This window comes from Puniceicoccus vermicola, assembly GCF_014230055.1.
Classification (GTDB): domain Bacteria; phylum Verrucomicrobiota; class Verrucomicrobiia; order Opitutales; family Puniceicoccaceae; genus Puniceicoccus; species Puniceicoccus vermicola.
In genome coordinates, this window is sequence record NZ_JACHVA010000046.1 from 57,672 (window position 1) to 115,342 (window position 57,671).

Consider the following 57,671-nt stretch of genomic DNA (forward strand, 5'->3'; position numbering starts at 1 on the left):
GAGGCTGACGGATATCGAGGGGCGTCGACTGGGATGGATCGTCGGAGGGGAGAAGGTCGAGGCACGAGTCGTTGTCGAAGCGAATGAGACGGTCCAGGATCCGATCATAGGATTTGGACTGAAGGATCCCAGTGGTCAGGTGCTCTTCGGGGACAATACTTTCCTGACCACGAAAGGGCAGAAATCAGTCCTTCGTAAAGGGCAACGACTGGAGGCTGCCTTTCGTTTTCAGATGCCGATTCTGCGTCCGGGTGAGTATGTCATGAACGCGACGGTCGCTACGGGATCGCAAACCGATCACGAAATGCAGCATTGGATGCACGATGCCTGCGTCCTGCGGTCCTATACAAAAAGCGATACTACGGGGATGATCGGAATTCCCATGATTTCGATTGAGATCGGTCCGCTTCGTTAGTGAGGATTTGGTTTTTCATCGGCTTCTGGCTGAAGGAGTCTGCCTCTAGGAGAGGCTCAATATCGCCACGATGAGCGTTGTTTTCTATCTCGATGAGAAATCTCCTCCGGGACGATTCACGAGTGGGTTGATTGCCCTTCGGGGATGGTGCTTGGATGAAGAGCACCGTCCGGTCGAGGATCTGCATACGCGGGTCGACGGCGTTCCATGGCGAGTCTCCCGGCGAGCTAGAAAGGATTTGGTGGACGCTTTTGATGGGGAAACCGCGGCGGAATGGGGAGGGTTTCTCTTTGAGTATTGGTTGGAGGCAGGATCTCATCGAATTGAAGTTTTCGCCGGCGGAAAATGCGTTTGGGCGCGAACGGTGTTTTCCTATGGAATCGTGCGCGACCCTTGGAGACGGTTTTGGCAACTAAAGGGGCTTCACTCGACGCCGGGCGAATCAGGGAAATTGCCAGCGATTGATGTCGTCGGGGTGTTTTATGATCGTCCGGATTCGGCTTCAGAATGGTTTTCGTCATTGGCAGAGGCGGCGGAAGATCTCCCCGGCTTGAAGGTCTTCGTTCAAGAGCATGGGGCTATCCCGGTAGTCGCGGATCTGGTCGAGGAGTGGAGTTCGCGGTTGCGGATTGACTGGGTTCACAACCCGGAAAATCCAGGGTTCGGAGCTGGCTGCAACGCCGCGGCCCGTCGTGGGGATTCTCCCTTTCTCTTTTTCCTGAATCCAGATGCGACTCTCCCCGAAGGGACTCTGGTCGCCCTTTTGAAGCAGGCGCTGGCAACCCGCGCCGAAGGGTTTGTGGGTTGGGAAGCTGCACAAACGCCGTGGGAACATCCGAAGATCTATCATCCGCTCACCGGGGAGGTTGAGTGGTCTTCGGCTGCCGCTTGGCTGGTTGATCGTGAGGCTTTCGAGAAGACAGGTGGATTCGAGGAATCAATTTTTCTCTATGGAGAGGATGTCGAGCTATCCTGGCGTTTACGGGCCGATGGAGGGAGATTGCAGTATGCGTCAGCGATTCCCGTGGTTCACCACAGCTATTCCGCGGAGAACCTTCATTCCGGGAAACCTTTGCAAATTCGCGAGGGAAGCCGGTCGAATGCATTCATGCGAGGTCGCTTCGCGGGAGTGCGGGGATGGTTCGGCGCTTCCGAGGAGGTTCGGAGCCACCGGCAGGACTTTCTCCGAGGATTGCGGACGGCCAGTCGGAAGTTTCGTCAGATGGTTCCTCGTTTTCACGGGTTGCAGCATGAGGTGGCCCGGCTGGGCTGCGAAAACGTGGAGGAGGAGGTTCTTCCAGATAGCCTTCCCGAGGTAAGGGTTCGCTTGCGGAAGTCGGAAATCGGTTTTCCCGCAGAGGTCGTCGCCGCGCAGATGAATTCTATGAGGGGGATCCGAGTTCACTGGAACTGGCTCGATGCAGAGGAGGAACCCGTGGAGGGGGAGTGGGTCTTTGATATGGAGGACTCGTGGATGCTCTTTCCGGATGCCTTGGCTCAGATGGTTGCGAAAGCGAAAAATGGCTCCGTTCGAGGTCTAGGTATGGTCGTTGAGGGAAAAATCGAGCCGGGGCGCTGGAACCTCAAGCACTTCTCCGATGACATCCCAGTCGATGATGATCCAAATCGACCCTTTCGACCTGGAGTTCTGAGAAGAGGGCCCGGGGAGTCCCATTTGCTGGCAAAGACATTTTGGCTGGAAGCGGAGCCCGTTCGTGGATGATGCTCGGTTAGGGATTTATTCCAGAAATTTGTTCGATGGCTAACTTTCAAAAGGTTTTTAACGTAATCCGTCCGCGGATGCCGTTTTTCCAGCTCGTTCTGAAGCATGTTGCTTTCGAGGGGGAGGGGAGAGACGAGCGGAATCGGCCGCCTGTGGCGGTGACCCTGCATCTGGGAAATCGGACCCTCGAGTGTCTCAAGGTAGAGCGGGGAAACTTTCGCAGTGATGTTCGCTATCGTAAGCTTTTCCGCACGGGGAAGGGGTTGAAATGGGTGAAGGCGGTCGCCCGTTGGGCGGATGGCACGGAAACCACCGTCTCTCGCTTCTTGGTTCTCAATATCGCGAAGCGTCCACCCGATCCTTTCGCGCGGAACTACCACCACTTTCTGGAGAGAAACGGCCCGAAAGAGCGCGATTTTGAAACCCTACGGAATACGGTTGAAAAGCTTCCACTGCGGCCGAAGTTCTCGGTCATCATGCCGACCTACAATACCGAGCCCAAGTGGCTCAGGGCAGCGGTTGATTCGGTGGTGGGACAGATCTATCCGGAGTGGGAATTGTGCATCGCCGATGATGCCTCGACCCGGAAATCAACCCTGAGAACGCTGAAGAAACTGGAGGCGAAGGACTCCCGCATTCGGGTGTGTTATCGGAAGGAGAACGGCCATATTTCGCATGCCAGCAACAGTGCGCTGGATCTCGCCACCGGAGAGTGGATCTCTCTTCTCGACCACGATGACCTCCTCCTCCCTCAAAGTTTGGCGCGGGTCGTTCTGGAGATCAATCGACACCCTGACGCGCGGTTCATTTACTCCGACGAAGATAAAATTGATTCCAAAGGGGTTCCTCTCGCTCCTTATTTTAAGCCGGATTGGAATCCGCTCTTTCTGCTTTCTCAGAACTTTGTCTGCCACTTCACCTCGATTCGTCGCGAGGATATCGAAGCGGTCGGTCGTTTTCGCGCCGGATTTGAAGGAAGTCAGGATTGGGATCTGTTTTTGAGACTCGGCAAACACCTGCCGGAGGGCTCCATTCGTCATGTGCCGGAGGTGCTTTACCACTGGCGAATTATTCCTGGATCGTCTGCTGGCAGCGTCGGAGAAAAGAGCTATTCGGTTCAGGCTTCCCGCCGAGCCATCGAAGACGCCGTAGAATGGAAAAAGAACGCTAACTGGGAATTGGTTGTCGGGATGTATTGGATGTGCTCTCCGCCTCCCTGCGAAAGCTATGATTTGGTTCGATTGTCGAAAGGAGCTTCCGGATTCTGGAATTTAGCATCCAGCGTCTCCTCCGGGAACTCGCCGGTGATTGTCTTCTTGGCGGAGGGAGTTCTGATGGAGAATGAGGTCTGCAGCCGTTTGGCCGGATGGGTCAATTTACCCGGATTCGGGATGGTTGCCGGGGCTCTTGGCGATCCGGCGGGCGGAATCATTGAGGCGGGGATGCTGATTCATCCCTACGGCGACCTCTCTCCCATCTTTAAGGAGATGGGGGCACAGTTTGAAGGGATGGGCAGGCGGGAAATCCTTCCGCAGAATCTTACCGTTCCCGGTCGATGGTTTTTGGCGATCCGGCGGGATTTGTGGAATCAGTTTTCTCCGGCAGGAGGTGGGTATGAGAGCTGGACCCATCGCATCGCGGCGATTTCTTTGCTGCTGCGTGAAGAGGGGTTCGCGAATGCGATGATCCCGACGCTTCGCCTCGTGAGTGGAGAAAAGATTTCTGAGTCCGATTCGGATCCGGATTGTTTAAAGTTCCGGCAGCGTTGGCCACAGTTTTGTGCTCATGATCCTTCGACGAATCCGAATCTGACCACAGAATACGGGTGTTTCACGTTGGCACAGGATGTCGACGTGCCCACTGAATGGAGTTTTGACCGGTGAGCGAGATCTCGATCATCATCCCCTGCTTCAATCACGGCCAGTATCTTGAAGAAGCGGTCGAATCAGTTCGGCAGCAGTTGGTTCCGGTCGAGGAAATCGTGATCGTTGACGATGGATCCGATGATCCGGAGACCCTCCGGGTCCTGGAGAAAGTAGCGAAGATCGACCGAGTCACGGTGTTGTCCCAGGAAAATGCGGGGCCGGCAGCAGCGAGAAATCTTGCCATTCGCGAAGTGCGGACCCCGTTTGTCGCCTCCTTGGATGCAGATGATCGGCTGCTTCCCGATTTCGTGGAAAAATTGCTTCCGAAGATCAAGGCCGACGAGAAGGTGGGTGTCGCCTATGGGCAGGCGCGGTCCTTCGGGGTTGGTGGGACGGCTCGGTCACCTCAACCCTACCGTTTCCCAGAAGTGCTTCTCGATCCTTGTATCTATTCGACGGCTATTTTTCGGAAAAGTGACTGGGAGGCTGTTGGAGGTTTTTGCGAGGATATGAGGTCCGGATGGGAAGATTTCGAATTTTGGATCTCGATTATTGAGACCGGAAGAGAGGTGAGTTACTTGGATGCTCCCGTATTCGAGTATCGAAGACATCAATCGTCGCGTGATGTCAATTTCTCTGCCTCGCGGATGAAAGTGTTGGAGGCGTTTGAAACCATTTTCCAAAAGCATCCGAAAATCTATTCCGATCATATTCGATTGCTCTTCGAAGCACACATGGAACGACTGGATTGGAGGAGTCGGTTTCAGGGGAAAGTCCAACCTGAGTTGAGGTTTTCACAAAATGGATCTGCGAGGGTTTTGAGCCCTGAGGACGTTCGCGTTTCCGGAAGGCGAGGAATTGCCCAATTTCGTTTGGACGAAGTCCTCATGGATGACCGCGAGTTTCGTTTTCATCCTTTCGGGGGTCCGGGCGAGTTTCAGCTGATTTCGCTAAAAGTTCTGGATGCGCAAGGAGCCATCCACCAAGAAATCGCTCCAGAAGAATGTCCGATGGTGGATTATTCCTTCGGACGAAAACTCTCGGAAGGAGACAATTTCTGGCCGGCCGTCTTTTTTCTCGTGAGCGGTCCACAAGCAGGTTTTCGCTTGGACGAACGAATTTCGTTATTCGATGGGTGTCAGCTCGAGATCAAGTTTCGCCTACAGCAGGGGGATGTCGGGGCGACTCTCTTTCTTGAGCACTTGAGTGCGTATGAGCGGGATTTCAATGACTCCGCGGCAAAGATCCGGAGTCTCGGATTGGAACTGGCCCATGTGAAGCAAGAGCTGGAGAAGGAGATGAAAATGCGACGCAAAGTGCAGGGTTCCCGTGGATATCGTTGGACGCGTCCCTTTGCCCGGCTTTTTTCGCCCAATCGTTCATCGGGAGGAAAACGATGAAAGGGCACATCGACAAAGTTGATGAGTCTCCGAGCTCATTCGCTTCCGGTATGCGCCTTCCGTTGGAGGGCATTCCCGGGTTGAATGGAGAGCGTTGGAATCTTTTGCCGGGAGAGTCGATGGGATCCGAACAGCTCGAGAGTAGTCTCGCTTGGCAGGAAACCATTTATTCCGAGTGGTTTGGGGAATCTCGGCTGGAGATCCGCTGGTGCCCGAATCTTTCCAATCCCTCGCGCGCCGCAAAGGTTCTGGGATCGATTGCCGTGCAGAGCCTGACTCGTTTCCGATTGGTGATCGTCGTGGCCGAGGAAGCTGCGGATCGGGAGGTTCGGGAATTTGGCGAGTTCGTCGGCGAGAGCGGCTCTCTTTCGCTGAAAGATTTGTTACTTCGATTGGGGCTTTCGGAGCGGGTCGAACTCTTTTCGGGAAAGGAAGCCCCGAGATCGACCGCAGGTTGGATCCTGGCGTTGAATGCCGAGGATTGCCTGCACCCGATGGCTCTCTTTTGCCTTCTGAAATCGGTGCGCGAGAATTCGGGTGATGTCGTTGGGTTCTTTGAGACTCTGACGGATGAGTCAACGGGAGGGCCCCATGCGGTTCACATGAATCGGGGAGCCTCGTTGTATTCGGTCCTCGGCGAAGCGGGTTTGAGTCGGTCTCTTTGTTTCTCGAACGAAGCCTGGGAGCTCTTGGAGTTGGATCGTTCTGGCTTTGGCAGAGTGTCTTCGGACCAACCTACGACGGCGTGGAGTTCTGTGGTTCTTGCAATGGCAAAAGGGCTCTCGATTTCGCGAGTTCCGCTGGCTCTAACTGCGGTTGAAATGAAACGAGGGCAGGCGGTCGAGCATGGATGCGGAGGTGATACGATTCAGCCGAGCATCGAGGTTTTGGCGCAGTCTAAGGGACTTCCCCTTCAGGAGTGGAGCTATGACGGGCTCCGTGGGTCGGGTCGTCCGGTCCCGTTGCCTTCCTCTTCGAAGATCGCCGTTATTATTCCCTTTCGCGATCAAGAGGAGCTGACTTCGGCAACGTTTCGTAGTTTGGCGAGCCAATCGATTTCCGAGAGGGTGCGTTTGGTCGCGGTTGATAATGGTTCAGCTCCAGAGGTTGCCGAGCGGCTGCGAACTCTGGCCTTGGAGCTTTTCGGGGAAGAGCGTCTGACCTGGTTGACGATCGATGCCCCCTTTAATTTTGCGACTCTAAACAACCGAGGAGTCGCGGCTTGCGATGAGCCGCATTTGCTTTTCCTCAACAACGATGTGGAATTCCTGGAGCAAGAGACGCTGGCTCACCTTCAGGGCTTTCTCGAATGGCCCGAGGTCGGAATGGTCGGGGGCGCCTTATACTATCCAGATGGTCAGTTGCAGGCAGCGGGCATCCGTTTTGGCCCGGCAGGACCGGAAGTCGTTCGCGATCCCGATGGGGGAGCCCTGATTTTTCGTGAGGTCGAAGCCTTGACCTTCGCTTGCGCGCTGGCACGAAGATCAGCCTTTGAAGATGCCGGGAGACTGGACGAGATTCTGTGTCCCAATGGCTTTGGGGATGCGCTGTTGGGGCATCGTATGGGAGAAGCCGGATGGAGGATCCTTTGTGATCCTTCAGTTTCGATTCGGCACCATGAGTCGAAGAGCCGGGGCATTCGCCCGGAAGAATTGGAGAGGGTGGAGCTTTCTAAGGAAGGAATTCCGATCTACCTCTATGGAACAGAATTTTCACGCGCAGGACAGGAGATGGTTCATCGATTTGGTCGATCAACCCCCACTTTTGGCAAGCGGATTTATCGTGCCTTTAAGGCTTTTAGGAAGGAACTGTGGGGATGAGTGCTTTTCTTCGTTGGCTTAAAGAAAAGAATCTGTGGAGCGTTGCTGCCTTGGTGATTCTCGTCGTTGGGGTGGTCTCTAGCGTTTTCTGGCAGCCTGCGCCCAACCGAGTCAGGGTTCCGATCGAATCCAACCCGGAGCAGACGGTTTTGCAGGTTTACTATCGGTACGGGTTTCCGGGGCCCGGTTCGTTTTTCGAATACTATTCCGATAAGGAACTGATTCATCAGAACGATGGCGTTTTGGTGGCGGAGTTTGAGCTTCCCGGCTGGCGTAAATTGCGGGCGATCCGGCTGGATCTCGGTAGGGAGGTTCGCAGTTTTCAATTGGGTCCGGTCGAGTTCGGCTATGAGCTGGCCTACAAATACTATCCTCTATTCAGCTTGAACGGTGAGGAGATTTTGGAGCGTTGGCAGAAGAATGACCAGATCGCTTCGGGCGTGGTAAATGAAGAGGGTTGGACCGTCGAAACGTCCGGCAAAGATGCATACTTGGTCTTTCCGGTCTCTCGCGATGAATGGCTCGGGAGCCTTGCACCTGAGGATCTTTGGGTCCTGCGCGGTTTCCGTCTGCTGATTTATGCGATGGTCTCCGGATTGGTTTTTTTGGCTGGTCGTCTTGTACGGTCTGGATGGTTGCTGAAAGCCGGAAGCCCCCAGACGCCGCGATGGAATCGATGGTGGGGGGCCGTGTTTTTCATTGGATTACTCGCGCTCGGGTTTGTCGTCTACGAGCCATTCCTGATCTTTGAGAAACTCTACTTGTTCAAGGATGTGGCTACCGATTCGGTTGATGTTTTCTGGCCGGTCTACATGCACATTTCTCACTACTTTCGGACCGAGGGATATCCTCTCTGGTCGTTTAGTATTGGAACCGGTCAGGGGCTTTTCAATTGGATCGGAGATCTCTTCCTTTTCATCCTTTATGCCCTTCCTCCCGTCGACATCGCCTTTGCCTTAGGCTGGGTGCAGCTGCTGAAGACTTTGATCGCCGGCCTATTGTTTCTGGGCTGGTTACGCATGCTGGGAATCGGACGGTACGCTGCCTCTGTGGGGGCGGTCGGTTTGGTTTTTTCCGCCCACATGGTGATTCGGGGCAACTGGACGCACTATGCCAGCGAGGTCGTAATGGTGGCTTTTGCGCTATTCGCCTTTGAGTGTTTTCTGCGCAAGAAGATTTGGCATCTGATTCCTTTGGCGATCCTGTTCCTCGTAATTCGAGGAGTTTTCCACACTTACGTCTGGTCCATTCTCTTTTTCAGCTATGCCTTGCTGAGACTCTGGATGGAGGCGGGATGGAAACCCAAATGGATCGGGTTGCAGGTTTTGCGCTTGGGCGGATGTTACCTTCTGGGGTTGGGACTCTCAGCCTTCTTCCTTTTCCCCAATCTTGCGGAGATTCTCTCAAGCCCGCGCGTGAGTGGGGGAGAGTCGACGGTGAGTGGCTTTGCGAGCCGGGGGTTCTTCGGGATCAATGATGCCGAGGAGTGGCTCTCGAGTCTGTATGGGCTGTTTGCGCCGGATATAATGGGCCGGGGAAATTTTTACTCGGGCTGGAGAAATTATCTCGAGGGACCTCACCTCTATGTCGGAACGATAATGCTCTTGTTGATCCCGCAGGCATTCCTGGGCCGGAGCCGTCGTGTAAAGGTGGTGCTGGGCTTGGCTCTGTTGGCGGTCGTCCTGTACCTCTTCGTTCCCTACGCTCGATACTTTATGAACGCATTCGCGGGGGATTACTACAAAACCTCGTCGTTTTGGGTGTCGCTGGTCATTGCTGGAACGGGTGCGCTGGCTCTCGATAACGTCGTGCGGCGCCGGAGACTAAACCTCGGTCTTCTCATTGTGACTTTGGTTCTCTGTCTCGTGGCGCTAGGCTTTTTGAAGTATTCCGAGTTCGTCATGGAGTGGTTGCGGGTGAATGAAAGCCGTCGCGTTTATCGCCAGGTGATCATCTTGCTGTTTGCCTATTCGGGAGCCTTGGTGCTGATGCGAAGTGAGCGCCAACGGTCATTGGGACTGCTTTTATTGCCGCTGTTGCTGGGCTGGGAGGTGTATCAATTTGCCGGGCAGAGTACGCAAGACCGTTTGACACTGCGCGGAGATTCTCTGGAAACCGGGGCGTATTATTTTGATGATACGTATTCGGCGATTAGAATGATCGAGCAGGCCGACGATGAGTTTTATCGAGTGGAAAAGGGGAATGTATCTGTTCACCTAAATGACCCTTTAGGCCAAGGTTACAACGGATTGAGTTCGTATTACTCTTTCAATGCGGGCGGCTATCTTTCCTTTCTTGGCCCGCAAGGGTTTGATGTGGATTATCTGGTGCCGGGTCATCGGTCCTCCTACGTAGCTGGTCCGGGAAAACGGTTCGCCTTGGCGACGCTATTGTCCACGAAGTATTTTATCGCCCGGGATTGGGGTGATTCCGTCGTGCCGCCTGCTTATCAACTTTGGGGCCGCGCGGGGGATGCGTTGATCTACGAGAATACTTGTTTCATCCCCTTCGGGTCGATCTATTTTCAAAGGATCGAAGAAGATGTGGTTTGGCAATATCCACCTGAATCCCGAGATCTATTGGCCTTTGCCGCGGCGATTGTTCCGGAAGAGATCGGCATGACCGATGCGTCTTTGGTCCCGGAGCTGGCTCAGTCGGAGGTCAAGGCGATCGCTGGTCGAGGAACCAACCAAACCGCAGACGGGTGGGTCAATACCTACACGGAGTTGGCGCACGATCTGGCCTCGACCTCGGTTACTTGGGATGAATTTGGCGAGAATCGAATGGAAGGTTCCGTTCGCCTCGAACAACCGGGGATCGCATTTTTCTCCATCCCCGACAACGCTGGCTGGAAAGCGGAGATCAATGGTGAGGCAGCTGAATTTTTCCCGATTCATTTTGGGTTCAAGGCTCTGGTGCTTCCTTCTGGGGATAACCAGATTTCAATCGAATATTTTCCCCCTTACATGAAGGCTGGAATGTTTGCCTCAGGCGGATCGATTCTCGTAATGGTGGGATTGATTGTTTGGCCGTTCGTCAGACGGAAGTCCGTGAGGAAAGAACAGTCCCCTGATTGAGAGTAGATTGTTTTTCTTCTCCTTTGATCAAAGCAGTGCCTCGGTGCTGCTTTTTTTGTGCCTAGACGTGCGGAAGCTTGTCGCCACAACGGCGGCAGAACCGGGCTTCTTCGGTATGACCGGAGAGCCCACAATTTTCGCATTCACGGCGAGGTAAAATCGTGGAATCGCCGCTTCGGTCGGCACGGGAGAGGTGGGCGGTGACAATCCCAGTGGGCACGGCGATGATGGCGTAGCCGCTGAGCATGATGGCGGAGGCGATCAATTTCCCAATCGCAGTCATGGGAGCGACGTCACCGTATCCGACCGTCGTCATGGTCACAATCGCCCAGTAAACGCTGTTCGGGATGCTGTTGAACCCCGGATTTACTCCGGCCTCGACTAGATACATGAGCGTACCTTCGAGAAAAACGAGAATGATCAGGGCAAAGAAGAAAATCCCAATCTTCGGCATCGATTCGCGCAGTGCCCGGAGGATGAACTGGGCCTGGCCCGAAAGCTCCAGAAGCTTGAGAATTCGGAAAACCCGCAACAGTCGGAGTAACCGGATTGTGACGAGATAGTAGGACGACGGCCAAGCAAAGAGAGCTAGATAGGCCGGCATGATCGAGATGAAGTCGACGACCCCAAAAAAGCTGAAGGCATAGGTCTTGCGGCGCGGGCTGCAGTAGAGTCGAAGAACGTATTCGATCGTGAAGAGACCCGTCAGGATCCATTCGCCGGTTTTGAGTAGAACGACGTTGTCCTTGCGAAAGCCCGGGATGGTCTCGAGGCAAACGAAGGCCGTGCTGATGACAATCGCGACAAGAAGAGCGACATCGAAGAGTTTACCTGCGCGGGTATCGGCTTCGAAAATAACTCGATAGATACGGCTCTTCATCTTTTGGGTAGGGTCCACGGGGAGGAAATTACCGCTGATGTCGCTCTAACAGAAGGCTCAATCTATCCTTTCTCGCCATCATTATTCTTCCGTCCCAAGTCCGAAAGCGGAACCCGAAGGCTCCCCGGCTTTCTCAGGTCAGGATCCTCCTCCGGCCAGATCTCAGTGGCCAGAACTGCGATACAGGTACCGATCGCCGATTCGAGGAATCGGAGGATCGCGTTCATATGAGGTGAGATCTCCGGATCGATCTTGGAGGAGATCATCATGATCGCAATGGTGATGCACGCGAGGCGGGCGTAATTGGGCACCCCGAAGCCTCCGCAAATCAGAACGGTGACGGAGATCGTCACGCACATTCCGATCGGATGGAACGGTAAGAAGGTAAGGTACAATGCTGCGGCAGCTGCCCCAATAAAAGTTCCCATCATTCGAAGGAGTGCAGTCTGCCAAGCATCCTTTCGGTTGGGCTGCAGGACGATCAGGACGGAGATCATTGCCCAAAGTCCACCGATATAGGAGGTCTCTCCCATCAAGGGGATATTGAGATAGTAGCCGCCGTAGAAGGCGAGTAGGCAGGTGATGAATCGCCGAATGGCGAAACGAAGTGTACGGTTCTTATACTGGTAGCGGATCACGATCAGTCCCTTTGATTCGTGAACCTAGAAGACTCGTGCTCGGGAGGCTACCGGGAAATCACCGGAATGGAACAGTAGCTCCGCAAAAAGGGAGGGGATATCTACTGCAGCACTCGAAAGCTGCGGGTGACGGCGAGAAGCTCTTCTTTGGAGGTTTCCAGTTCGTCCGAGGGACATCCGGATAAGAGGGTATAAACAACTTCGTAATGCTTGAGAACGGTGAAGAGTCCCACAGAGTCGATTCCATTTTCACTGAACCGGATAACATATTGGATCGCGGGCCAGCCGTTGATCGTTGTTTGAATAGGACCTCTCTCAACGTAGGAATTTTCGAGTTTTTGGGGAATTCTAGATGCGGAGTATTCCGCGATTTCGCTCAGAGTTACTTCCGGGGCGCGTGTGATGTTTGGATTGTTTCGGTCCAGGGGGCCGATCTTTGAAGAGTAGATGGCAATAAAGATATCCCTTTGGTAGGATCCCATCGCCAGCTCTTTCCGAACTCCCGAACTTGGATTGAAGACATAGCGAGAACTCTTGATCGTCCTCCAGTCGGACGGAGCATTGATGGAGATAGCCCCGCTAGGTGAGATAATCTGTTCCATCGGTCCTTCGGGATCAAAGCTGCGATCCAAAACGAGATCTTCGGAGAGCTTCAGCGGTTCACATCCACAGAGACAAAGAATGACGCAGAGAAGAAACTTCTGAGCGGCCGGCTTTTGTCGCTGAAAGGAGGCGCGGATCGAACGGGAGTGGGTCATCTCAGAATCTAGCGGTAGGGATTTCTTAGTTGAGCTAGGTAGTCGTCGATAACGATGTCCTGAAAACGCCATTTACTGTTGCAGGTGAGGGTTTGGCCACCGACTCGTATGCAGGGAACTTCGCTGATCCCCAGTGGAAGGTACACAAGGTTCTCTCCTGCGGGTTGGGTCTCGACCAATTCTTCCCTATAGGGGATTTCCATCTTTTCGAGTAATCCGCGGTAGAACTCGAGTTTTCGCCCGTCTGCCGTCATTATCATCTGTCCGGTCTGGGGGTGCCGATATTTTTGATTGCCAGACATGTAGAGGAGAGTGACAGAAACTTCACGCTGAGCTCGTTCGAACAGAAGATCTCTCATCGAATCTTCATTGAAGTCTTCTATATTCGCAAACTCCTGACGATTTTCCTCAGAAAGCTTATCGATCGGGAGCAGAAATTCCTGACCGTCTGCAGCCCGCTTGATCTGGATGAAGTTTTCTCTCTTGGCGAGGAGAATACAGTCCAGGGCCCGGCCTTGAGTATCGGTGATCTGGTAATTCTGCCGTTGGGGAATCGATTTTTGGGGACTTTGTTGCGTTCTCTCTTCCGAGTAGATTTTACTGCGAAGCCCTTTGGAGAGTGACCCATCAGTAAATTTCTCGGCTGCGGCCAGCGCCCCTAAAATGATGACTAATAGAACGAGAAACTTCATCGAGAAATGGGAATAGAATCAAAATACGGAGCCCGATAGAGCTTAATTTCTGGAACAGACCTCCAAATCGGGCAAGTCCTTTTGTAGTTTTTGGAGCAAGATGAGATTGGGGCTAGGGCTGAGGATGATTACAAGTTAGGGGCAGACTAGAATCGCGAAGCAGGCGAAGGATACGAATCGCCAAAAACCGAGTCATTTTCGGGCGAGGAATTCGGAGATGATGGCTTCTTTCAACGGAGAGGTGTTCTGGTCGTAGAAGAGAGACTCCCCGACCTGAAGGTAGGGTACCTGTGAAATCCCTTCGGGCAAGATGTATCGATAATTGCCAAGCGGTCTAAGTTCCACTTGCTTTTCGACATATTTGAGGTCCAGGTCCTTAACGAAGGCGCGAAAGAGCTCCAGTCTTCTCCCCATTTGAGTATTCTGGTGGTCATTCGGGCGCGGGGAGTGGAAGAACTTCATTTCCGGGATATGGTAAAGATAGACAGTGACTTCGGAACGAGCCAAGACGAAGAGTTCTTCTGTCATTCCATCTCGGTTGAAGTCCCGGATTTTTCCCAGCTCCTCCTGAGTCTCTGCAGAGAGTGTCGACATATCGACGAGGTAGTCTTGCTGATCGGGTTTTCGCCGAACAAGGATCATTGGCTCGCGTTTCCCTGGGAGGGTACAGTCTAGAGTGCGCCATTCCTGATCAATGAGGCGGATATCTCGGGAATCTGGGTCAGAAGTGTTCTGCTTCTTTCGGGAAAATTCGCTGAAATAACCAAGGAAGGCTCCCCCCGTGCCCAATTCGGCAAGAACCAGAACACCTAGGACCGCGAGTAAAATCACCGGAAACTTGATGTCTGGTCGCTGGGAGTTCACCGAATCGTAGAGAGACTTCTAATAAGGAAACTGACCCCGAATCAGTGCAAGAGGTTTTTCAGTTCACCCCCTGAAGAATTCCTGAATCCCACTGAGCATGAACTGTACGCCCATAGCGATAACAATCACCCCCATGTAGTTATTGATCATTTGACGACCAAATCCCGGTTTCGCCTTCGATTTCTTCCTCGACCCGAGTGCCGCGATAATGAGAACCGCCGTAACATAGGCCATCGAGATGAGAACTCCGAAGACGGCGGTCTCCGGAAAAGGCTCCCCCTGATGGGAAGCTCCAACCGTAATCACCCCGGTGATCGTCCCTGGACTAGCCCCAAAAAGAATTAGAGGGCTCAATGAAGAATCGTCCGGCTTTTTCTCCCCCGATTCCTCCTCAGAAGAGGAGCTTGGCGGCCGCATCATCGTTATCCCAATAAAGACCAAAATCCCACCACCCGCACATGAGAAGGCGGCAAGGGAAACACCAAAAGTGTGAAGAATACGATTGCCGAAAAAGGCCGAAATCAAAAGCACCACCGTAATCATTACCCCCGCCTTAGCGGCAGCCATAATCCTCTCCCGGCGAAGCATCCCCTTGGTTGCCGAAGCAAAAATCGCAGCGCAAGCGATCGGATTGACAAGGGCGAGAATGGTGACAATGGCCTGGATCAACTGATGCATGGTCTGGGAAGGTTCTACAAACTGTCCGGAATCGAGCAAGTCTCAGATTTGCTAAATCTATAAACCAGGTTTAAAAGTTTGATCTAGATATGAGGATCTGTTCAACTTAGTGCATGAGAAGAAAACGGATTCAGCTCGAGGGACAAACAGCTTACTACCATGTGATGAGTCGAACGGTGAACGGAGAGGCTCTCTTTGGCAACCGCGAGAGGGAGGTTTTGCGGAAGATGATCTGGCAGGTGGCTGATTTCTCGGGGATCCGGGTGGTTACTTATGCGGTGATGAAGAACCACTTCCATGTTTTGGTGGAGGTGCCGGCGGAGGTCAGTATTTCGGATGAGGAGTTGGTGCGTCGGTATCGTCGGCTCTATCCGAAGCCTACGCCTTGGAACCCAATGCGGGCCGAGGTTTTAGAGGGGCACCTTCGGGATAATGCTCTGGAGGGCATGGACTTGCGGAAGAGTCTGTTGCGACGGATGGGTGATGTTTCCTGGATGATGAAGACCCTGAAGCAGAGATTTACGCTCTGGTTTAATCGGTCGCGGGATCGTTTTGGACCGCTTTGGTGTGAGCGGTTTAAGAGTGTTCTGGTGGAAGGGGATCGTTGGGCGCTGCGGACGGTGGCTGCCTATATCGACTTAAATGCGGTTCGGGCGGGGTTGGTGTCAGATCCTAAGGATTACCGGTTTTGTGGGTATGCCGAGGCGATTGGCGGCAGTCGGCTGGCTCGGGCTGGGCTTTCTGTTGTGGATAAGGATTTGGCTGGGTATCGGCAGACTTTGTATGGGGTCGGAGCCGGGGAGAAGGCTGAGAAAAAGTCGATTTCTCGGGAAGAAGCGGTGCGGGTTCTGGAAGAGGAGAAGGGAAAATTGCCTTTGTCTGTGGTTTTGCGGTGCCGGGTGCGTTATTTTACCGACGGGATGGTGCTGGGATCGCCCTCATTTGTGGAGGAGCAGGTTCAGGGAGGTCTGGGGAAGCGTCCCAAGCGGGCGCATGCGATGACCGGGACCGATTGGGGTGGTTTGGCCGTCGGGACTGGACTGCGATCCAAGCTATTTGAATAATTTTTGACCGCTGTCGGATTCTTCGCCCTCCCTCGACTAAACATAATTGTTTCGTGGACAATGGGTTGCTTTGACGGCTAGCTTGTTCCGCTTTCCAATCCCGCACACATGAGTAAAGAGCGTATATCCGTGGTCATCCCGGTGTTTAACGAGGAGGGCAACCTGCCGGACCTTAGGCGAAAGATTATTGAAGCGCTTGAGGCGGTCGGTGCGGACTGGGAGTGTATTCTGGTCAATGATGGGAGTTCGGACGGGAGCAGCGATCTCCTCGACCAATTTCAAGCGGAGGACCCGCGGTTCCGAGCGATCCACTTTCGGCGGAATTATGGCCAAACTGCTGCGATGCAGGCGGGATTTGATTCAGCGGAAGGGGACATCATCATTCCGATGGATGGGGATCTTCAGAACGACCCCGTGGATATTCGCCGGATGCTCGATAAGCTCAATGAGGGCTATGATGTGATCTCCGGTTGGCGCAAGGATCGGAAGGATAAGAAAATTTCGCGTGTCTTTGTGAGCCGAATTGCGAACCGGGTGATTTCCTGGATTTCGGGGGTTCGCTTGCACGATTACGGTTGTTCCCTGAAAGCCTATCGTCGCGAAGTTCTCAAAGGGGTTCGTCTCTATGGAGAAATGCACCGCTTTATCCCGATTTATGCCAGTTGGCAGGGGGCGAAGGTTGCGGAAATTTCCGTTAGCCATCATCCGCGGGTCCACGGCAAGTCGAGCTACGGTCTGGAGCGGGTTTTCAAGGTCATCTTGGATCTGATGGTGGTGAAATTTCTCCACAAATATTCGCACAAGCCCATGTATCTCTTCGGGGGATTCGGCTTGGTCTTTTTCTTCTTCGGCTTTGTTTCCTTTATCTGGATGTCCAGTTTGAAGCTGTTTGCCGATATTCAGTTAACGGGAACGCCACTACCTCTCCTCACCGTTTTCATGGGGTCGCTCGGGGTCATGTCGATTCTTTTGGGGCTCCTTGCGGAGTTGGGCACTCGGACTTACTTTGAGTCCCAGGGCAAACGCACCTACATCATCCGCGAGACCAAAGAGGGTGAAACGATCGTCCGGGAACGAACTGACCTGCCCAATGTATAATGGTAAGAAAGTCGTCGTGGTCATGCCCGCCTACAACGCGGAAAAGACCATTGAGAAAACCCATGAGGAAGTCGTCGAGCAGGGGATCGCCGATCTCGTGATCGTGGTCGATGACCGTAGTTCAGATGACACGGTGGCTGTGGCTCGGGCGCTCCCGAACACTCTCGTTCATCGGCACTCTCAAAATACCGGATACGGGGGGAATCAAAAGAGCTGCTACCGCCTCGCCTGCGAGAATGACGCAGACATCGTGGTCATGGTCCACCCGGACTACCAGTATACGCCTCTCCTTCTCCCCGCCATGGTCTCAATGATCTCCAACGATCTTTACGACTGTGTATTGGCTTCGCGGATTATCGGGGGCCAGGCGCTTCGCGGGGGAATGCCGCTCTGGAAGTATTGCGCGAATCGCTTTCTGACGGCTTCGCAAAACCTTTTGATGGGGGCAAAGCTCTCTGAGTATCACACCGGATATCGGGCTTTTTCCCGGAAGGTTCTCGAAAAACTCGATCTGGAAAAGAATTCCGATGACTTCGTTTTCGACAATCAGATGCTGACTCAGATCCACTGGGAAGGATTCCGGATCGGGGAGGTGTCCTGCCCAACGAAGTATTTTCCCGAGGCGTCCTCCATCAATTTTTGCCGCAGTTCCAAATATGGGCTCGGTTGTCTTTGGAACGCCTTACTTTTCCGCCTTGCTCGGTGGAAGGTAGCTCGTCCCCGTTTGTTGTCCGAGGGATAAACGACTGTGCGCTGGAGACGAGTTGACTCCCTTATTCTGCTCGGAGCCATTCTCGGCGGTCTCTTCGTCGCGGCGATTGTGGCCCTTCCGCGTTGGGTTGTGGATTCGCGGATGGTCTTGGAGGTGCGATTCGAGAATCCTCCTTCCGGGACCGAGCCCGTATTTAAGCTTCGTTATGATCGCGGGCGAGGGTTGAGCAGTTTGCGGGTGACGGAGCCATTCTCGGTAGGAACTGAAGATCCGGAACGGTTTCGATGGATTTTCGACGCTCGCCCCATGGAATTGATCCAACTCGAGGTAACAGGTTGGAGTGGTCCTCTCGCAATTGAATCTGCGGTCGTGGAGGATCTGGATGGGGATCTTCTCTATGAGTTTGACCCCAATCAGATTCGAGCGGCGGACGAAGGAGTGATTTATCCTCTGGAGCAGGTGGATTCGGATCGTTTCTCTCGATTGATTCTGCCGGTCTCGGAGCCGGGAGGGCTCGGTCGTCCCCATCGATTCTCGTTCGAAAGTGTGAAAGCAACAGCAATTGGATTTGTGTTGGGGGCAGGCGTGTTCTTGTTCGCTTTCCAACTCTGTTTGCGGAAGCCGTTCGGTCTGGGGTGGATCGGCTTTTTTCGTATTCCGTATCCTGTAGCTGGAGAGGCGAACGTGCTGCCGCGATCGTGGGTTCTGTCTTCTCTGATCCTTCTCGGGGCCTTGGTGCTTCTCCGGTCTTGGGAGAATTTCCTCCATCCGAGTTTATTCGTCGAAGACGCCTTTCACTATTTTAACTTCTATTATAACTCCAAGGTCTCTCTTTGGGATGCTCTTCTTCGGCATCCGAACGGCTATCTCAATATCCTGCCCAACGTGATGGCGTGGGCATTTGCCTGGATGGATGTCCGGTCGATTCCTGGAGCCTATGTGGGCTTTGCTGTTACCTTTGCGCTATTCGCTGCGTCCCTGCCGCTCCTAACCGGGTGGTTTCGGAATCGATGGATCGCCTTTGTGGTGCCACTGGTTCTGGGCCTCAGTGGAATGAACCACATTTTCTACTACACGACGCTGACCTTTCAGATGTACGTGTCGGTCTTGGTCCTGCTCGGAATGATGTTCCTGCCGGCCTCGCACGGGAGTCTGGGGTTGGCACTCCGGATTCTGATTGGAGTGCTCCTCGTGTTTTCGGGACCGTATTCGGTGGTCGCGGTGCCAGTGGGGCTCATGCTCCTCGTGCTGTTTCAACCCTCTCGGCAGTCTTTTTTCTGGGCCTCAATGGTCTTCGCGGGGATCGTTTTTTTGGAAACCTCATCGGGAATGGTGCGATTACAGAATGCTCTCGAGCCGTCGGTCTTGGAGCGGATGGGGCGGGTAATGGTGGAGCGAGTTCTCTTTTTTGATTGGGGAATCGTCGAAGTCTCGACGGGGATTTGGATTGTTGGGGCGTTGATCGTGCTGGCTTATCTGCTCCTCTGGAATGACGCTTCTTTTCGACGGATTGGGACGGTATTCCTCGCAATTGTCGCTCTGGCGATGGCTCCTCTTTTTCTTAGCTGGAAATTTCTCCTCTATTCGGATCCCTACGACTGTCACGTTCTTATCTCCCAGTTCTTTTGGTTGATGTTCCTGCTCTACGCCGCCGATCGGATTTCCGAACGGTTCGGAGGCCTCCTCAAGATCGCTCCCATTTTTGCCATCCTGTTTGTGGCTTTTGTTGGCATTGATCAGGTGAAGAGTCCAAACAAGAGATATTATCCGCCCAATCCTGAGACCATTCGGTTTGTTGAGAAGGTTAAGATCGCCGAAGAGTTGCATTTGGAAGACGAGAACGAGTTCGTTATCCTCGACGGAGTCGGTGCCTCTCAGGAAGCCTTTGCACCGCACTTGCGAGTGGGCAGTAAAGAGACAGATGCCCGGCAACGTACGCCGGAGGAGCTCGGGCTGAAGGATTGAGTTTGCCGTTTTCGGTTATCGGCAAAGGTGTTTCTCTGAATGGCTTGTTGTTGTGAGCTTTTGTCGCTCGTTCTGGATTTTTGCCCAAATGTCGGCTACGATCCCGATTCTCTGAATGGTTTTCAGCTCCCACGTATTTCTCTTTCTCTTTCTGCCGTTGGTATTGGTTTCGTATTACCTTTGCCCGCGGCCGGGGAGAAATGTGGTTTTACTGGGTTATAGCCTCCTCTTTTATGGATGGGCAAATCCGCTTTTTGCCCTCCTTCTCCTCTTGACGGTAGGGGTCTGTTACCTCGCGGGGCAACTGGCGGCCCGTCGTCATCGACCAGAAGGTGGCAGCGGGCGAATTGGGCTTTTGCTGGGGGTAGTATTTCCTCTGCTGGTCCTCGGGGTTTTTAAGTATTTCAACTTCGCCCGCGACAACTGGAATGCGATCGCGGCGGCATGGGGTCCCGGCCTCGCGGAATTGGACATAGCCCTGCAGGTCGTCCTGCCACTCGGTCTTAGTTTCTACACCTTTCAGGCGATCACCTATGTCGTCGATATTTACCGCGGGGATGCTCGGCCGCAAAAAAATCCGCTGGATTTCGCTTCCTATATTGCGCTCTTTCCCCAGTTGGTAGCGGGGCCGATCATTCGCTATGGGGAAATTGAGAGGCAGCTTCGGGAAAGGCGGGAAACCATTAACCTCTTTGCCAGAGGAGTCGGATTTTTCAGCATCGGGTTGGCGAAAAAGATCCTCCTCGCCAATCCCTGCGGGCAGATTGCGGACGCCGTATTCGCAACAGGGACCACGGCGGCAGCGGATGCCTGGACCGGAGTCTTCGCCTATTCGATGCAGATCTATTTCGATTTTAGCGGTTATTCGGACATGGCCCTGGGTCTCGGGTTGATGTTCGGATTTGTCTTTCCGATCAATTTCAATTCTCCCTACCGTTCTGTCTCGATCACTGATTTCTGGCGGCGATGGCACATTTCCCTTTCGAGCTTTCTCCGGGACTACCTCTACATCCCGCTCGGGGGAAATCGGAAAGGAAACCTTCGGACGTATGCGAACCTGATCACGGTAATGTTGCTCGGAGGACTCTGGCACGGTGCCTCTTGGACTTTTGTGGTCTGGGGGGCATGGCACGGAGTGGGGCTGGCCGTCGAACGTCTCTGGAATCAAAGAGTTGGGCGAAGGATCGCTCCTACCTACCTCGCGATTCCTCTGGTCTTTGTCATTGCCTCCCTCGGGTGGGTTTGGTTTCGGGCGGATTCCTTTTCTCACGCTGCGGAGATCTTTCGCAGTCTCTTCGGTTTGGCTGATCCCGATGAACGGGCTCTTTTGCTCGATGGATGGATTCGTCAACCCTATCTATTGCTGACACTCTTCGTGGCTCTCGGGATCTCCTGGTTCGGAGTGCCGACCCATCGGCTCCTGCGTTCGATTGGCTTCGCTAAAGCTATTGCCATTCTGCTCATCCTGGTTCTGGCCGTAGTGGCGATGTCCAACCAGAGCTTTAACCCCTTCATTTATTTCAACTTCTGATGGATCGCGAAAAAGAAGCTTGGGAAGAATTGGAGCGCTCATCCGTGAGTTGCGGAAGCCGTTGGCTTTTGGTCGGAGTTTTTCTTTTTGCGGTGTTTGCTGTTTTTGTGGTCGATCTGTGGCATCCCTACGGCCCCCGGGATGCGGTCCGCACGTTTTCCGAACGTTCGCGTCCTTTGGAAACGGATACGGGGAGTTTTGATAAAATCCGATCGTGGAACCGCGAAGTTCTCACCGACATCGAAGGCTTCGAGGCGCAGATTGAGGATGAGAGTGTCCTAGCGCGCACGATTCCTTTTTATCAGTGGTTCATGGTTCGGGCTCTGAGCACCTCTGGAACTGGCCGCGTTCTCATTGGTCGGGACGATTGGTATTTCTTGAAAGAGGGGTTGGAGACGACTCTGGGATGGGGCGCGGAGGAGAATCTGAAAAAGGCTGACGCGGCGGTTCGTCGCTTAGCCGGGCAGTTGGCCCAGAAAGGGATCTCTCTCATACTCGTGCCGATCCCAGGGAAGGCGGATCTATATCCGGGTCAGTTTTCCTCTCGTTTTACGACAGACGGTGTCCTGGCTCCGGCACAACGGCGGGAGCGATTTTACCGGAACTGGGCAAGCCTGCCGGGAGTCGATGTTCTGCCTGCCCGAGAGTTGCTGACCCGTCTCCGGGAAAAGGGACAGCCCGTATTTTTGGAGCGTGACACTCATTGGACTCCCGCTGCGATGGAGACCGTGGCCCGAGCCCTCGCGGACTCGATTCAGGAAGAGGTCGCCGATATTGAGAGTGGGGGTGAGCCCGTTTCCTCTCCGGGTGATTTGGTGGAAATGATGCGTTTGCCTGTCGCTTTGACGCCGGAACAGCAGGTGGAGGTGGAGAGAATTTCGACGGAGATTTCATCCACCCGCGAATCCGGAGTCATCTTTCTGGGAGATAGTTTCGCTGCGGTTTTCTCGGACGCTGTTTTGGGCTGGGGGGAGAATGCGGGTCTCCAGGATCGGCTTCCGGCGTTGCTTGGGGAATCCTTCGATTTTCGATTAAATTATGGGGATCCCGTATCCGGCCCGGGTAGACAACTGGAGCGTCTTTTGAACTCGATGGGAGAAGATTCTCGGCCGCGAGTCGTTATCTGGGAGTTTGCCGAGCGTTTTCTCGACGAGGGCGAGTGGGATGGCCTATTTCGGTGAGCTGATCCATGTGGTGATCAAGCTGCATCGTTCTTTGGGGCCCTTAGAACGGTTGCCCAAACATCGCCACGAATTGCATGGTCTCTTCGGAGAAAGCCGCTCCGATTCGGACAACCGCGTTGCGAACGAAGAAGCGTAGGTCGATGCCCGCGTCATAGTGGAGGTCGTTATAGAAAAGCTCGAGGTCGTAGGAATCTCCGACTCGCCCGGCCTCTGCGAATATGGAGATCTGCCACCAGTCGAGGTCGAGAATCTCGTCGACCATGGTGTCTGAGAACGGGAGCCAGTGGGGAATGAGCCGGTATTCCGCCGAAAGATAGGAGACCGCCCGGCCGTTGAACCGGTTCGACGGATATCCACGCATCCGATTGAACCCTCCGAGGGTCGCTCCAGTGTAGTAAGGGGGACGATTTACGGCAACGGGAGCGCCGAGTCCGGGGACGTCCACCTCCTCCCAAGTGAACGAATAACCGGTCCAGGCGTTGAGTCCGATGACCCGTTGTCGAAACCATCCGGTCTCGCCCAAGTTGAAATACTTCGAGAGCTCGATTTCCCCGAACGTCCACGAGTCAGAGTCGCCGAGGGCACCCCAATCCCGGGTGATGGCGACTTTTTGGTAACTGCCCCGGCTCGGGTTCGTACGGAAGTCCCGGTTATCGTATTCAAGACCGACTTGCAGATTGAGGGTTTCAAAGCTGTAGGGCGTTCCTGTTTCGGGAACGGTCACGCTTTGATTGCGATAGTAGGGGCGAAAAAGGAGTGAGGTGCGGCCGGAGCGAAACGGGTCCCAAATCTCGCCCCCCGTAGGTGCGGAGACGAGCATTCCCCGATCGACCTCATAGGTGTGGATGGCGCTGTCTCGGTTGTCGCCCATCGGGAGAACGTAGCGAAACTGGGCCTGGAGCCATGCATCGTCGGCTCCTTCTCTGAAATAGTTTTCTCCGCTCGAGTCGTTGCTGCCGGCGAGGTTTGGCGAACTGAGATATTCGGGGTTGCCCGGGAGGAATACTTGGAGATTCGTGTAGTGAAAATAGTTGGCTAGCGGTTCGACGTAGAGACGATCGAGAATTCCGGTGGGATACCCGTTCCCGCCGAGGATTACGCTCCAGGTGCCGTTGCTGCTGTAGGTCGCCGCCCCGTAGGTGATCGAGGTATCGCTGAGCCAGCCGGAGGTGCCGCCCCCAATCCCAACTGCGACGTCCCAGGTGTCACTGGAAAACCCGTAGGGGAGGGCGATCCAGCCCTTACGCGGCACTCGTTGTCCTTTGTCGACAGTGATGTCCTGAGCGGTTGCGGGAAGGATTCCCAGCAAAGCTAGGATGCATCCGCAGAGGAGTTTAGTCCTGAGCGGAAAAGGTCGGCGGCCGCAGTGCATGAGTCGTGATGAGTCGAACAGGAGGTGGAAGAAAATCGTGAATAACCTTTGTGCCCGAAGATCGTTAGCGGAGCGTGGGCGCGAGACCAACCCCAAATCGACTCAGATTCCGCAGAACGCTTCGGATTTTCTATGAGGAGCCGTTTTCTGCTCCGTTTTCGTTGGCGGTTTGGTGTGCCTCGACTGATTCCCCGCCCTTGACTGTCTTCATCCCTCCCTCTCTCATTGAGGCGCTTCTTTTTCACCCTTTCAACTCGTCCTTCGCAGCTATATTTCAATGAAAAACTCTCCGGAACCGGGTCATTTGAAGTCACACGTTACCCTGGTGATCTCGCATCGGGTTTCGGAGGAGGTCTCGCGCGAATTTGCCCGTTTGCAGGATGAATTGGCCCGCAAGCTGAAGACCTTCGAGGGGTTCCTGGGGTTGGAAACGTCCTCTCCCGAAGGGGGACGGCAGGAGGAGTGGGTGATTGTCTACCGCTTTCAGCACGCTGGGGCCCTTGAGAAGTGGATGGAATCCCCGCAACGAAAGAAAATCGTCGAAAAGATCCGCGAGCTCACCGGGCAGGAAGGGAGTATTCAGATCCTAGTCGAGCCGCAGAACAAGGAATCGGTGACGACGGTATTCGCTCATCGGATTAAAAAGGGGTGCGAGGAGGATTATCGGAATTGGCGGGCGCGAATTATCGAGGCCCAGCGGGCGTTTGACGGGTTTCTCGGGGTGGAGTCTTTCGATCCCATAGAAGGCGTGAGCGACCAATGGGTGGACATTGGCCACTTCACCAACGCCGAATCCCGGATCGCGTGGATGGAGTCGGAGGAGCGCAAGCGATTGGTCCGGGAACTCGAGCCGCTGGCGGAGGATGTTTCGGTCAAGTCAGTGAGCTCGGGGCTCGATGCTTGGTTTCGCAGTGGCTCCGGAGAGCAATCGGAAGAGACCCCGCCTGTCTGGAAGCAGGCGCTTTCGATCTTGTTGGCTCTCTATCCGATCGTGATGCTGCTGACCTTTTATTTCAATCCGCTCTTCGGCTCGATCTCCTTGCCCCTGATGATGCTGATCGGAAATGCCGTCAGCGTCAGTCTACTGTCTTGGTTCGTCATGAAATGGGTCAATCGCCTACTGGGTTTCTGGCTTCTTCCGAAACGGAAGAGCCTGGCTTTGGATATCGGTGGAGCCGTGGGGATTTTCATCTTACTGGCCATAATGCTCTTCTTGTTCGAGCGATTCGATCCTTTGCCGATGAAGTAGCCTCAAGCCGTTCGATTCTCTCCTGACTCCACGAAAAATTATGATTATTTCCGGACAACTCCTTCTTCCTTCTGGCGAACGAACCGTAAATATCCAACCGGGTTGGCTTCGACTCGAAGAAGACCGAATTGCCGAAGTGCATCCCGGAGAGATCCATTCCCGCCCCGATCTCGGTGGGGAAGACTTTCTCGTTTCCCCCGGCTTCATCGACACGCACCTGCACCTGCCTCAGATCGATTCTTTCGGAGCGTTTGGCGAGAGATTGCTCGACTGGTTGAATGGGACGATCTTTCCGGCAGAGATTGCCTGGTCTGATCCGGATCACGCTCAACTGCGGGCCCGAAGTGCTATGGAGCAGCTGTTTGCCTGTGGTACAACCGGGATCGTGGCGTTTGCCTCCAATCATTTCGAAAGCACGAGGCGCTCGCTTGAAACGGCACGAGAGCTCGGAATGCGTGCGTCGATCGGGCAAACTCTCTGTGATATGGAGATCACACCCGAGCTTTTGGTTCCCACGGCGGATTCTCTTCGGCAGGCGCGTGAGCTTTTGGAAGGATTCCCTCCCGGAACCGACCGTGTCACCGCCTCAGTGGCTCCTCGGTTCGCATTGACTTGCACCGGAGAGCTGTTGAGTGGGTGTGGAGATCTTGCCAGGGAGTTCGGTGCCATCGTCCAGACTCACTTGGCGGAGATGGAGCCTGAGTGCGAGCGGGCCTGTGAACTTCATGACGCGTCGGACTACACAAGTATTTACGAACGCGCGGGCCTCCTCACGAGCCGTTCGCTCTTTGGACATTCGATCCACCTCAGCCCCGACGAACGCTCACGCCTCGCCGCTGCCGGGAGTAAGGCGGCCCACTGTCCCACCTCAAACACATTTCTCCGGTCCGGCGTCATGAATCGCGCCCAATGGCTGCGAGACGGCTATGGGGTCACCCTGGCCACCGACCAATGCGCAGGCTACGAGAAATCCATGATCCGCGTCGCCCGCTCGATGCTTGAGGTCACGATGTTTGTCGGAGAAAAGCCACCCAGCGAATTCGAGGCGTGGTGGCAAATCACAGCAGGCAACGCCCAAGAGCTCGGTTGGGCAGACAATGGCGTGCTCCGTGAAGGAGCCGAGGCTGACATTGTTCTCATCAAACCCGAGCATCCCTGGCACAAACTGCGCCGCCCCCTGAGCGACCTCCTTTGGACCTTCGACGATCGCTGGCTCAAGGCGACCATTGCCAACGGAAAGTTGGTGTATCGCCAAGCGTAAGAGGAGTCTGTGTTTGGAGACACGGTCTGAAGAAACATTGGACTAAAATCTGTCTGGTTTAAAATATTTGGCACCAAGGAGATCGGGATCATCTCCGTGTGTTTGATTTGGCCACTCCCCGGTCGTCTTTCGTCTTTACTGAGTTGTTTGTCTATGTGATCGACGAGGCTTCTGATATCGTGAAGTAAATAAACCAGGTTACTTTAAGTTGACATGTTCGGTTTCGAACTGTGATTCGACTGGGTCGTGATACCAGAATCGGGATTGTGCGGTTGAAGTCTGGGCGGCTTGCCGTTCCCTCTGTTCAATGCGCTTTTTTGCTAAACTTTCGCCTGCAATTCTTGGGGTGTTTCTGCTCCTTCTCGCTGCTTGCTCTTCTGGTTCCGGTTTCGTAGAGACCGAGGCTCCCTCGGGGTCCTCCAATCAACTCCTTGCGCCAGAGGAACTTGCGGGTGGATCGGTCCGGGCGGTTTGGATCCGCGAAGTTGGAGATGGGACGGATTGGCACGCTGCCACGAGCAACGTGATCCTCATGGGCTATGACAGTGAGGACGGCCAAGGGGTTCGGGTGTTGCACGAGGGATTCCGTAATTATAACAAGCCACTTCTCTCTCCGGACGGCCAGACCGTCGTCTTTACCGACCTTTCCGATCGTCGCGGGATCATCACCGCTCTGGAGTGGGGCTCGCAGAAGCTCGTCCCCCTTGGGGCCGGTCTCGCCCTCGATGTCTGGGAGGCGCCCGATGGCACCGTTTGGGTCTATGCTGGGCAAGGACCGATGGACCATCGGGGAAATGTGGCCAAGGTCGAACGCTTTCCCCTCGACGACCCTTCCGCGCGGGAGCTCGTTTGGGATCACAAAGTGGCGCGTGACAATTTCCAGCTTGGGGCCTCGGGACAATTCGCCGGCGGGCTTTTTCCCGCAGCTCCCAATGGTGGCGTGGTCGACCTTGAGACTCTCAAGTTCAACGTCTACTCGCCCGGTTGCTGGGCTGCGCTCTCTCCGGGCCCCCGGGGATTGCTCTGGGTCTTTGACGGTCGCCACCGCAATCTCCAGTTTTTTGCCACCAATTCGGAATACCAGCCCGGCGGAGACACCGATCGCTGGGTGGTCAACATCACCGGAGCACCGGGAATCGACGGCAACCGCACCTACTATCCCCGTTGGTCGAACCATTCCCGCTTTTTCGGGGTTTCCGGTCCGATGCCGCACGGCAACTATGAGCGGGCGGAAATCTACATCGGTCGCTTCTCGGAGGATTATCAGCGCGTCGAGGCCTGGAGCCGCCTTACGAACGACGACCGCCCCGATATCTTCCCAGATATTCGGGTGATCCCCGGCGGGAAAGGGACCTCTGCGGGATCTACAGGGCCGGTTTCTTCGAAAATGCAGCCGAACTCCACGGGGGAGGAATTTGAGACGACTGGCGTCCTTCTCGAGAAGACCCGAACTCCCACGCCGGACGACATTGCCCCTTACAAATCCGCCCTCGCGGTTTACCGCTATCAGGTGGAGTCGGTGCCGGAGACTGGGGAGCCGGGCGAAATATATGTCGGTCACTGGGTCATTCAGGATGAAAAAGTATTGCGCGATTTTCGGAGAGAAGTGGGCGAGTCCTATCCGCTCGAACTCGAGATCTACGATGGAAACCCGAAGTATCAGGGCAAACGGGTCGTTTCCGACTTGAACGAAGGGGCCTCGACCCTCTTCGTGGACATATCGGACAATTGAAGACCTTTTACGACTTTCACCTCCACTGGTATCCGGGATACCAGATCGATCGCTTTGGCGAACGACTGCAGGAGGTGACCCGCAACTATTCCTCCGTCGTCGGCGTGGTGTATGACACCGAGCTCGTCGATTGTTGGAATGATTTCCTCATTGCCACCCAGTTTCTCCCCCTGAAGAACGTGGAGTCCAGCGACTCGCGGTTCTACGGCGAGATGGAGGAAGATGGCACCCGGATCGTGTTCTACCGGGGCGTACAAGCTGTCTCGGAGGAGAACGTCGAGCTGCTGGTCATCGGCGAAGTGCCCGACACGGGGCCGTTAGAGAAAATGGTATCGGTGGCCCTCTCGATTGGTTCGGCCGTTCTGTTGCCTTGGGGCTTCGGGAAATGGCGGGGCAAAAGGGGACAGCTCATCCTCCGGGAGTTCCGTCAATCGCGGCCCAGGCTTTTTCCGTCAGACTCCGCCAATCGCCCGAACCGCGGCGGTGGGAAGGCCTTTCTTGCGGGAGTATTTGCGAAACTGCCGGGGTGCTATCGGCTCGATGGGAGCGATCCCCTGCCTATGGAGAACGACGAGATCTTCTCGTTCACCTTGGGGATGGAAGGTCCCGAGCCGCAGGATTTCCCGGAGGACGCAGCCTCTTTTGCTGAGAGGTTGCCGCAGTTGGCCTCGGAGTTGAAGTCTGTCGAAGGGCGGAGGGTCGGCCGTGAATCGGTGAGTCGCCAGGTTCGTTTGCGGAAGAATGGACTCGCTTTGCAACCTCCCCATATTCCGACGGTGCCCGGGACTTCGGATGCGGGAGATATCGAGTCCGCTACGGATCGCTACGCCCGCCGGTTTTCCGGAAGCGTCGGAATGTTCTTTCTGGATCGTCAGGCCGAGCTCACTCTCAAACTTGCTGAGTTGGAGCGCTTTCCGAAAGGGGAGGTTCTCGACATTGGAGGCGGTCACACCCAGCTAGCCCCTCACTTTCTCGAGAAGGGCTGTTCGGTGAGCATCTTCGCCAGCGACGACTCTTGTCGGAAGCGTCCAGACCGGATACTCGGCGCCTGGAACTATCGATTTGCGACGGGCGATCTTCTCCACCTCCCTTATCCGGACAACTCTTTTGAAGTCGTTACTCTTTTCCGCCTCGTTCCCCACGAGACAGATTGGGAAGCTCTCATCGAGGAAGCCGCCCGGGTCTCTCGCAATACCGTCATCCTCGACTACCCCGACATTCGTAGCTTCAATGTCTTTTCAAGAATGCTCTTTCTGGTGAAAAAGGCCGTTGAAAAGGACACCCGGGACTACGAGCTCTTCACGCGCAAGAAGATTGCGGCTGCGATGGAGGAAGCCGGTCTCCGAGATCTACGCTGGAGGCCGCAGTTCTTTCTTCCCATGGCTCTCTATCGCATGGTGGGTTCCGGTCGTTTTGCCAAAATCCTCGAAAGCTTTTTTAACACTCTCGGGCTTACCCAACTATTCGGCTCCCCGGTTATCGTTGGAGGACGCAAGAAAGCCAGCGAATGAAACGTAAAGGGTCTCTTGCGATAGTTTTATGGGGGATGGCGAACCTTGAATTTCCAACCTCGACCGTGAATGGGAGGATTTTCTTCACTCGATGTTGGACGTTTTACGTTCAAAGTTCGATGTTCGCCCTCTAAAATATCTGCCAATCATCCCCGCGACTAAACTTCAAAATTTTCTTCGATCGCAATTCTCCGTGTCCCAGTCACTCTCCATCCTCCTGATTGCCCCGCATCCCTTCTTCGCGGAGCGCGGCACCCCGATTGCTGTGCGCGAGGCGGCGATGCTTCTCAGTGAGGCCGGGCACAAGGTGACGATCCTGACCTTTCACCTCGGAGAGGATCCTGAAATTCCCGGAGTCGCGGTGAAGCGGATTCCCCGGATCCCCGGAATCAAGAAAGTCGGGATTGGGTTTTCTCCCGCCAAGCTCATCGCCGATGGTTTTCTTTTTCTGAAGCTCGGCTGGATGCTCATGCGTGAAAAATACGATGCCGTTCACGCTGTCGAAGAGTCCGTCTTTCTCGCTTGGATCTGGCGTGAGTTCATTCCGTATCGCCTCGTTTATGACATGGACTCCTGCATGTCGGATCAGATCGTGGAGAAATGGCCTCAGGCGAGTTCCCTCGGGAGTTTCCTGCGGGGTAGTGAGCAGTTTGTCATGCGGCGAGTCGATCACATCCTTCCCGTGTGTCCCGCCTTGGCCGAGACCTGTCGCGAGTTGGCCTCGCAGACTCCGCGTTCTGTTTTGCACGACGTCCCGCCGCCGAAGTCGGGCCATCAGCCCGCCGATCTCGTGAATCTACGCCAGCTGGTCGGCAGTGATGGACCCATCGCCCTCTACGTCGGAAACTTTGAAGGTTATCAAGGAGTGGATTTGCTACTCGCCGCGATGGAGCGGGTCGATCCAGTGTCCCCGTTGCGCCTCGTCCTGATCGGAGGAGGGGAGAGCACAGGGAGTATTCGCAGGCGCATCGAGACGACCTCACTCAAGGGTCGAGTGCTCCTCCCTGGACCTCAGCCGCTGGACCATTTGCCCTTTCTCCTTGAGCAGGCGGATATTCTCGCTTCTCCGCGTAGCCGTGGTGTCAATACGCCGATGAAAGTTTACGCTTATCTGCAGTCCGGACGGGCAATGGTGGCCACCCGCATCCTTTCCCATACCCAAGTGATGAGCGAAGAGCATGCTTGCCTGGCCGACCCGACTCCTGCAGGCCTGGCCGAAGGCTTGGAGACTCTCGCCAATGATCCAGCCCTTCGCGACCGCCTGGGGCAATCGGCGAAAGCTCTTTCCGAAACCCGTTTCTCCCGCAATGCCCTTGGCGAGCAGATTTTCAAAGCTTACGAAACTGAGCCGGGTATTGATTGCTGAGTAGTTTTGTTGAAGGGAGAAGACTCCCTCCACTCTTGGGCTTGGATCAATGTTTGCTCCCCCGATGGTGAATGATGCTCGCACGGCGGGTAGCAGTCGATACTGCCGGAAAAACGGAATCAGTGGAGAAGGTGATATTCGGTCGGATTGCCCGGGAGGAACCAGTTCCAGCCGGCTTCGAAGAATACGCTGACGACATTCGCCAAAAGGATGAGAGCGAAAAGGCCGAGCACGCATTTCGAGAAGGTCGAGAGTTTCGTTGGGCGATAGGTTTCGCCCTCCTTCAGGGTCCACAAGTGAAGGCCGCAGACAGCAACCATGACGGCAAAAACAATGAAGGCCCAAGTGTAGAGATGGAACCCCATCACGGGGGTCCCGTAGCCCGGATCCGTCGAGCTGGCAATATGGAGGACGATCTGGCGGGTGGAGATCGATCCTCCGAGCATTGCGGCTATGATCGTCATGCCAAAGAATTTGACTCGAACGCCGTGGAGAATCACGAGGCAGGGGCCGATCGCCGCGAGGGACATCCCCATCCGCTGTAGGTAACAGAGGGGGCAGGGGATTTCTTCGAATATGAACTGAATCCCGAAGGCCCCGAGAAGAACTCCCATCAGGACGAGAACGTAAAGGTGCGCGAGGTAGTAGGTGAGGCGAGCGTTGGTCATCGTACCGAGTCTAGAGGTTGATCTGCAAGGTATCCGTCGAATGGTGAAGAAAGAGAATCACCATGAGGATGAACGTGACGATGAACAGAACGTCGACGAGACCTTTCGGGGACCGGGTCGCCGCAAAGAGCGTGGCGAGGAGAAAGAGGAAGATCAGAGCGGCCATAGGTTGGTAGGGAGGGTTTACGCGAAATGAGTGAATGCCGAATTTCTGAAGGGATCATGCAAATTAGGACGAGATTGGCAATATCCCGAATTCGCCGAGAATCCCGCCTTTGGAAGTCTCCGTAGGTTTGTGCGCGGGATTCTCCTTTTTGGGCATCTAAGGAACCTCCTTTGAACTCAACTCTTCTCTATCTCTTAGATGAGAGTAAAGCTTATCCATGATGGTCAAAACAGGGATTATACGGAAGCGCCATTCGTTGTGACCAAGGTTCTGTTTGAACTCATTTTCGACGAAAATTCACAGTCGGAGCATTCTCGGTCCTTGTGTGCTTTTCGCGGTATCCGGCCGGTGGCGGGCCTCTACATCACTGGCGATTTACTTTGGGGTAGATGATCCCAGGGCGGGTATTGGCCAGTCGAACATACGGATGCTTCGAAATAGTTCCGAGGCGCTGTAGAATTCATACGGTCTCAAAAACGGGCTAAAGGATCTTCGAATGGATGTTGTCTGGTGTCGAAGCTCTGCCCGGTTAAAGGGGGAGGAAGGCTCCGAAGCTTATATTCTCAGGGGTTCTGATCTTTCCGGAGAAATCCCTATCGACTCGGATACGTTCGTCGATTGGGTCGAGATACTCGTCCGTAGGAGTTCCTGGGAGTTTCTCCGAGGTCAAACGAAAGTCATGGTCGGCAAGGTTTGTGAACCAGGCGGGGTCTCCTGCCGTATAGAAACTCTGAGAATCCTGCCGGGTCGCCTCTTTCCAGTCCTGGAAGTTCAGGAATGTGATGCCTTTACGATTCGAGGTTTTGAGCCAAGTGACTCTGGCGCCGGCGATTCCGTAGAGATTGTAGTTCGAGTGAATGTTTTTGTATTTATCGGGTGCTGCCTGATCATTCAAATGGAACATGAAAAAGCTTCCATTTGGTTTGTAGATGAGGGAGTTCTCGTAGGTGGTCGGGCCGCGGTAGTTCCAAAGACTACTGAAGCCGTCTGCCCCTCTTTGAGAGAGGTCGAGCAGCTTCTGGGGGACGGATTCCAAGTCGAAAACGTGTGTGTTGTTCACATAGTAAATCTCCGTCCCTTCCTTGTGGTAATCGCCGATCTGAACATTGAAAAAAATGTTGTTTGCGAAGAGCAAGCGGCTCCCTGTGGAGCCGGAAGCTCCTGGGGTTTTTAGAAAAGTTGCATTCTCGAGGATGTTTCGTTCAACCCGGAAAAAACGGTTGTGAAACTCGGGTTCTTTGCGGCGGAATCCGATGTCAAAGCATGCGTCCATGGCCGGTCGTAACCAATTGCGGACGACGTTGTTGAACAGCATGCCATTGGAAGGGGAATGGATGAGGATGGCATCTTGATTTCGTGAGGTTTCATCCGTTTCGGTTCCGTTGTGGATATAGGTATTCTGAATGACCTGCCAGCCGGGGATTCTCGGGTGCTCGGCCCAGATGCCGGTTCCGTTTTTTCCGTGCTTTCCGGTTTCCCCGTTGTTTAGCCAGATTCCTCCCCCGCACCGGAAGTATCCGTCTCCGTCAAAGTCGGTGCCTTCGATTTCGACATTTTCGACCAACACGTCTTTACATCCTTCGATACGTAGGTGGAAGCTATGCACCGGCCCTTTGAGGCGAACGTTGCGAACGGTGACGCGATCTGCGCCTTCTATGCGAATCCCGTCCCAAGTCCGGTAGTCGGGATCGCTGTAGGAGATCGAAATGTTTTCGATAATGACTTCTTTCGCGTTCCGGATGAGGAAGAGAGTGGTACCCTCTTTTTGAGGAATGTTTTGATTCCAGCGAACGGATAGGTGCAGGCCCTCTATGTGCACTTGATCTTCATCTTCCCAGACCCGTTTCGAATCTTCGCCGAGAACGTCGGTGGGTTGGATTTGAGGAACGGTTCTCAATGTAATTTCGTCAGCTGTTGGTAGCGTGGACCAGTCGCTCATGTAGGCGTTGGTGTATTCTCCCGCTCGAGGAATGAGGTCGTCGGCCCGGTTCCATTGATATTCGTGGGTTTCTGAGGATGGATCTGGAGTTGACGCGCTTTTGCCAGGATTCTGCTTTTGTTTGACGCAGCTGGTTGCGCTGGAGGATAGCCAGGCTATCCCCAGGAGGGCGGCCAACGATCTTCCTCGGAAAGATTTTTTTATGCGGAGTGGGAATATTTTCGATGTCATGATCGAATGGTGACGGTTAGAGCCGCGAGATCTCATCTATTCTGTTTCTCGGGGCGATGTCCGTTTGGGGATGGGGAGGGACCGCTCTGTTTGGTTATGATTTATTTGCGGATCCGTTTTGCGGAGAGGATAGAAATGAGAAAGGCTCCGATGAAGAGTGCTGCTTGAGACGGTTCAGGAATGATGGTGAAACCGTTCGTGAGCTCGTCGAAAGTGAGGTCTCCCGAGATCTCACTATTACTGAAGTTGATGAAAGAAAGTGTCGATCCTTCGAAGGCTGACGAGGAGCCAGTGATGGAAAGGACTCCATTATAGCTTTCGCCAAGATTTCCGGTTCCGCGGAAATCGATGATGAATTCGGCCTCGCTGCCGGTTGAGAGTAGATCTCCGGAGAGGGAGATGCTGCCGTCCTCTTCGAGGTTGAAACCCAAGGTCGCCCCGTCTGCCAGTATGAGGTTTTCGGAGGTGAGAGCATTGGCCGCAACGAGGGTGCCGGTCGAAGAGACGCTGAGGTTCCCTTCGCTGGCGAGTGTCCCGCTGATTACCAACGTTCCAGAGTCAACATAGGTTCCCCCGGTATGGGATAGGTCTCCGGAGAGGATCTGGGTTCCGGCCCCGTCATGGCGCAGGGTTAAGGTGCCTCCGGTTCCATCGGTCAGTGAGGTTGCCGCCTGATAGGTTTGACCACTCTCTGTTGCGATTCGGAGGGTGGCTTCATTGGCGCTTTGGGAAGTATTCAGCGATCCTGCAATCGTACTGTTCGTGCTAGTATCGGATATGCCGGTGCTTGTCGCCGTTCTTGAATAGCCAGAGGCACTGGCATCATTGGTAATCAAGTTGATCTTTTTCTCATTGTCTCCCGGGTTGAATGTCAGTTTCCCGAGGGTGTAGTCGTTCGAGATATTCAGATTGATGCCGATAGAGTTTGATCCTCCGCCGCCTCCGAGGATCGTTTGATTGATTGAAAGTTGGTTGAGTACTCGTGTTCCGTTTGACCGCCCGAAATTGACGGTTCCTCCGTTCGTGGAGAGGTCGAGTGTTCCAATGGAAACATTCAACCAGTGATTGGAGCCTGCCTGATTTTGGAAGCTGAGATTGGTGCTGTTGTTCGCTTTGCTAAGGGTGCCGTTAATTGTCAGCGAGTGGGTGGTATTCTCCGTTGGGGAAACGAAGGTTAAGGTTCGCCCTCCCGAAGTTGCGTCTACTTGGAGATCGTTAACCGCAAAGTTGCCATCAATGTACACGCTGGTGCTGGAACTGAGATCGAAAGTAGCAGAGTCTCCGGAATTCGGAACTGCTGTCGGGGTCCAGAGGCTGGCATCGCTCCAGTCTGAGGAGGTGCCGTCCGCGGAACGGGTGAAATCTTCTGCACAAACTAGCCCCGCAGTGAGAGAGAGCAGGGATAGTGTCCATGCTGTGGGAATGAGGGAGCTTCGAATTGCGGAATTGGGGATGTATTTCATTTTGGTTTGAGCGTATGGGTTAGATGTTGATCAAAGCGGATCGGAAAGAGGTGCTTGCCGGACACTTCCGTCAAAGAACACTTGGTTGCGGTAGTCTCCGTGGACGGGTGTTTCGGCTTCGCTTGTCCATTTGCCAGCGCCCGAACTTTCTTTGTCGATGTCGCTGAGCATGTACGTGTTGGTCGGGTCGGGAATGGCGTGTAGATTCAGGGAACTGGTTCGGCTTCCACTTGCATTTCCAAACGGTCGGGAATTGGGGTTTCCGGGTAATACGTTGTGAGGATTGGCGACGTAGATGGCGGCGTAGGGATCGTTTGCCAGTTCGGGGTATTGGCGAGCAACGCCCGGGCAGAGGAACTCTTTGCAGAGGACTGCCGATCCATCATCGGGTAGCGTGTAGCCGAGGTAGGGGGCCAGATGGGTAGCCAAGCGGTTCCAGCTGTTGATGCTGACATAGGCTGGCTGGGATGCGCTGAGTCCGGCCTGTCCGGAATTTATTCGCTTCCCCGGGAGTTGGCCGTCGTTCTCGTTGGCAAAGGATAGGACGGCTAATCCGATTTGCCTTAGGTTGGACTGGCACTGGGTTGAGTTCGCTCGTTTGCGGACGTTGTCAATGGTCGCGAGAGTGATCCCAAAAAGAATCGCGATCACAGCGATGCCTGTGAGCAACTCGATGATCGAGAAGCCAGCTGTGGACGGTCGAGTCTGGGAGCGGTTGGTAGGGAGGGGTGACATAGCAGAGCTTTGTTACATACCGATATAGTAACGGTTCAAAATCCTGTCAAGCGTTATGCTTGGATCGAGCGACGCGGAGGCGGTATCCCTCGCTGATCCTTTGCGGATCTCGGGGGGTGGATTCGGCCTTTGGGGGCAGCCGAAGGGTTAGGGCCTGGGCGGCTGGCAGGAATTCCGGACAATCAGTCGGCCCGGGATGGAGATCCGCAGTCCTTTTCTTTGAATATCTTGCGGTCGGAAGAGGAGCTGGTTGGCGGCGACTTTTCCGAGCATGGCCCAGTTGGGTTCGTAGCTGGTCATCCCCAGGCTTTCTCCTTCGGAGGTGCCGTCGAATCCAACAAGGCTCAGGTCCTCGGGGATGGAGCAGCCGGTCTCCGAGAGTTGCTTGTGCACAGCGGCGGCAATGCCGTCCGTAGCACACACGATGGCGGAGAATTGAGTCCAATCCGTAAGAACGGTTTGAAACTGGTAGTTGGGATGAAAACGAAGCGTTGGTTTGAGCTGATGGGAAAGCATCGCGAGGGAGTATCCGTCGGCTCTCTCTCGGTAGAGTTCGGTCAGAGGGCCTTCGTCCAGCCCGAGGAAGAGGATATTGCGATGGCCTAGCTCGATCAGGTGATTGGTGGCGATTCGCATCCCTTCCAAATTGTTGGCGACAATGCGCGGCAGGTTTTCCGATTGAATATAGCTGCTGACTGCGAGGGTGGGGATGTCTTTGAGGTTTTCGACAATCTCGGGTGTATAGCGTCCGAAGAGAAAGATTCCACTGACAGCGTGATTCTTTGCGAGCATCGGCAATTGGTTCGGTTCTGGGAACTCGACGAGAGTCTCGGCCCCATTTCGCTGGCACTCCTGCTGAATCGCCAGGTAAATTCGCCTGGGGGTTTCGGATTGAAATGTCGCTCCTGGGCTGTCGTAGGCGACGAGTCCGATGCGAATGGTCGATTGCGGATCGCTCTTTTTTGATCGGGATTTTCCGGGCGAATAGCCGAGCTTCGTTGCTGCCTCAATGATCCGTTTCTTGGTTTCCGGAGCGAGGTCAGGATGGTCGCGGAATGCGCGTGAAACCGTCATGGCCGAAGTCCCCAGTTTTTTTGCGAGTTCGCGTTGGCTAATCATTTGTATGTAACGTTACAAATATTCTTTGACGGGTCCAGTCAGAACTTATGATGCTCCTGAAATCGAGAATTGAGATCATAGCCAACGATAAGGTGATTCCAATTTGTCTTCGGTCTGTTTTAAGGGGATCAGAACGGAATAGGTTTGGGAAAATATTTTTCAAATATGAAAAAAGAGACGAAAATTCTGTTCTTCTAAGGGAAGGGAGGATTGGCTCGCCGATCATGAAACTTGTCCCTTGCCCATCTTTTGGCCCCGGAGTTGATGCTGCTTTTGGCGACCTGCGAAGGGACATCGAGAAGATCGCTGCCATCTCCTCTGGTGTGGATGAGGAGTTGGATCGGTGGAGATTGGAGATTTCTCGAAATCCGTCACTGTCTGTAGAGAGCTTTGCACTGGAGATTTCACCGGAGGAGAGGCAAATCGAAATTGAAGCTTCAGATGATCTCGGGGCGATTTACGGGATCTATGAATTCTCACATCAATTTCTGGGAATCGACCCATTGTGGTTCTGGAAGGAAATGGAACCCCTTCCTTTGGTAAGTTTCTCTCCGGAATCGCAGCGAATTGAATCCGGGTTACCTGAGTTCCGCTTTCGAGGTCTGTTCGTGAACGACGAAGATCTTCTCGGTCGGTGGCGTCCGTCCTCAGGAGAGCGGTTTCAGGACTGGCCCAAGCGTGAGAGTGTTCTCTCTCAACCTTCTACATTGTTGAAGGACAACTATGAGGCTCGGCTTTTGGGATATTACACTCCGGTTGTCGAGAGCGAGGCCATGGAGATGATTTTTGAGGCGATATTGCGCTTGAGGGGCAACTTGGTGATTCCAGCTTCATTTATTGACGTCTTTAATGGAGCGGAAGCCGCAGTGATCCGGGATGCTGTTCAACGGGGGTTGTATGTATCACAGCATCATGTTGAGCCCTTAGGGGTATCCCATTTTGGATACGAGACTTGGTGGAGCCGTCAGGGCCAAAACCCGCAGTTTAGCTATTTGAGTGATCCAGACAGTATGAGAGCGGCTTGGAGAGCCTATGCGGAAGAATGGTATCGCTTAGCGGGTAATCAGGTTATCTGGCAGTTGGGTTTACGAGGTCGTGGAGATCGTCCTCTTTGGGATCACGATCCCGCAGCCGCAGCCCGAGCCGCTGAGCTCTTTCGAAAAGCGTTCGATGATCAGATGGAAATCATCCGAAAGGTGGACTCGAGAGAGACGCCGCCCGTAACAGTGACTCTATGGCTCGAAGTAAGTCGTTTGATTCAAGACGGGGACCTTCGTTTGCCCAGCAACGTCATTCGGGTGTTTGCAGATGACGACAAGACTTTGGAGATGAAGGGAGATTTTCATCGAACGGACCGGGGTGGCGACCTGCCGTTCGGTTGTTACGTTCATCTTGCGGTTTGGGGAGCAGGTCCACATTTGGTTCAGGGGGTCTCTCCGGATCGGATCGTGCGGATTGCCAACGAAATCGTAGAGAAGGGGGATACTGCTTACGCCATCGTGAATGCGGCCAACCTAAGGGAACATGTGGTCGGGCTAGGTTGCTGGTTCGAACAGTTGTGGTGCACCCGCAGAGAGGCTTTCGAAAAACTCATTACAGGACTTTGTCCCCGAAGGAGCTGCTCGCTACTACCGTGAGTTTTTTGAAGTGATTCCGGAATTCAAACCAGGATGGCGCCTTTACGACGGGAGGGCATCGGGATGGATTCTTCAATTGATCCGCATGCATTCGTCTGGCGAGCCATTGAGTGCGGATTTGCAGAAAGAAGTAGTGGGAGATTGGCGGGATGCAATTGGCCGTATTTTGGAGGAAAGCATCGCCCGACAAAATCAGCTCCTGGATTCTATGGAGGACGAGAAATTGACGTGGAATTCCCGCGACCGTCGTTTTCTTGAATTCAACCTGATTACCCAATTGCGAATCTTGCGGGGTATGTGTAAATGTATTCGTGAGTTGTCGCGGGAGACCCCGGATTTTCCCTTGGCGCGGGGCGCTTTGGGGGAAGCCTTGAAGGCAATGTCCGAATCAGAACGAGGACGCTGGGTGAACTGGTATCGAGGGGACCTAAAGGTAGGAGTGAAAGCCCTTCTGAAGCATCTGGAAGATTTGGAGTTTCAGAGAGCTTAGTAACAGGAAGCAAACTGTCCTGGTGGCGATGATTGGGAAACGCTATTTCCGGACGCCATTGATCTACTGTTGCCCCACTGGTTGAACCAGAACAAACGGTCGAACGATCATCGCCTTGAAGGCGGTGCCGGTCTTCTCCCAGTGTTCAGCATGGAGGTCGCAGGGCTGGACGAGGTCGCCCGATTTTAGCCAGGCTTTGACTTGGGCCTGATCGTCTTGGGTAAAGGCGAGGCCGGCGGTCTTCAGGTCGAGGGAGGGATCGACGTAGACCAGAGAGCCTTTCTCGTAGTGAGGTTTCAAGTAGGACCAGTCGACTTCGCCCGAGTATTTCTCGAGCTTCTCCTCGTCGGTGGAGTGGTCCTCGGCCGGGGCAAATTCATCCAAGCTTCGGCGGGCGGGGAAGTCGTCGTTAAACATGGTTGTGTTTTGTCGGAAAGAGGGTGTGAGGTTAAGAGGTTTTGACGTTGGGAGGTTTGGACTCGTTTGTCCTCTTGATTTACCGGGGCGCTCCCCTCACTGCATGGAAGCGATGAAGTCGTTGGCTTCGGCGATGGAGGCCTCCATTTCGGCGATTAGGTCGGCGACCCGGCCTTGGATCGCGGTCACCTCTTGGTCGAGCGAGGCGATGGCCCGGGCATTGAGGTTGTGTTTGAGATAGAGGACTTGGTCCCGGAACAGGTCGAGAACCGGGTACATGGATTCTTCCGCCGCGCGCATTTTGGCGATCATTTCCTCATAGCTGCGTTCGGTGGCCTTGAGGGTCTTCTTGCTTTCGCGACGGAGTTCGGTGCTGCTGTATTCGGAGAGTTCATCGTCCCATTCATCGAAAAGGTCATTGGCGACCTGTTCAATGGAAGCGATTCGTTCGGAGACCTCCTCCGCACTCGCTTCACTTTCCTGGAAGGCGTCATTGAGGCGATTATAGACCTTCTCGAGATTGCCACCGTCGTAGCCGGTGACGGAGGTGAAGGCTTCGAGGGCGTCGGAAAAGGTTTCCTTGCTCTCCTCTTGGGCATCGCGGGCGTCTTCGACCCGGTCGACCATGATGTCGCGTTTCTCAATGCCGAACTTCTCCATCGTAGAATAGTAGGTCGAACGGCAGCCCACTAGAGTGAGGAGAAGAAGCCCGAAAGAAAGGGAGTTTTTGAAATTCATGGAGGCAGTATAGAAGGATTTTGCCCGCCGAACATGTTTTTCTGGAGAAGGGGGAGGCGCTTTGAGATCGCGAGGCGAAACAACGAATTCCCCTGACGGACCCAGGTTTAGCCGCCAAGAGGAGCAAAAGTGCGCAGAATGGGAAAACGAATCGATTCACGATCGTTCCTTCCCAGAAGAGTAAGCCTAGGTGGGCATGCCCAAAGTAGTGAGAGCTTCCAGCTCTCTCATCGCGTTGGAGCGGGAAAGTGCAGACTTCCGCCTCTATCGTGCATACACTATGTTCTTGTCGAGGGATGAAAAATTGGTCTGCGAAGAGGACCAAAATTTTGCAAAAAAAGAAGAGCCCGGCAGCTCCTATCTCTGGAATCAACGCGCCAGATAATTCTGGATCGATTATTCCAATAAGCGAATATTAGCGGTTACCAGCTTAGCTGACTCTTCTTCAGCTCGGAATCCGTAAACGGAAAACCGTAAAACCGAAAAATGAACCAACCTCGGATCGGCTATATTAGAGTTGCTGCCCCTTTTGCGCACGCTCTTCGGACCGCCCCGCCCCGGGAAGTTTATGGATTGACAGTCAACGGCCTCTCCTCAGGATTTGCCCCGGTTGTTACGGGCAACCCCCTCATCCGCGGAAAAGGCTGCGCCTACCTGTTAATTCATAGTCATTATTGAATGACGAACCTTCTCGTCGGCTGGCGGATGTCCGGCATCAACAATACCAGGCAGTTTTCTGCCCAGGAGGTAAGTCATGCAAAATCAATCCTATCGTGATCGCATCAGCGATCTTTCATTCCGCCGCGCGGTGGATTTAGTCGACGCTGGCGACGTTGGCGAACTGAGCCGGCATCTCGCGAGAAACCCTCAGCTGGCAACCCAGCGGGTCAAGTTCGAGGGGAATTACTTCACCTGCCCGACACTGTTGCATTTTGTTGCGGAGAATCCCATCCGCAATGGTGGGCTCCCTCCCAATATCGATAAAGTCGCCGAGGTGATCCTCCAATTCGGCGCGGATGTGAACGCCAGTTCGCATCCGAGCAGATCAGAGACAACGCTGTCGCTGGTTGCGTCCGGGATGGTGTCGCGCGAAAGCGGTGTGCAGCAGGCGTTGCTGGATGTGCTCGCCATGCATGGTGCCGACATGAATTTGGGAGTGTACGCGGCCCTGGGGCATGGCGAGCGGGCTGCAGCTCGCTCTATGGTTGAGCTGGGTGCCAGGGTCGATCTTGTGATTGCGGCTGGTCTAGGCCGACTGAAAGACATCCACCGATGGTTGCCCGAGGCTGAGGAGGCGATACTTCGATACGCTTTGGCGGCTGCGGTCATAAATCGCCAAATCGAAGCGGTGCGGCTGCTCCTACCTCGTATTTCCGATATCGAGGCCTTCAATCCAGAGGGCTTTCACGCGCATTCTACGCCTTTGCATCAAGCGGTGGCCAATGATGATCCCGACATGGTGATCTTGCTGTTGGATCACGGTGCCCGATGGGACTGTCCCGAAGATAAACTGTGGGGAGGGACGCCTTGTGATTGGGCGGTTCACCAAAGTAAGGGCCGCGTGATTGATGTCCTCGCTCGGCGTGGATTTGAGGTGAATCTCCAACAAGCGGCTGCGTGGAATGCGCGGCAAACCGTTGAATCGATTCTAGAAAGCCAACCGGAATGCGTGGACGATGTGGGCGAGTGGGGAACCGCACTCCAGCAAGCGGCCTACCATGGGCACTACGCCATTGCCGAATTGCTGATGAGGAAAGGGGCCGACCCCAATCGGTCGAAAGGCCACGAAAAGCTACAATCAAAAGGGGAACTGCCCTTGGATATCGCCATCGAGCGCAATCAGGAATACGTTGTGAGCGAGTTGATTCGTTGGGGGGGGATGACGCTTGAGCAGTGTCTGGATGTGGAGAGCGATCTACACTTATTTCAACGGGCCGTCTGTGCGATCAAGAGTGGTGATGTCGAAGCTCTGCGAAAGCTTTTAGAGAAACATCCGACGCTAGCCAATGCCTATCAGGATGGTTCCGATCGGACTCTGTTGCACGTTGCCTGCGATTGGCCGGGGCACTTTCCGAATGTGTCGGAGGGCATCAGGCTGTTGATTGAGAAAGGTGCGAACCCGAATGTAGGCGGTCGGGATGGATCCGGCGAAACCCCGCTCCATGGCGCCGCCAGCTCGGACGACGTTGGGGCATTGGATGCAATTCTGGACGGCGGGGCAGACATCAATGCGCGCGAGGCGTGCATCGCGAATGGAACCCCTCTGACCGATGCCTGCGCATTTCGCATTTTTAAGAGCGCCGAGCGACTCTTCGAGCGAGGCGCAGGTTTCGACCTCTGGCATGCGTCGGCGATGGGGCGCATCGACTTGATGGGAGAGTTCTTTACGGATGAGGGTGAGTTCATCGTCGATTCGCCTAGATGGAATGATTGCCCCGAGGGCGACGAACGCTTTGTCTTCATTGCTTTTTGGCTGGCTGCGCAAAGTGGTCGCCCGGAGATGCTGCGGTTCCTGCGTGACAAGATTGTCGATGTCAATGAGCTCGGTCCTGGCTATCAAACTGCACTCGACCGGGCTTTGTTTAACGGAAGTCGGGAGTCGATTGACTACTTACTTTCCCAAGGTGCTCTCACCGCTCAGGAGGTCCGGGGGTGAAAGAGTCATTTGTGACACCCTTGCCCTCTCATCCGCATTGGGATCAACAGAAGAAGCAGGCCAAGCAACTTCTCCGATCATACTGGCAGGAGGAAGAGAAGGCTACAGCGCGGTTCCGGAGCTTACATCCCGAAGCTCCCGAACCAGCGGCAGCTAGATTGCATGACGCCCAACTAGTTGTGGCCCGTGGCTACGGGTTTCCTTCCTGGGCTAAGCTCAAGCGCAAGATCGAGTCTCTCACGCAGACACCGGTGGAAAGGTTCGTCGCTGCGGTTCAATGCCGGGACATCGCTGCGACACGCCAATTGCTGGAAAGTTACAAGGAAGTTCGTGCGCGGATCAATGATCCGCTCTTCTCTTTTGACTCGATGGCCATTCATGCGGTTGGCGACAACGTTGAATTTCTGGCCATGCTCCGGGATTTCGGAGCGGACTTGAACTTGAGGACCAAGTGGAAATGCGGAGGTTTCGCTCTCCTTGATCAAGCGAATCCCGGCATGCTGCCGCAATTGCAGAAACTCGGGATTCGTTTAACCGTCCATGCAGCGGCACGAATGAATTGCTTGGAGGAGCTGCATTCGATGCTCCGGGGCGATCCGGGGTTGGCTCGGGAGCGCGGTGGCGATGGTCAGACGCCGTTGCATGTCGCTGCCAGTGTTGAGGTGATTGATCTGCTTGTGCAGTATGGTGCCGATGTCGAAGCCCGTGACATCGACCATTCCGCCACCCCGGCGCAATACCTGGTCGACAAGCCCAAACTGTGCCGCCACCTACTCAAGCTCGGTGTAAAGCCGGATCTTTTCATGGCGGTTGTTTTGAACGACATCGTGCTAGCTCGAGAGTGCATTCTGCGAGATCCTGCTTGCGTCGCTCATCGCATTGGCCTGCCGCCTTGGTGTAATGATGAAGGGGGACATATCTACATCTGGAAGCTCAAACAAACAACGCCTCTCCAGCTCGCTCGTCATCTCGGGCTGCGGGACATGGAGTCGTATCTGCTGGCGCAGAGTCCGCCCATTGTCTGCTTTCTGGATGCCTTATGGCGGGGCGATGCGGTCTCCGCCAAACGACTGTTGGCCGCCGAGCGGTCTACAGTCATCGCAGCCGCCAATGATAGCCGAATCCTCGCTGAAGCAGCCTTCGACGGGCGGTTGGACGCTGTGACCTTGATGCTCGAACTGGGGCTCGATCCGCAGGCGGCAGGGGTGCACGACTCCACCCCTTTGGACCGGGCGTCTTTCCATGGTTATGCCGATATTGTTGAGGTGATCCTGAAGTATGATTCTGGAGAATCGTTGAAACGCACCAATGAGTTTGGAGGTGTGCCATTGATGACCTGCATCCATGGTGCTTTGCATGGATGGGACGCGGACAGGCCCAAGGATTATGTGCGTACGGCAACTTTGCTGCTATCCGCCGGAGCCTCATTTGAACCGAGCTGGCTGCCCACTGGAGATGACGCTCTGGATAAGCTCTTCCGGTCGAAGTGGTTGGAATCGATCCGGTAGGTCTCTTTCAAAGACAGACCTCAAGCGCATTCTTCCCGGAAGCGAGCATCATGGGGGAGTGAGGGAGCGCCTTTAGACCGTCCTGCGGTTTCTGCCATGGCTTTTCAGGGTATCTGTCCATGAAGTGGCCATGCCCAAAGTAGTGAGAGCTTCCAGCTCTCTCTCCACGTTGGAGCGGGAGCCTCCAGAATCAGCGACCGCCGGTCGCGAAGAGCCGGTTCCATTCCGCCGCGTTTCCTCTCACTAAGAGCATTGTCTAGACCGCTTGAACGAGTGGCATTCGCCCCCATCTGCATGTCCCTCGAACCATTCATCACCCAACCGAGGGATTCTGATTTTAAGTTGGAGTAAGATTTGGATGGAGGTTGATTCGGGGCCGGAGTAGATACGGCTGTACATTGTGAACCATGTATAAACTCAGACCCTACCAACAGGAAGCGGTTAACAAGACCGTCAAATACTTTAAGAAGCGACGAAGTCCAGCGGTGATCGTTTTGCCGACGGGTGCGGGGAAGAGTTTGGTCATCGCGGAGCTGGCAAAAATAGCAAAAGGCCGCGTCCTCGTGCTCGCCCACGTCAAAGAGCTGGTCGAGCAGAACCATTTGAAATATGAAGGCTATGGCCTGCGAGCGGGTATCTACTCGGCGGGGCTGAATCAAAAGGATAGCCAGCAGAAGGTGATCTTCGGCAGTATCCAGTCTGTCGCGAAGGCGAACGATGCCTTTTTTCGGGATTTCACCCTCCTCGTGATCGACGAATGTCATCGCGTCGGACTGGAGCCCGACAGCCAGTACGCGCAAGTCATCAAGCGGCTAAAATTGAGCAATCGGACCATTTGCATTCTGGGCCTGACTGCGACTCCGTATCGTCTGGGGTTGGGCTGGATCTATAATTACGCGCTTCGGGGAGAGGTCAAAACCCAGGAACTTCGATTCTTTAATGACTGTATCTACGATCTGCCACTGCAGTATATGATCCGAAACCGATACCTGACGCCACCCGTCAAGGTCGATACGCCAGTGACCTCCTATGACTTCTCGGAGCTGACCGAGGGAGGGCAATCCTATACCATGGCGCAGCTGGAAGAGGTTCTTCAAAAGCAAAGACGCCTCACGCCCCTGATCATCAAAAACATCATTGATATTACGGATAGCTATCAAAGGCAGGGTGTGATGATCTTCAGCTCCACAGTAAATCATGCCCAAGAGATTATGGAGTGTCTTCCGCCGGGACAGGCTCGATTGGTCCTGGGATCGACCGAGCTGACCGAGCGGGATCAGATCGTGAATGATTTTAAAAGGAGATCCTTTAAGTATCTAGTGAACGTCTCCGTCCTGACGACCGGTTTCGACGCCGCTCATGTCGATGTTATCGCGATCCTGCGCCCCACGGAATCCACCAGTCTATATCAACAAATCATTGGCCGCGGTTTGCGATTAGACACCGGCAAGAAAGATTGCCTGGTCCTCGATTACACAGGGATGGGACATAGCATTTTCAGTCCCGAAATCGGCGAAAAGAAAGCCGACTCCGAATCCGTCGCCGTGCAGGTTCCCTGTCCCGAGTGTGGATTTGTGAACGACTTTTGGGGGATTGTCGACGAGGAGGGCAATGTGCTTGAGCACTTCGGGCGCACCTGCCGGGGTGGGAAGACGGATCCGGAAACCTTTGAGGTTAAGCCCTGTGGCTATCGTTTTCGCTTTAAAATTTGCCCCCAGTGCTCGGCGCAAAATGATATCTCTGCCCGCGAGTGTCGAAGCTGCAGGAGTGTGCTGGTAGACCCCGACGAAAAGCTCAAACAAGCCAGGCTGTCCAAAGACGCCCATGTGCTCACACCAGATTCGGTGGAGATGCTGGAGCGTGTTGATAAAAACGGAAATCCCTACCTTCAGGTGAAATATTACGACTACGACGCCAACCATGTCGCGGAGATGCATTATCTCAACAATCCAACGAGTCGGAAGAAGTTTAATATCAACTTCTTGAGGTCACACCTACGAAAACCTGAGTTGAAGCTAAACCCGAGCTCGGTCCGCGAAGTTGTCCAAATTCAAGCACAGCTCCGCATGCCTGCATTTGTCATTGCTCGCAAGAAGGGGAAGTATTGGAAGATCACCGAAAAGATTTTCCGAGAGGAACTGTGATTCAACCCCTGACATCTTTGGGAGTGTCCCCGCGATTTCTGGCATGACCTTTCCAGAGGATTTGGTTGCTGTTTGCCAAACCTAAAGCAATGAGAGACTTCATGCTACGCTGACGTGTTCGCAGAACACGTCTAGCTCTCTCCTCGTCGGGGCGAATTTTCAAGATGAGGGGCAACGATTCCTTCGGGAGCTGTTCCCGGATCCGCTCCGCAGCAATGCCTCTCACCGAGAGCACAGAGCCCACGGAGAAACAGGACAGTAGCATGAACGGAGAACTTGGTTCACGCTCAAATCTCTCTTCTTCTCAGGAGCGCGAGCCTTCAGGCCGCGTCCAGGTTGCCTCTCAGTAATCTCTTTGGGCTCCGTGCACTCCGTGAGAAAATATGCGTCCCAGATTGAGCTGGAGATGAAGCCATCGTTGTGGACGTCTTTAGGAATCTATTTTGAAACCACAAAAAGCACAGAAATCGCAGAATGGGAATCGGGACTTACGGTCTCTTTTGAGTCCTGTGTGCTTCCTGTGGTTCGTCTGTTCTGGGGGAATGATATTATCGGAGAGGTTGGTCTCCTGCGTGAGCATTGGGTTCAGAATCAAGCCTTGAGGTTGTTCCGTTCTACCAATTGGGACCGCGAAGAATTCTCGCCCCAGATAAAGCATTCCAAACATAAGCGTCCATCAGCGGTTGCCAGCTTTGCTGGCTCTTCAACATTCGACCGTATAAAACCGAAAACGGGGAACCGGAAAACTGAAAACCGGTAATTTTCCGGCAAGGCAGAAAAACAATTGCTCTCCAGCGCGAGCGCGGGAAATCTTGGGGGAGTGAAAAAGCCTCTCGTCTTCATCTCCTCGTCGGCGGTGTCCGTCTTTTTCATGGCCTGTCCGATCCTGTTTTCGCTGGTTTTCCTCCCATCCTCTCTGGTTGCCGAGGAGGAAGGTGTTTTGCGGGGGTTCCAAGAAGGGTTGCGGGCATCGTCGGAGGAAAAATCTTCCTCCGAATACGAGACGAATCGGGAGCCAGCGCCCGCTGACGAGGCTCTTGCTGAATTGATTTACATCTTCATGGGTAGTTTCTTTACTTCGGGGACTTATAACAGTGTGGCGCTGGTTGCCCCGGAATCCCGCTCGGACACGCTGCTCATGAGCTCACCCCGCAGTCCCGGTGAGGCGGTTCTCCCCTACATAGAGGGCGAGTTCCAGTACCAGTGGGTCGACGGCGATACCGACGCTCTCGATTTTCGTCTCGCCGGGGGCTATGGACCGGCTGGGGCGTCCGTGCGGTGGACGCGCTATCGCGAGACTGAGCCGGACACCCGCTTGGATGTTCTCCAAGCCTATGGACACGCTCGGCTCACCTTTGGAAAATTCCTCGAAATCTCCCCGGGCCTCGGCTACGGAAATTTTGCTTTGGGTAGCGACGGCGACGATGAGGGAGGTCTGGCGCTCACTATCCCGATTCGTGTCCATTTTGATCCCGGTATCGGGTTCGAATACCGCCCCTCTTGGGTCTTCCCCAACGAAACAACCGTAAGTGACCAGGACCTGGCCCTAGTTCTCGGCCGTCGACACGTCTTCCTCCGCCTCGGCTACCGATGGCTCTGGAACGACGTCGAAACCCTCTCGGGTCCCTACATCGGCGTTTCCGCCCGCTGGTAGGGACGTTGAGTGCAGGGAAGCTTGATTGATTTCCTGTGGTGATGAATGAAATGCATGGATGATTAAACGGACTTCATTTGTTTCGGTCCGGAAATCAAAGAGTCCGGCGAAGCCGGAGACCGCTTATTTACGCTTATCTCCGCTAATGAGATAGCAAACAATCCCCATTTCAGGTCAAATCTCCCAACCATTCTCCCGTAAGCGGTCATGAGCGAAGATCAGCGGTTGCCAGCTTGGTTGGCTCTTCCCCCCCCGTTCGTGGTGATAAGGATGAGTGATTGAGGGCGGAAAACTGAGAAGCCAGCGACTGTTCTCCAACAAGGACCGGCGACTTCAGTCGCCGCGCTGCCTCTCAGCGGAATCTACGGATCCTCGGGGGCACTTTCGAATCCGCTCCCACGCATTGCCTCTCACAAAGAGCACAAAGCGCACGGAGAAATTTTCTCGATGCCTGTTATGAGTGCTATTCGGAAAGTCTGAATCTTTCCTTCTTCAATTATCTCACTTTCAACTCTTCCGCATCCCCAGGAGCTGGATCCTTCAGGTCGCGTACGCGTTGCCTCTCCGCAGAATCTGCCGGCTCGTTATGCTCCGAGAGAGACTTGAAATCACTCCGTCTGGAGTTTTGCGGACAGAGTCTCAGCCAGTTGGAGGCTGCAATGAAAAACGAAAATTGAGGATCGTATCCAAATTATTGAGGCATTGCCAGGGTTGGTCGAAATCTTCGAGGTGAAGGAAGTGATGATTCGATCTGCTGATGTCCTCGAGGCGGCCCGTTGCGTTTTGCAAGGGGGGGGGCGTTTTGCCCAGTGTAAGTGTTATCAGCCGGAGGATCGAGAGATCCCAGAAAGGGGAGGGTAGGTCTGGGCGTCTGCCTGGACTGATAAGAACCTCAGGTTCGCAAACTTTGGAGGGGTAGGCGTTGTCTTTTTCGGGTACCTTCATAGAATCCTTGAATATGGAATCAAGCATCTACAAGTCCGAGGTCTTTGATATGGCCTGCCGCCAATTCGATATTGCTGCTGAATTGATTGAAATGGACCCGAATCTTGTGGAGCGAACCAAGTATCCGAAACGCTGTATGGCCGTTTCATGCCCCGTGAGGATGGACAATGGCGATGTCGGGTTGTTCGAAGGATACCGGGTGCAGCATCACCTTTCGATGGGACCGACGAAAGGAGGTGTTCGCTTTCACCCGAATGTTACTCTGGGTGAGGTCGCGGCTCTTTCAATGTGGATGAGCTGGAAGTGCGCGATCACGGGCCTTCCCTATGGAGGAGCCAAGGGAGGGGTCTGTGTTGATGCGATGCGGCTCTCCCGCAATGAATTGGAAGGTCTGTCTCGGAGGTACATGCAGGAGATGATTCCTTTCATCGGACCGAGCACAGACATCATGGCTCCCGATATGGGAACGAATGAGCAGGTAATGGCGTGGATGATGGACACCTACGCCAATCAGGTCGGGAATGCCGTTCCAGCAATTGTGACGGGTAAGCCTGTGAGTCTCGGCGGTTCTGAGGGACGTCGAGAGGCCACCGGACACGGAGTGGCTTATTTGGTCCATTCTTACTTGGAGGATCTGGGATTCTCTTTGGGGGAGTCGACTGCTGTGATCCAGGGATTTGGGAATGTCGGCTCGGAGGCCGCTGTCGCTCTCGAAAGCTTCGGCATCAAGGTGACGGGGATCAGTGACTACTATGGAGGATTTACCAATCCGAAGGGATTGGATATCGGGGATGCTTTGAACTACTCCCGTGAACACGGCTCTCTGCAAGGTTGGAGAGGCGGAGATCCAATCAGCAACGAAGAGATCCTGACTTTGGACTGCACCGTTTTAATTCCCGCCGCTTTGGAGCGTGTGATCGATGAAAACAACGCTCCTCACCTGAAGTGTAAGATCTTGGCGGAGGCCGCGAATGGACCAACGAATATTCTCGCGGACGAGATTCTCAAAGAAAACGATGAGATCGAAATTATCCCGGATATCTTTTGTAACAGTGGTGGGGTCATTGTTTCTTACTTCGAGTGGGTCCAGGACTTGCAGAGCCTTTATTGGACTCGAGACGAAGTCTTGAATAAAATGTATGTCATTCTCGATCGCGCGAAAAATGAAATCGAAAAGCAGAAGAAAGCGCTCAATTGCAGCCGCCGTGAAGCGGCGTTGGCGCTGGGGATTCGAAAGGTGGCCAATGCGAAAGCGGTTCGTGGCCTGTTCCCGTAAGGAGGGCGCTTCGAGGTTAACTCTTCCTTCTCCCCGGGAGCGCGAGCCTTTAGGCCGCGTCCGCGCTGCCTCTCGGGAGCCTCTGTGGCCTCTGAGCCCTCAGTGAGAGAATTTGTGAATTGGGTCGCGTCTTCTGAGGTATGGGAGTGCGAGTCGTCTTTTGCCGCCGTCGAACTCCAAAGAATTGATGCACCCGGTGCTATGTTCTTTGCCCTAAAGGGCTATAGCCTTTCTGGAGCCGTCTTGATATACTTTTTACGGATAAATAACCCGCTCTCAAAGTTAACTAAAATAATATCCTACAAGTGAATCAACTACTATCAAAAATCGCTTTTCCCGTCGTTATCGGGGCTACATCAATTGGGCTTACTGCTTGCAACACCGGAACGCCCGACATGGGAGGAACGGAGACCAGCAACGTTGTTACGTTGAATGGAGGTGCTATGGAGGTTGATACGATTACGATGAGCGCCACCATCGTTAAAATCGATTCCAAGAACCGGAAGGTAACCCTGAAATCCGATGATACCGGTGAACAAGAGACTTTCAATGTTCCGAAATCGCTGGACTTGACCAAGCTTAGCGTTGGCGATGACGTTCAGGCTGAATTAACGGAGGCCGTTGCCGTCTTCATTGGCGATGAAGTGCCACCGAGTTATTCAGATGATGGAGGAATCATGGTCTCCTCAGACGGAGGTTCAGGCACCATTGCCGAAACCAGCCAAATTACTGCGGTTGTTTCCGCCATTGATACGAAGAATCGCAAAGTCACCTTTGAATTGCCCGATGGCAGCAGCAAAGAGGTCAGTGTGAGTAAAGATTTTGACCTTTCCAAGGTAACGGTTGGTGAAAGTCTAACGGTTGTTGTCGGAGAGAGCCTTGCTTTGTCCCTGACGGCTAATTGATTTCAATTTGGTTTTCTCGGGGCTTTCCCCGATTTACTTTAACCGACAAAGCCGGGCCGTTTCTTTTGAAATTGGCCCGGCTTTCGTTTGTCCGCATCTCTCCACTGCAACTAGATGGCATGGGAGCATCAGTGCGGGCGATCACTCGCCCGTGCCAGCTCCTCCCTCTCGGCACGCTGCCTCGTAGTAAATTCTACGAACGCCCCTCAGGCGTGCCTTACCTTCGAGTCTACTCCTACGCATAGCCTCTCACAGAGAGCACAAAGCTCACGGAGAAATTCCGCGACGAGTGGCTATCCGGAAAGTCTGAATCCTTCCTTCTTCAATCATCTCCCGTCAAACTCTTCCGAATCCCCGGGAGCGCGAGCCTTCAGGCCGCGTCCGCGCTGCCTCTCGGGACCCTCTGTGACCTCTGAGCCCTCAGTGAGAGAATGTGCGCGCCCAGATTGAGTCTCCCGAGGACCTCATTTCGATGGACGCGTCACCGGTGTAGGGGAGGCTATTTCCTTGCGAGATCTTACAATCTCTAACGAGAAACCTATTTGATTAGACGGACCTCATTGGTGTCGGTCCGGAAACCGAAAGAGACCGGCTTCGCTGGCTCTTCACCTCTTCCTCTGAGGAAGGATGAACGATTGAAGTCGGAAAATCGAGAACCTCAGCAACGGCTCCCCAACAAGGAACGGCGACTTCAGTCGCCGCGCTTAGGTTCTGCGGATCTTGCTGCGGCATATCTTTATATTGTCCGTTGTGACCCCTGCTATGGGCAAAGACGAGCAGAGTCGGAAGCTTCCTGATTTGCATGGAGGCATCAGAGATGAGTCTCCGTGCTAGATCAAGTTGTTAGAGGGAATCCCCTGTAGCGCCTGCCTTCAGGCTGCGGCCCGATCTGCCTCTCGGACGCCTTTTGGGGCTCCATAAGAGAAAATAAGGATCTGGTTTGCGCTGCCCGAGATTATTGCGACCCCTCTACGAGTTGCTGCACCTCTTCGATGCTGAGGTTGGGGGAGAACCAGACTAGGACGCTTTGATCATCCTCAAGCGCATCCTCTGCCAAATCCGGATTCAGTGGGTACAGGATGTAGGAGTTTTGCGCCGACCCAGGCAGATAGTGGAATGTCTCGAGGACCGGTTTCGCGATGCTGAGAGTTTCTAGGTTGGGGGGATATTGTTTATTCTCAGACCTATACTCTTCGAGTTCGAAAGCAATGAGCCATGCGTTGAATGCCGTAATCCTCTTTTGAAGGGAAATCTCCAAATTTCCAATGGCGGGAACGAGAATGGACGGAATTGAGATCGGATCGTCGATCTTGTATTGGTGAACCACTTTGCTCAAGAGTTCATCGGATCTCACCTGCCGAGCCATTTCCATCATTTTCATGTATTGGTCCTCGTCCGTCGAAGCGCTTTGATAGATCAAAAATTTCGCGAGCCACAATGTGATGAGGTCGGAAAGTCCCGAGGGTTCATCCAGCACACCAAGCCAGGAGAGAAGGGATTCGTCGCCATCTCGCACCTGCTGAAAAGAAATCTCACCGGTCAGCCTTTCTCCGGTCAATGCATTCGAGAGTTGGTCCTGCCAGAATTCTATATCGAGAGTCGGCATTCGCGGTATTGATGAGAATTCGGAATAAAACCAACGCGCATCGTTCTGAGGAATTCGCAAAAGAGCCAGACCAGTGAGAAATGAGGTTATGTGAGGTTCGTCGGATGATCTTCGGGCCAGCCGCATTTGCAGATCGAACAATTCCTTGGAGGTCCAGGGAGATTGTTCGGGATGAGTTAGTGAGTATCGTTGGGCGACCGAGAGAACTAGTCCCAAGCGCCTCATTGATCCAACTTCGGGAATGATCATACTGAAACCTTCATCCCAGTTGCGAATCGGAAACCATTCAGGCGAATAGAGAGTCGTCTGTAAGACCTTCATAGCCTCTTGAACCCATGGATCGGTGAGAAATGGAAGAGCGGAGTTCTCCCAGTCGGGATTTCTTTCGAGATCGGAAGACTCCTCCAAGATTTGCTCTGCGAATTCTGAGGCTTCGTCGATTGGTTTCCTGTATTCTTCGATCCATTCGGAGAGAAGAATCCAACCATTCTCGTTGTCGGGTGGCCGCTCTCCCAAGAGTTCTGCAAAATTCGTTGGAATTCCCTCGGAGCGGAACCGTTCACGAACTGCCTCGGGGTTTTCATCGATTTCGATGTATTTGGTCCATTCCTCAGCGGTTTGTCGGGATGTGGCCGTATCTGCGTGCTGTGTGGTGCCGGAGAACACCAGAAGAGCAAGAAAGAGGGTAGGCGGTGTGAGGTTCATTATAATCTTGTTTCTCGTGCGTTTAGAAGAAGCTGTTGTTCCAAAGGGGGACCTGAAGGAATTCGGCCAAGAGCTTTGCCTCCTGATTCAATTCGCTAGTCCGATGATCGTCAACCAGCCCGATGCGTCGGCCATCCTTCAGTACGAGATTGAGCTCGGTACTGGTATAGTGTTCCCGGATTTTTCCGTGTTTCCATGTTTCGGATAGTAATTGGAGACCTGCCATTTCCCTGAAGTCTACGCAGACTTTCAACCTCGCCCGAATATGTCGGTTTGTAGGCTTCCTCCAACCTTTCCAGAAACAGTCGAGATCTCGATCAAACACGACTGGACGCACACAATAAAAAAGGAGAAACCCTGCGAAGCCGCTGAATAGCGAGCTGAAAGTCAACGGGACCCATAAGCTGGCGGAGTTTTCGAGGGTCCCTGCATTTATTCTCGGAATTGTGAAAGCGAAAATGGGGAAAAAGCCGATAACGATGGCAAAGAGTATCAATCGCAGAGCTTGTTGAGCCGGTCTGAAAGCCATCCGGTTCGAAGACACTTTTTTCAAAACGCGTGTCTGAATATTCCAACCACCCCGTTTAAGCGGTGTCCATTCGAGGCGAGTTCCGAGATCGATGGCGGAGTCGTGCTTCTTTTCTGCTTCGTTTGCCATACGTTCTGTCGGTTGACTCCAATCGGAGAGGTTCTTTTTGAAAAGATTTACCTGATAAGGATGTAGTCGAACGATATGATTGCCTCTTGGCAACCTCTGTGCACTCCGGGAGAGACCTCGCAGGACCGATTCTCCGTAGATTTCCCAACCCTTCTCCCATAAGCGTTTATGAGCGAATATAAGCGGTTGCCAGCTTTGCTGGCTCTTCTCCTTTTCCTCTGGATAAGGATGAACGATTGAAGTCGGAAAACCGAGAAGCTCAGCAACGGCTCCCCAACAAGGACCGGCGACTTCAGTCGCCGCCCGTAGGCTCTGCGGCTCTCGCCGAGGCATATCTTTAGATTGTCTGTTCGACCTCTTCCCTTTTGTCCCAACTTCGCCGCCTCGACCAACCGTCGCGTCGAGTAGCACATGGGCGAACAGGAAAGAATGGATAGGTTCTTAAGCGGATCTTAAAAACCCGCGTCGAGTGGCGATAGATAATTCCGGGATCTCGTGCTCCGAATCCTATCAGTCGGACTCGCGTAAGTTGATGCGATCAATCGAATCCAGCATGACCAGAGGGACACCTTCGAGGCTGATTGCTAAAAAATTGGTTTCGTTGAGCCGTTCGTTTGGTTTTGCTAATTTCCGACTGGGGCTATCCAGCGAAATGGAATGGATCAGATCGTTACCTTCGAAGAACTCAATCACGGCAAGACTACCTTTGATTCTATACTTTTGCTTGAAAGCAAATTCCAAGTGGTATGTGCGGTAGGCAAAGTCGTTGATTTGTTTGCTTTCCGGGCTGATTACACGCGTGACGGTGTCGTGGACTGCTCGCAGGGTAATGCCTTGTTTTGTGACCTCCAGTGGATAGTCATCCATGGTGATTTTGAAATGGGTCTCTGCTACCGAGAGTTCGTCGAAAATCGGACTTTCCGCCGAAAGTGAGGCGATTGAGAAAAACAGAAAGGCGACCGGTAAAGCGAGGTAGCGCATGGTCGAAGAATGTATAGAAAATCTTGCTCAGTCAAACCTTCGAAAGGAATCCCCGCTGGAGGGCCGGATTTATCCGGAACCGCTCTGCTTCTCCGAGGGCCCTTCCAACGCATTCCGGATAAATCCGGTACTCCAACGCTTTTGGCTGCGTTTCGCTGGACCGCGGATTTCAATCCGCCCCGTTGGAGCCGTTGTTCGTGGGGTGAAAATACGGGGACAGGGACCGGAGGATTGATCGATTTTGCATTGGGTGATCCCCATCCTGAGCATCCTGTCCATCCATGCCAAAATCAGCTGTTTCGGAATATCGCTCTGCAGGGATGCACATGGATTCACGCCGATGAATGATTCTGAGAATCTCTTTACTCCAGGTCACGCCTTCGAACCATACTCCCATAAGCGTCCATAAGCGCATATCAGCGGTTGCCAGCTTCGCTGGCTCTTCACCTCTTCCTCTGAAGAAGGATGAACGAGCGAAGCCGGAAAGCTGACTAGCTCAGCAACTGCTAGCCTAACAAGGAACGGCGACTTCAGTCGCCGCGCTTAGGTTCTGTAAATCACGCTGAGGCATATCTTTATATTTTGCGTTTGATCCCAATTTAAGCCTGATCACTGTCCCGACACCATTCCACCTGCCCGTTCCTCAGCCAGAAGTGAGATCGGCAACCAGCCTTAAGCCAAACAGACGGTTTTAATGTCGGTCTGCCCTTGGAATCAGTCATCAAAGTCCACCGTGGGGAGGCTTCTGGGATAAGCATCAATTCAATCAATTTCTGGCAGCCACAGGGGCACCTCATACCGACGCACCAGTCTTCGTGTCCATCCCGAGCAAGCACGAGCACTCTTTGGGGGATTTTGTCCGGCAAACTATCTCCCTCGACGATCACCAATCTCCATTTCTTTGAAAAACGTGAAAGGAATGGAGATATGAGCCGACGAATGAATTGTTGGATCATCTAGTTCGCTTCCTCCCCAAGCATGGAAATCCAAGTAAAGGCTCTCGATCACCCAAGGCCAACTCTACATTCTCTGATTTAATGAAGCTGCCCTCTGCCTCATACTCTTCCTCACACGCCGCCAATGAAAAACGGGTGCGCGCATAGTTGTCATTTGAATCGTGCCTGAAGGGATAAGCCCGAGCGAGAAACTCGTTCACAGACGCAGTAGCCGCACGCATGTTCAAACTAATCACTGCGGGGGCTTCCTCATGCACGCCCTTAATGTATCCATCGTTGAGCTCTTGCTCATGTGCAACGGGATCCGCATTCCGCAAATACTCAGTTCTGAGACTCTCGGGCGTATACACTTCTCGATCACTGAGGGTTGCCCCTCCAGGTTTTACGTAATCAATACGACCACAGACGTCTCCGATGGCATATGAAGACTGAGTCTTTCGAGTCGGAATCGTTACACCTGCATCAAATAGAGGCATCAAGAAGCGGCTCGCAATCAAGTCGCACACCTGTCGAGCCTCCAGTGAATCTACACAGGAAAAGAGGACGTCGCATTTTGAGACCCTTAAAACGGCTTCCCGGGTTAAGATAGACTCTGAAACCGCCTCAACCACTCCGCACCCCCGATGCGATACAATCGACTCAGCAAACATATCAACCTTTAGGCGCTCCTGCTCCGCATCATTAACTGTTGAGTTGAGTATGCGGTTCAAGTTCTTAAATTCGACTCGATCAAAGTCGATTAGCACGATTTCACCAAAGCCTAGGCGAGCTAGTTGCTCAGCGACAACAGACCCAATGCCTGAGACCCCGACAACCGCGACAGAGAGGCGACTCAATTCTACAGTCATCTGCGAAGTAAATGCGACTGGACGTTCTAACGAACTGTTCGAATGGAGTTTATCTCCCCACCAATAGGCAATATCATCGCCGATCACTGAAACCAGCGACACTTCCTGCTTTTCCATACTGGGTTGATAAAAGCGTGCGCGCATCGCGCCATTCCCTACCATAATTGCAGAACCATGAGGAACTTCAATTGCTTGGTGAAGGCATGGGATAACACTGCAATCGCTGTCATCATCAGTGTCCGAGAAGCTCAAAAAGCCTCCGGGGTGCGAATGCACTAACAGAATTGAAAGACTCTCCTGTTCGGCTTGATCAATCGCGGTCTCCAGATACTCACCAGACCATGAAATATATTCTGGCCTGCGCTCGCGGC

At 53.9% G+C, this 57,671-nt stretch carries 47 protein-coding genes and 1 pseudogene (2 of these 48 cut by a window edge); 27 read left to right on the forward strand and 21 right to left on the reverse strand.

Annotated features, from left to right (window positions below; translation table 11 throughout):
* From H5P30_RS04900 to H5P30_RS04925, 6 genes are all read left to right on the forward strand, one after another.
* On the forward strand, positions 1 to 415 hold the end of the coding sequence (locus tag H5P30_RS04900) for an ABC transporter ATP-binding protein (RefSeq protein ID WP_185691839.1). It extends 1,031 nt beyond the left edge of the window; 415 of the gene's 1,446 nt are visible here — the last part of the coding sequence; its start codon lies off the left edge, out of view; the stop codon is at positions 413 to 415.
* Positions 416 to 485: 70 nt separating this feature from the next.
* A complete protein-coding gene (locus H5P30_RS04905) occupies positions 486 to 2,138 on the forward strand; it encodes a glycosyltransferase (protein ID WP_185691840.1) in 1,653 nt (550 codons plus the stop codon).
* 35 nt (positions 2,139 to 2,173) lie between these two features.
* On the forward strand, positions 2,174 to 4,021 hold the full coding sequence (locus tag H5P30_RS04910; protein ID WP_185691841.1) for a glycosyltransferase family 2 protein: 1,848 nt from the start codon (positions 2,174 to 2,176) through the stop codon (positions 4,019 to 4,021).
* Complete coding sequence (locus H5P30_RS04915; protein ID WP_185691842.1) at positions 4,018 to 5,403, forward strand: glycosyltransferase; 1,386 nt, start codon at positions 4,018 to 4,020, stop codon at positions 5,401 to 5,403. Before H5P30_RS04910 ends, H5P30_RS04915 begins: the two co-directional genes overlap by 4 nt.
* Positions 5,400 to 7,223 (forward strand): glycosyltransferase family 2 protein, encoded by a 1,824-nt coding sequence (locus tag H5P30_RS04920; protein WP_185691843.1) that lies wholly within the window; start codon positions 5,400 to 5,402, stop codon positions 7,221 to 7,223. Before H5P30_RS04915 ends, H5P30_RS04920 begins: the two co-directional genes overlap by 4 nt.
* Positions 7,220 to 10,300: a YfhO family protein gene (locus H5P30_RS04925; protein WP_185691844.1), complete on the forward strand. Its 3,081-nt coding sequence runs from the start codon at positions 7,220 to 7,222 to the stop codon at positions 10,298 to 10,300. The genes H5P30_RS04920 and H5P30_RS04925 overlap by 4 nt, the downstream gene beginning before the upstream one ends.
* A gap of 61 nt (positions 10,301 to 10,361) precedes the next feature.
* Here the strand turns inward: H5P30_RS04925 and H5P30_RS04930 are convergent, their stop codons facing one another.
* The 6 genes from H5P30_RS04930 to H5P30_RS04955 form a co-directional block, all read right to left on the reverse strand.
* Complete coding sequence (locus H5P30_RS04930; protein ID WP_185691845.1) at positions 10,362 to 11,180, reverse strand: ion transporter; 819 nt, start codon at positions 11,178 to 11,180, stop codon at positions 10,362 to 10,364.
* Positions 11,181 to 11,242: 62 nt separating this feature from the next.
* On the reverse strand, positions 11,243 to 11,818 hold the full coding sequence (locus H5P30_RS04935) for an FUSC family protein (protein ID WP_185691846.1): 576 nt from the start codon (positions 11,816 to 11,818) through the stop codon (positions 11,243 to 11,245).
* Between the two features lie 101 nt (positions 11,819 to 11,919).
* Positions 11,920 to 12,576, reverse strand: coding sequence for a hypothetical protein (locus tag H5P30_RS04940; protein WP_185691847.1), 657 nt, complete (start codon positions 12,574 to 12,576; stop codon positions 11,920 to 11,922).
* Positions 12,577 to 12,584: 8 nt separating this feature from the next.
* Positions 12,585 to 13,268, reverse strand: coding sequence for a hypothetical protein (locus tag H5P30_RS04945; RefSeq protein WP_185691848.1), 684 nt, complete (start codon positions 13,266 to 13,268; stop codon positions 12,585 to 12,587).
* Positions 13,269 to 13,460: 192 nt separating this feature from the next.
* Positions 13,461 to 14,132 (reverse strand): hypothetical protein, encoded by a 672-nt coding sequence (locus H5P30_RS04950; protein WP_185691849.1) that lies wholly within the window; start codon positions 14,130 to 14,132, stop codon positions 13,461 to 13,463.
* 63 nt (positions 14,133 to 14,195) lie between these two features.
* Positions 14,196 to 14,810: a MarC family protein gene (locus tag H5P30_RS04955; protein WP_185691850.1), complete on the reverse strand. Its 615-nt coding sequence runs from the start codon at positions 14,808 to 14,810 to the stop codon at positions 14,196 to 14,198.
* 113 nt (positions 14,811 to 14,923) lie between these two features.
* Here H5P30_RS04955 and H5P30_RS04960 point away from each other — a divergent pair, with 113 nt between their 5' ends.
* The 6 genes from H5P30_RS04960 (at position 14,924) to H5P30_RS04985 (ending at position 22,361) form a co-directional block, all read left to right on the forward strand.
* A complete protein-coding gene (locus H5P30_RS04960; protein ID WP_185691851.1) occupies positions 14,924 to 15,874 on the forward strand; it encodes a transposase in 951 nt (316 codons plus the stop codon).
* Between the two features lie 108 nt (positions 15,875 to 15,982).
* Positions 15,983 to 16,972, forward strand: coding sequence for a glycosyltransferase family 2 protein (locus H5P30_RS04965; RefSeq protein ID WP_185691852.1), 990 nt, complete (start codon positions 15,983 to 15,985; stop codon positions 16,970 to 16,972).
* Positions 16,965 to 17,714 (forward strand): glycosyltransferase family 2 protein, encoded by a 750-nt coding sequence (locus H5P30_RS04970; protein WP_185691853.1) that lies wholly within the window; start codon positions 16,965 to 16,967, stop codon positions 17,712 to 17,714. Before H5P30_RS04965 ends, H5P30_RS04970 begins: the two co-directional genes overlap by 8 nt.
* Positions 17,715 to 17,720: 6 nt before the next feature.
* On the forward strand, positions 17,721 to 19,649 hold the full coding sequence (locus H5P30_RS04975; RefSeq protein ID WP_185691854.1) for a hypothetical protein: 1,929 nt from the start codon (positions 17,721 to 17,723) through the stop codon (positions 19,647 to 19,649).
* Between the two features lie 115 nt (positions 19,650 to 19,764).
* Entirely contained in the window at positions 19,765 to 21,180 is a 1,416-nt protein-coding gene (locus H5P30_RS04980) for an MBOAT family O-acyltransferase (protein WP_185691855.1), read from the forward strand.
* On the forward strand, positions 21,180 to 22,361 hold the full coding sequence (locus tag H5P30_RS04985; RefSeq protein WP_185691856.1) for an alginate O-acetyltransferase AlgX-related protein: 1,182 nt from the start codon (positions 21,180 to 21,182) through the stop codon (positions 22,359 to 22,361). Before H5P30_RS04980 ends, H5P30_RS04985 begins: the two co-directional genes overlap by 1 nt.
* Positions 22,362 to 22,404: 43 nt before the next feature.
* Here H5P30_RS04985 and H5P30_RS04990 read toward each other — a convergent pair whose 3' ends face one another.
* Positions 22,405 to 23,673: a BamA/TamA family outer membrane protein gene (locus tag H5P30_RS04990; protein ID WP_185691857.1), complete on the reverse strand. Its 1,269-nt coding sequence runs from the start codon at positions 23,671 to 23,673 to the stop codon at positions 22,405 to 22,407.
* A gap of 340 nt (positions 23,674 to 24,013) precedes the next feature.
* Here H5P30_RS04990 and H5P30_RS04995 point away from each other — a divergent pair, with 340 nt between their 5' ends.
* The 5 genes from H5P30_RS04995 (at position 24,014) to H5P30_RS05015 (ending at position 30,855) form a co-directional block, all read left to right on the forward strand.
* Positions 24,014 to 24,985, forward strand: a complete 972-nt coding sequence (locus H5P30_RS04995; RefSeq protein WP_185691858.1) for an antibiotic biosynthesis monooxygenase — start codon at positions 24,014 to 24,016, stop codon at positions 24,983 to 24,985.
* 40 nt (positions 24,986 to 25,025) lie between these two features.
* Positions 25,026 to 26,246 (forward strand): amidohydrolase family protein, encoded by a 1,221-nt coding sequence (locus H5P30_RS05000; protein ID WP_185691859.1) that lies wholly within the window; start codon positions 25,026 to 25,028, stop codon positions 26,244 to 26,246.
* A gap of 346 nt (positions 26,247 to 26,592) precedes the next feature.
* A complete protein-coding gene (locus H5P30_RS05005) occupies positions 26,593 to 27,978 on the forward strand; it encodes a TolB-like translocation protein (RefSeq protein WP_185691860.1) in 1,386 nt (461 codons plus the stop codon).
* Entirely contained in the window at positions 27,975 to 29,489 is a 1,515-nt protein-coding gene (locus H5P30_RS05010) for a class I SAM-dependent methyltransferase (RefSeq protein ID WP_185691861.1), read from the forward strand. Before H5P30_RS05005 ends, H5P30_RS05010 begins: the two co-directional genes overlap by 4 nt.
* Positions 29,490 to 29,682: 193 nt before the next feature.
* Complete coding sequence (locus tag H5P30_RS05015) at positions 29,683 to 30,855, forward strand: glycosyltransferase (RefSeq protein ID WP_185691862.1); 1,173 nt, start codon at positions 29,683 to 29,685, stop codon at positions 30,853 to 30,855.
* Positions 30,856 to 30,974: 119 nt separating this feature from the next.
* On the opposite strand, the gene H5P30_RS05020 is transcribed toward H5P30_RS05015, so the two are convergent.
* The gene (locus H5P30_RS05020; RefSeq protein ID WP_185691863.1) at positions 30,975 to 31,523 is read right to left on the reverse strand and encodes a disulfide bond formation protein B; all 549 of its coding nucleotides are present in this window, start codon (positions 31,521 to 31,523) and stop codon (positions 30,975 to 30,977) included.
* A 10-nt stretch (positions 31,524 to 31,533) separates the two neighbouring features.
* On the reverse strand, positions 31,534 to 31,689 hold the full coding sequence (locus H5P30_RS05025; RefSeq protein ID WP_185691864.1) for a DUF5993 family protein: 156 nt from the start codon (positions 31,687 to 31,689) through the stop codon (positions 31,534 to 31,536).
* 290 nt (positions 31,690 to 31,979) lie between these two features.
* On the opposite strand from H5P30_RS05025, the pseudogene H5P30_RS22810 reads away from it, so the two are divergent.
* Positions 31,980 to 32,078 (forward strand): annotated as a pseudogene (locus tag H5P30_RS22810) (YSIRK-type signal peptide-containing protein); the annotation flags it as partial.
* Positions 32,079 to 32,218: 140 nt separating this feature from the next.
* Here H5P30_RS22810 and H5P30_RS05030 read toward each other — a convergent pair.
* From H5P30_RS05030 to H5P30_RS05045, 4 genes are all read right to left on the reverse strand, one after another.
* Complete coding sequence (locus H5P30_RS05030; RefSeq protein ID WP_185691865.1) at positions 32,219 to 33,805, reverse strand: right-handed parallel beta-helix repeat-containing protein; 1,587 nt, start codon at positions 33,803 to 33,805, stop codon at positions 32,219 to 32,221.
* A gap of 155 nt (positions 33,806 to 33,960) precedes the next feature.
* Complete coding sequence (locus tag H5P30_RS05035) at positions 33,961 to 35,322, reverse strand: autotransporter-associated beta strand repeat-containing protein (RefSeq protein ID WP_185691866.1); 1,362 nt, start codon at positions 35,320 to 35,322, stop codon at positions 33,961 to 33,963.
* Between the two features lie 30 nt (positions 35,323 to 35,352).
* Positions 35,353 to 36,057 carry a type II secretion system protein gene (locus H5P30_RS05040; protein ID WP_185691867.1) on the reverse strand — a complete coding sequence of 235 codons (705 nt, stop codon included), beginning with the start codon at positions 36,055 to 36,057 and terminating at the stop codon, positions 35,353 to 35,355.
* Between the two features lie 147 nt (positions 36,058 to 36,204).
* A complete protein-coding gene (locus H5P30_RS05045) occupies positions 36,205 to 37,176 on the reverse strand; it encodes a LacI family DNA-binding transcriptional regulator (protein WP_185691868.1) in 972 nt (323 codons plus the stop codon).
* Between the two features lie 224 nt (positions 37,177 to 37,400).
* Between H5P30_RS05045 and H5P30_RS05050 the strand changes: the two genes are divergently transcribed.
* Together H5P30_RS05050 and H5P30_RS05055 are read left to right on the forward strand one after the other, a co-directional pair.
* On the forward strand, positions 37,401 to 38,813 hold the full coding sequence (locus H5P30_RS05050; RefSeq protein ID WP_185691869.1) for a glycosyl hydrolase 115 family protein: 1,413 nt from the start codon (positions 37,401 to 37,403) through the stop codon (positions 38,811 to 38,813).
* Positions 38,814 to 38,898: 85 nt separating this feature from the next.
* Positions 38,899 to 39,303 (forward strand): hypothetical protein, encoded by a 405-nt coding sequence (locus H5P30_RS05055; RefSeq protein WP_185691870.1) that lies wholly within the window; start codon positions 38,899 to 38,901, stop codon positions 39,301 to 39,303.
* A 63-nt stretch (positions 39,304 to 39,366) separates the two neighbouring features.
* Here H5P30_RS05055 and H5P30_RS05060 read toward each other — a convergent pair whose 3' ends face one another.
* Both H5P30_RS05060 and H5P30_RS05065 read right to left on the reverse strand, forming a co-directional pair.
* Complete coding sequence (locus H5P30_RS05060; RefSeq protein WP_185691871.1) at positions 39,367 to 39,720, reverse strand: DUF2288 domain-containing protein; 354 nt, start codon at positions 39,718 to 39,720, stop codon at positions 39,367 to 39,369.
* 96 nt (positions 39,721 to 39,816) lie between these two features.
* A complete protein-coding gene (locus tag H5P30_RS05065) occupies positions 39,817 to 40,458 on the reverse strand; it encodes a DUF2959 domain-containing protein (protein WP_185691872.1) in 642 nt (213 codons plus the stop codon).
* Between the two features lie 754 nt (positions 40,459 to 41,212).
* On the opposite strand from H5P30_RS05065, the gene H5P30_RS05070 reads away from it, so the two are divergent.
* From H5P30_RS05070 to H5P30_RS05100, 7 genes are all read left to right on the forward strand, one after another.
* A complete protein-coding gene (locus H5P30_RS05070; protein ID WP_185691873.1) occupies positions 41,213 to 43,114 on the forward strand; it encodes an ankyrin repeat domain-containing protein in 1,902 nt (633 codons plus the stop codon).
* The gene (locus H5P30_RS22420; RefSeq protein ID WP_185691874.1) at positions 43,111 to 44,622 is read left to right on the forward strand and encodes an ankyrin repeat domain-containing protein; all 1,512 of its coding nucleotides are present in this window, start codon (positions 43,111 to 43,113) and stop codon (positions 44,620 to 44,622) included. The genes H5P30_RS05070 and H5P30_RS22420 overlap by 4 nt, the downstream gene beginning before the upstream one ends.
* A 407-nt stretch (positions 44,623 to 45,029) precedes the next feature.
* Positions 45,030 to 46,766 (forward strand): DNA repair helicase RadD, encoded by a 1,737-nt coding sequence (gene radD / locus H5P30_RS05080; protein WP_185691875.1) that lies wholly within the window; start codon positions 45,030 to 45,032, stop codon positions 46,764 to 46,766.
* 373 nt (positions 46,767 to 47,139) lie between these two features.
* A complete protein-coding gene (locus tag H5P30_RS05085) occupies positions 47,140 to 47,526 on the forward strand; it encodes a hypothetical protein (RefSeq protein WP_185691876.1) in 387 nt (128 codons plus the stop codon).
* A gap of 60 nt (positions 47,527 to 47,586) precedes the next feature.
* Positions 47,587 to 48,420 (forward strand): hypothetical protein, encoded by an 834-nt coding sequence (locus H5P30_RS05090; RefSeq protein WP_185691877.1) that lies wholly within the window; start codon positions 47,587 to 47,589, stop codon positions 48,418 to 48,420.
* Positions 48,421 to 49,378: 958 nt separating this feature from the next.
* Positions 49,379 to 50,641, forward strand: coding sequence for a Glu/Leu/Phe/Val family dehydrogenase (locus H5P30_RS05095; RefSeq protein ID WP_185691878.1), 1,263 nt, complete (start codon positions 49,379 to 49,381; stop codon positions 50,639 to 50,641).
* 305 nt (positions 50,642 to 50,946) lie between these two features.
* On the forward strand, positions 50,947 to 51,546 hold the full coding sequence (locus tag H5P30_RS05100) for a hypothetical protein (RefSeq protein WP_185691879.1): 600 nt from the start codon (positions 50,947 to 50,949) through the stop codon (positions 51,544 to 51,546).
* Positions 51,547 to 52,501: 955 nt separating this feature from the next.
* On the opposite strand, the gene H5P30_RS05105 is transcribed toward H5P30_RS05100, so the two are convergent.
* The 6 genes from H5P30_RS05105 to H5P30_RS05125 form a co-directional block, all read right to left on the reverse strand.
* Positions 52,502 to 53,857 carry a hypothetical protein gene (locus tag H5P30_RS05105; RefSeq protein ID WP_185691880.1) on the reverse strand — a complete coding sequence of 452 codons (1,356 nt, stop codon included), beginning with the start codon at positions 53,855 to 53,857 and terminating at the stop codon, positions 52,502 to 52,504.
* Positions 53,858 to 53,879: 22 nt separating this feature from the next.
* Complete coding sequence (locus H5P30_RS05110; protein WP_185691881.1) at positions 53,880 to 54,083, reverse strand: hypothetical protein; 204 nt, start codon at positions 54,081 to 54,083, stop codon at positions 53,880 to 53,882.
* Positions 54,084 to 55,025: 942 nt separating this feature from the next.
* Positions 55,026 to 55,496, reverse strand: a complete 471-nt coding sequence (locus H5P30_RS05115) for a hypothetical protein (protein ID WP_185691882.1) — start codon at positions 55,494 to 55,496, stop codon at positions 55,026 to 55,028.
* A 169-nt stretch (positions 55,497 to 55,665) separates the two neighbouring features.
* The gene (locus tag H5P30_RS05120; protein ID WP_185691883.1) at positions 55,666 to 55,911 is read right to left on the reverse strand and encodes a hypothetical protein; all 246 of its coding nucleotides are present in this window, start codon (positions 55,909 to 55,911) and stop codon (positions 55,666 to 55,668) included.
* Positions 55,912 to 56,095: 184 nt separating this feature from the next.
* Positions 56,096 to 56,452, reverse strand: coding sequence for a ubiquitination-like system serine protease family protein (locus H5P30_RS22425; protein WP_343075428.1), 357 nt, complete (start codon positions 56,450 to 56,452; stop codon positions 56,096 to 56,098).
* Positions 56,449 to 57,671: the 3' portion of a ThiF family adenylyltransferase gene (locus tag H5P30_RS05125; RefSeq protein ID WP_221774282.1), read on the reverse strand. 142 nt of this gene lie beyond the right edge of the window; the window shows 1,223 of its 1,365 coding nt (coding positions 143-1,365); its start codon lies off the right edge, out of view; the stop codon is at positions 56,449 to 56,451. Before H5P30_RS05125 ends, H5P30_RS22425 begins: the two co-directional genes overlap by 4 nt.

Excerpts from the sequence above, each read along its gene's own strand:
- H5P30_RS04905 (WP_185691840.1), top strand. The coding sequence starts at position 486 with ATGAGCGTTGTTTTCTATCTCGATGAGAAATCTCCTCCGGGACGATTC.
- H5P30_RS04910 (WP_185691841.1), top strand. The coding sequence starts at position 2,174 with ATGGCTAACTTTCAAAAGGTTTTTAACGTAATCCGTCCGCGGATGCCG.
- H5P30_RS04920 (WP_185691843.1), top strand. The coding sequence starts at position 5,400 with ATGAAAGGGCACATCGACAAAGTTGATGAGTCTCCGAGCTCATTCGCT.
- H5P30_RS04925 (WP_185691844.1), top strand. The coding sequence starts at position 7,220 with ATGAGTGCTTTTCTTCGTTGGCTTAAAGAAAAGAATCTGTGGAGCGTT.
- H5P30_RS04930 (WP_185691845.1), bottom strand. The coding sequence starts at position 11,180 with ATGAAGAGCCGTATCTATCGAGTTATTTTCGAAGCCGATACCCGCGCA.
- H5P30_RS04940 (WP_185691847.1), bottom strand. The coding sequence starts at position 12,576 with ATGACCCACTCCCGTTCGATCCGCGCCTCCTTTCAGCGACAAAAGCCG.
- H5P30_RS04945 (WP_185691848.1), bottom strand. The coding sequence starts at position 13,268 with ATGAAGTTTCTCGTTCTATTAGTCATCATTTTAGGGGCGCTGGCCGCA.
- H5P30_RS04955 (WP_185691850.1), bottom strand. The coding sequence starts at position 14,810 with ATGCATCAGTTGATCCAGGCCATTGTCACCATTCTCGCCCTTGTCAAT.
- H5P30_RS04960 (WP_185691851.1), top strand. The coding sequence starts at position 14,924 with ATGAGAAGAAAACGGATTCAGCTCGAGGGACAAACAGCTTACTACCAT.
- H5P30_RS04965 (WP_185691852.1), top strand. The coding sequence starts at position 15,983 with ATGAGTAAAGAGCGTATATCCGTGGTCATCCCGGTGTTTAACGAGGAG.
- H5P30_RS04970 (WP_185691853.1), top strand. The coding sequence starts at position 16,965 with ATGTATAATGGTAAGAAAGTCGTCGTGGTCATGCCCGCCTACAACGCG.
- H5P30_RS04980 (WP_185691855.1), top strand. The coding sequence starts at position 19,765 with ATGGTTTTCAGCTCCCACGTATTTCTCTTTCTCTTTCTGCCGTTGGTA.
- H5P30_RS04985 (WP_185691856.1), top strand. The coding sequence starts at position 21,180 with ATGGATCGCGAAAAAGAAGCTTGGGAAGAATTGGAGCGCTCATCCGTG.
- H5P30_RS04995 (WP_185691858.1), top strand. The coding sequence starts at position 24,014 with ATGAAAAACTCTCCGGAACCGGGTCATTTGAAGTCACACGTTACCCTG.
- H5P30_RS05000 (WP_185691859.1), top strand. The coding sequence starts at position 25,026 with ATGATTATTTCCGGACAACTCCTTCTTCCTTCTGGCGAACGAACCGTA.
- H5P30_RS05020 (WP_185691863.1), bottom strand. The coding sequence starts at position 31,523 with ATGACCAACGCTCGCCTCACCTACTACCTCGCGCACCTTTACGTTCTC.
- H5P30_RS05025 (WP_185691864.1), bottom strand. The coding sequence starts at position 31,689 with ATGGCCGCTCTGATCTTCCTCTTTCTCCTCGCCACGCTCTTTGCGGCG.
- H5P30_RS05035 (WP_185691866.1), bottom strand. The coding sequence starts at position 35,322 with ATGAAATACATCCCCAATTCCGCAATTCGAAGCTCCCTCATTCCCACA.
- H5P30_RS05040 (WP_185691867.1), bottom strand. The coding sequence starts at position 36,057 with ATGTCACCCCTCCCTACCAACCGCTCCCAGACTCGACCGTCCACAGCT.
- H5P30_RS05045 (WP_185691868.1), bottom strand. The coding sequence starts at position 37,176 with ATGATTAGCCAACGCGAACTCGCAAAAAAACTGGGGACTTCGGCCATG.
- H5P30_RS05050 (WP_185691869.1), top strand. The coding sequence starts at position 37,401 with ATGAAACTTGTCCCTTGCCCATCTTTTGGCCCCGGAGTTGATGCTGCT.
- H5P30_RS05055 (WP_185691870.1), top strand. The coding sequence starts at position 38,899 with ATGCATTCGTCTGGCGAGCCATTGAGTGCGGATTTGCAGAAAGAAGTA.
- H5P30_RS05060 (WP_185691871.1), bottom strand. The coding sequence starts at position 39,720 with ATGTTTAACGACGACTTCCCCGCCCGCCGAAGCTTGGATGAATTTGCC.
- H5P30_RS05065 (WP_185691872.1), bottom strand. The coding sequence starts at position 40,458 with ATGAATTTCAAAAACTCCCTTTCTTTCGGGCTTCTTCTCCTCACTCTA.
- H5P30_RS05070 (WP_185691873.1), top strand. The coding sequence starts at position 41,213 with ATGCAAAATCAATCCTATCGTGATCGCATCAGCGATCTTTCATTCCGC.
- radD (WP_185691875.1), top strand. The coding sequence starts at position 45,030 with ATGTATAAACTCAGACCCTACCAACAGGAAGCGGTTAACAAGACCGTC.
- H5P30_RS05095 (WP_185691878.1), top strand. The coding sequence starts at position 49,379 with ATGGAATCAAGCATCTACAAGTCCGAGGTCTTTGATATGGCCTGCCGC.
- H5P30_RS05105 (WP_185691880.1), bottom strand. The coding sequence starts at position 53,857 with ATGAACCTCACACCGCCTACCCTCTTTCTTGCTCTTCTGGTGTTCTCC.
- H5P30_RS05110 (WP_185691881.1), bottom strand. The coding sequence starts at position 54,083 with ATGGCAGGTCTCCAATTACTATCCGAAACATGGAAACACGGAAAAATC.
- H5P30_RS05115 (WP_185691882.1), bottom strand. The coding sequence starts at position 55,496 with ATGCGCTACCTCGCTTTACCGGTCGCCTTTCTGTTTTTCTCAATCGCC.
- H5P30_RS05120 (WP_185691883.1), bottom strand. The coding sequence starts at position 55,911 with ATGCGCTTATGGACGCTTATGGGAGTATGGTTCGAAGGCGTGACCTGG.
- H5P30_RS22425 (WP_343075428.1), bottom strand. The coding sequence starts at position 56,452 with ATGATCCAACAATTCATTCGTCGGCTCATATCTCCATTCCTTTCACGT.